The organism is Desulforamulus profundi (genome assembly GCF_002607855.1).
The window spans coordinates 1-57,671 of the sequence record NZ_AWQQ01000146.1 but is presented as its reverse complement, the minus strand read 5'-3'; the positions used below and the strand labels follow the sequence as shown (position 1 = coordinate 57,671).

57 protein-coding genes, 7 pseudogenes, 1 riboswitch and 1 other annotated feature (1 of these 66 running past the window's edge) are annotated in these 57,671 nt (G+C 47.2%); of the genes and pseudogenes, 60 read left to right on the top strand and 4 right to left on the bottom strand.

The window, feature by feature from the left end:
* The 23 genes from P378_RS17905 to P378_RS20240 all read left to right on the top strand — a co-directional run.
* Positions 1 to 847, top strand: partial view of a VirD4-like conjugal transfer protein, CD1115 family gene (locus P378_RS17905; protein WP_099084151.1) — the final stretch only. 1,424 nt of this gene lie to the left of the window's left edge; the window shows 847 of its 2,271 coding nt (coding positions 1,425-2,271); the start codon falls outside the window, past its left edge; it ends in the stop codon at positions 845 to 847.
* A 59-nt stretch (positions 848 to 906) separates the two neighbouring features.
* Positions 907 to 1,836: an RNA-binding protein gene (locus P378_RS17900; protein ID WP_099084150.1), complete on the top strand. Its 930-nt coding sequence runs from the start codon at positions 907 to 909 to the stop codon at positions 1,834 to 1,836.
* A 139-nt stretch (positions 1,837 to 1,975) separates the two neighbouring features.
* Positions 1,976 to 2,500 (top strand): hypothetical protein, encoded by a 525-nt coding sequence (locus P378_RS17895; protein WP_143338549.1) that lies wholly within the window; start codon positions 1,976 to 1,978, stop codon positions 2,498 to 2,500.
* Between the two features lie 16 nt (positions 2,501 to 2,516).
* Positions 2,517 to 2,972, top strand: coding sequence for a hypothetical protein (locus tag P378_RS17890; RefSeq protein ID WP_099084148.1), 456 nt, complete (start codon positions 2,517 to 2,519; stop codon positions 2,970 to 2,972).
* A gap of 107 nt (positions 2,973 to 3,079) precedes the next feature.
* Positions 3,080 to 3,232 carry a hypothetical protein gene (locus P378_RS19880; RefSeq protein WP_180261168.1) on the top strand — a complete coding sequence of 51 codons (153 nt, stop codon included), beginning with the start codon at positions 3,080 to 3,082 and terminating at the stop codon, positions 3,230 to 3,232.
* Positions 3,233 to 4,084: 852 nt separating this feature from the next.
* Positions 4,085 to 4,276 carry a hypothetical protein gene (locus P378_RS17885; protein WP_099084147.1) on the top strand — a complete coding sequence of 64 codons (192 nt, stop codon included), beginning with the start codon at positions 4,085 to 4,087 and terminating at the stop codon, positions 4,274 to 4,276.
* 675 nt (positions 4,277 to 4,951) lie between these two features.
* Positions 4,952 to 6,832 carry a group II intron reverse transcriptase/maturase gene (ltrA, locus tag P378_RS17880; RefSeq protein ID WP_099084146.1) on the top strand — a complete coding sequence of 627 codons (1,881 nt, stop codon included), beginning with the start codon at positions 4,952 to 4,954 and terminating at the stop codon, positions 6,830 to 6,832.
* A gap of 41 nt (positions 6,833 to 6,873) precedes the next feature.
* On the top strand, positions 6,874 to 7,314 hold the full coding sequence (locus P378_RS17875) for a type II toxin-antitoxin system PemK/MazF family toxin (protein ID WP_143338547.1): 441 nt from the start codon (positions 6,874 to 6,876) through the stop codon (positions 7,312 to 7,314).
* An 87-nt stretch (positions 7,315 to 7,401) separates the two neighbouring features.
* The gene (locus P378_RS17870; RefSeq protein ID WP_099084144.1) at positions 7,402 to 7,812 is read left to right on the top strand and encodes a hypothetical protein; all 411 of its coding nucleotides are present in this window, start codon (positions 7,402 to 7,404) and stop codon (positions 7,810 to 7,812) included.
* A 145-nt stretch (positions 7,813 to 7,957) separates the two neighbouring features.
* Complete coding sequence (locus P378_RS17865) at positions 7,958 to 8,818, top strand: zincin-like metallopeptidase domain-containing protein (protein WP_143338545.1); 861 nt, start codon at positions 7,958 to 7,960, stop codon at positions 8,816 to 8,818.
* Between the two features lie 143 nt (positions 8,819 to 8,961).
* The gene (locus P378_RS17860; RefSeq protein ID WP_238473401.1) at positions 8,962 to 9,342 is read left to right on the top strand and encodes a hypothetical protein; all 381 of its coding nucleotides are present in this window, start codon (positions 8,962 to 8,964) and stop codon (positions 9,340 to 9,342) included.
* A 165-nt stretch (positions 9,343 to 9,507) separates the two neighbouring features.
* Positions 9,508 to 9,789 (top strand): hypothetical protein, encoded by a 282-nt coding sequence (locus P378_RS17855; protein ID WP_099084142.1) that lies wholly within the window; start codon positions 9,508 to 9,510, stop codon positions 9,787 to 9,789.
* 69 nt (positions 9,790 to 9,858) lie between these two features.
* Positions 9,859 to 10,857 carry a toprim domain-containing protein gene (locus tag P378_RS17850; protein ID WP_099084165.1) on the top strand — a complete coding sequence of 333 codons (999 nt, stop codon included), beginning with the start codon at positions 9,859 to 9,861 and terminating at the stop codon, positions 10,855 to 10,857.
* A gap of 16 nt (positions 10,858 to 10,873) precedes the next feature.
* Complete coding sequence (locus P378_RS17845) at positions 10,874 to 11,158, top strand: hypothetical protein (protein WP_099084141.1); 285 nt, start codon at positions 10,874 to 10,876, stop codon at positions 11,156 to 11,158.
* 356 nt (positions 11,159 to 11,514) lie between these two features.
* On the top strand, positions 11,515 to 11,898 hold the full coding sequence (locus P378_RS17840) for a hypothetical protein (RefSeq protein ID WP_099084140.1): 384 nt from the start codon (positions 11,515 to 11,517) through the stop codon (positions 11,896 to 11,898).
* A gap of 1,222 nt (positions 11,899 to 13,120) precedes the next feature.
* Positions 13,121 to 14,179 (top strand): site-specific integrase, encoded by a 1,059-nt coding sequence (locus tag P378_RS17835; protein WP_099084139.1) that lies wholly within the window; start codon positions 13,121 to 13,123, stop codon positions 14,177 to 14,179.
* Between the two features lie 42 nt (positions 14,180 to 14,221).
* Entirely contained in the window at positions 14,222 to 14,764 is a 543-nt protein-coding gene (locus P378_RS17830) for a GNAT family N-acetyltransferase (protein WP_099084138.1), read from the top strand.
* Between the two features lie 735 nt (positions 14,765 to 15,499).
* Positions 15,500 to 18,442, top strand: a complete 2,943-nt coding sequence (locus tag P378_RS17825; protein WP_099084137.1) for an SNF2-related protein — start codon at positions 15,500 to 15,502, stop codon at positions 18,440 to 18,442.
* 54 nt (positions 18,443 to 18,496) lie between these two features.
* Positions 18,497 to 18,934 (top strand): FlxA-like family protein, encoded by a 438-nt coding sequence (locus P378_RS20255; RefSeq protein WP_207654082.1) that lies wholly within the window; start codon positions 18,497 to 18,499, stop codon positions 18,932 to 18,934.
* Between the two features lie 102 nt (positions 18,935 to 19,036).
* A complete protein-coding gene (locus tag P378_RS20250) occupies positions 19,037 to 19,741 on the top strand; it encodes a hypothetical protein (protein ID WP_207654081.1) in 705 nt (234 codons plus the stop codon).
* 18 nt (positions 19,742 to 19,759) lie between these two features.
* A complete protein-coding gene (locus P378_RS22515) occupies positions 19,760 to 21,631 on the top strand; it encodes a site-specific DNA-methyltransferase (RefSeq protein ID WP_238473403.1) in 1,872 nt (623 codons plus the stop codon).
* 12 nt (positions 21,632 to 21,643) lie between these two features.
* A complete protein-coding gene (locus P378_RS17815) occupies positions 21,644 to 24,142 on the top strand; it encodes a DEAD/DEAH box helicase family protein (RefSeq protein ID WP_207654080.1) in 2,499 nt (832 codons plus the stop codon).
* Complete coding sequence (locus P378_RS20240) at positions 24,085 to 24,816, top strand: hypothetical protein (RefSeq protein ID WP_207654079.1); 732 nt, start codon at positions 24,085 to 24,087, stop codon at positions 24,814 to 24,816. The genes P378_RS17815 and P378_RS20240 overlap by 58 nt, the downstream gene beginning before the upstream one ends.
* A 186-nt stretch (positions 24,817 to 25,002) precedes the next feature.
* Here P378_RS20240 and P378_RS24385 read toward each other — a convergent pair.
* From P378_RS24385 to P378_RS22500, 3 genes and pseudogenes are all read right to left on the bottom strand, one after another.
* A pseudogene (locus tag P378_RS24385) lies at positions 25,003 to 25,531 on the bottom strand (helix-turn-helix domain-containing protein); the annotation flags it as partial.
* A 44-nt stretch (positions 25,532 to 25,575) separates the two neighbouring features.
* On the bottom strand, positions 25,576 to 26,091 hold the full coding sequence (locus tag P378_RS22505) for a DUF6431 domain-containing protein (RefSeq protein ID WP_099084136.1): 516 nt from the start codon (positions 26,089 to 26,091) through the stop codon (positions 25,576 to 25,578).
* 470 nt (positions 26,092 to 26,561) lie between these two features.
* Positions 26,562 to 26,669, bottom strand: a pseudogene (locus P378_RS22500) (RNA polymerase subunit sigma-70); the annotation flags it as partial.
* A gap of 318 nt (positions 26,670 to 26,987) precedes the next feature.
* Here P378_RS22500 and P378_RS22495 point away from each other — a divergent pair.
* From P378_RS22495 to P378_RS17785, 6 genes and pseudogenes are all read left to right on the top strand, one after another.
* Positions 26,988 to 27,521: a recombinase family protein gene (locus tag P378_RS22495; protein ID WP_238473399.1), complete on the top strand. Its 534-nt coding sequence runs from the start codon at positions 26,988 to 26,990 to the stop codon at positions 27,519 to 27,521.
* Between the two features lie 32 nt (positions 27,522 to 27,553).
* Positions 27,554 to 28,465 (top strand): recombinase family protein, encoded by a 912-nt coding sequence (locus P378_RS22490; RefSeq protein ID WP_238473398.1) that lies wholly within the window; start codon positions 27,554 to 27,556, stop codon positions 28,463 to 28,465.
* Between the two features lie 224 nt (positions 28,466 to 28,689).
* Complete coding sequence (locus P378_RS17795; protein ID WP_099084135.1) at positions 28,690 to 29,061, top strand: hypothetical protein; 372 nt, start codon at positions 28,690 to 28,692, stop codon at positions 29,059 to 29,061.
* On the top strand, positions 29,061 to 29,516 hold the full coding sequence (locus P378_RS22485) for a CBS domain-containing protein (RefSeq protein WP_238473397.1): 456 nt from the start codon (positions 29,061 to 29,063) through the stop codon (positions 29,514 to 29,516). The genes P378_RS17795 and P378_RS22485 overlap by 1 nt, the downstream gene beginning before the upstream one ends.
* A gap of 35 nt (positions 29,517 to 29,551) precedes the next feature.
* Entirely contained in the window at positions 29,552 to 29,911 is a 360-nt protein-coding gene (locus tag P378_RS22480) for a diguanylate cyclase (protein WP_238473396.1), read from the top strand.
* A gap of 278 nt (positions 29,912 to 30,189) precedes the next feature.
* Positions 30,190 to 30,556, top strand: a pseudogene (locus tag P378_RS17785) (IS1634 family transposase); the annotation flags it as partial.
* A 275-nt stretch (positions 30,557 to 30,831) separates the two neighbouring features.
* Here the strand turns inward: P378_RS17785 and P378_RS17780 are convergent.
* Entirely contained in the window at positions 30,832 to 31,212 is a 381-nt protein-coding gene (locus P378_RS17780; protein ID WP_099084133.1) for a sigma-70 family RNA polymerase sigma factor, read from the bottom strand.
* 207 nt (positions 31,213 to 31,419) lie between these two features.
* Between P378_RS17780 and P378_RS23785 the strand changes: the two genes are divergently transcribed.
* The 31 genes and pseudogenes from P378_RS23785 to P378_RS17635 form a co-directional block, all read left to right on the top strand.
* Complete coding sequence (locus P378_RS23785) at positions 31,420 to 31,734, top strand: YqeG family HAD IIIA-type phosphatase (RefSeq protein WP_338013960.1); 315 nt, start codon at positions 31,420 to 31,422, stop codon at positions 31,732 to 31,734.
* Positions 31,653 to 31,925 carry a YqeG family HAD IIIA-type phosphatase gene (locus P378_RS23780; protein ID WP_338013962.1) on the top strand — a complete coding sequence of 91 codons (273 nt, stop codon included), beginning with the start codon at positions 31,653 to 31,655 and terminating at the stop codon, positions 31,923 to 31,925. Before P378_RS23785 ends, P378_RS23780 begins: the two co-directional genes overlap by 82 nt.
* A gap of 44 nt (positions 31,926 to 31,969) precedes the next feature.
* Positions 31,970 to 32,728, top strand: coding sequence for a shikimate dehydrogenase (aroE, locus tag P378_RS17770; RefSeq protein ID WP_338013959.1), 759 nt, complete (start codon positions 31,970 to 31,972; stop codon positions 32,726 to 32,728).
* A gap of 10 nt (positions 32,729 to 32,738) precedes the next feature.
* Positions 32,739 to 32,852, top strand: a complete 114-nt coding sequence (locus tag P378_RS24380; RefSeq protein WP_420796024.1) for a hypothetical protein — start codon at positions 32,739 to 32,741, stop codon at positions 32,850 to 32,852.
* Between the two features lie 2 nt (positions 32,853 to 32,854).
* Positions 32,855 to 34,018: a chorismate synthase gene (gene aroC / locus P378_RS17765; protein WP_099084132.1), complete on the top strand. Its 1,164-nt coding sequence runs from the start codon at positions 32,855 to 32,857 to the stop codon at positions 34,016 to 34,018.
* 7 nt (positions 34,019 to 34,025) lie between these two features.
* Positions 34,026 to 34,553 carry a shikimate kinase gene (locus tag P378_RS17760; RefSeq protein ID WP_099084131.1) on the top strand — a complete coding sequence of 176 codons (528 nt, stop codon included), beginning with the start codon at positions 34,026 to 34,028 and terminating at the stop codon, positions 34,551 to 34,553.
* Complete coding sequence (aroB, locus tag P378_RS17755; protein WP_099084130.1) at positions 34,540 to 35,616, top strand: 3-dehydroquinate synthase; 1,077 nt, start codon at positions 34,540 to 34,542, stop codon at positions 35,614 to 35,616. The genes P378_RS17760 and aroB overlap by 14 nt, the downstream gene beginning before the upstream one ends.
* Before the next feature lie 21 nt (positions 35,617 to 35,637).
* The gene (locus P378_RS17750; protein WP_099084129.1) at positions 35,638 to 36,387 is read left to right on the top strand and encodes a prepilin peptidase; all 750 of its coding nucleotides are present in this window, start codon (positions 35,638 to 35,640) and stop codon (positions 36,385 to 36,387) included.
* Between the two features lie 19 nt (positions 36,388 to 36,406).
* The gene (locus tag P378_RS17745; protein WP_099084128.1) at positions 36,407 to 38,116 is read left to right on the top strand and encodes a GspE/PulE family protein; all 1,710 of its coding nucleotides are present in this window, start codon (positions 36,407 to 36,409) and stop codon (positions 38,114 to 38,116) included.
* Positions 38,113 to 39,192, top strand: a complete 1,080-nt coding sequence (locus P378_RS17740; protein WP_099084127.1) for a type IV pilus twitching motility protein PilT — start codon at positions 38,113 to 38,115, stop codon at positions 39,190 to 39,192. Before P378_RS17745 ends, P378_RS17740 begins: the two co-directional genes overlap by 4 nt.
* Before the next feature lie 101 nt (positions 39,193 to 39,293).
* Positions 39,294 to 39,375, top strand: a riboswitch (cyclic di-GMP riboswitch).
* Between the two features lie 62 nt (positions 39,376 to 39,437).
* Complete coding sequence (locus P378_RS17735) at positions 39,438 to 40,679, top strand: type II secretion system F family protein (protein WP_180261167.1); 1,242 nt, start codon at positions 39,438 to 39,440, stop codon at positions 40,677 to 40,679.
* 33 nt (positions 40,680 to 40,712) lie between these two features.
* On the top strand, positions 40,713 to 41,318 hold the full coding sequence (locus tag P378_RS17730) for a type II secretion system protein (RefSeq protein WP_099084126.1): 606 nt from the start codon (positions 40,713 to 40,715) through the stop codon (positions 41,316 to 41,318).
* A gap of 29 nt (positions 41,319 to 41,347) precedes the next feature.
* Positions 41,348 to 41,863, top strand: a complete 516-nt coding sequence (locus P378_RS17725) for a type IV pilin protein (RefSeq protein WP_099084125.1) — start codon at positions 41,348 to 41,350, stop codon at positions 41,861 to 41,863.
* Positions 41,864 to 42,034: 171 nt separating this feature from the next.
* Complete coding sequence (locus tag P378_RS24375; protein WP_099084124.1) at positions 42,035 to 42,115, top strand: prepilin-type N-terminal cleavage/methylation domain-containing protein; 81 nt, start codon at positions 42,035 to 42,037, stop codon at positions 42,113 to 42,115.
* Positions 42,116 to 42,269: 154 nt separating this feature from the next.
* Positions 42,270 to 42,707 carry a type IV pilus modification PilV family protein gene (locus tag P378_RS17715; protein ID WP_099084123.1) on the top strand — a complete coding sequence of 146 codons (438 nt, stop codon included), beginning with the start codon at positions 42,270 to 42,272 and terminating at the stop codon, positions 42,705 to 42,707.
* A 12-nt stretch (positions 42,708 to 42,719) separates the two neighbouring features.
* Positions 42,720 to 43,292, top strand: a complete 573-nt coding sequence (locus P378_RS17710; protein WP_099084122.1) for a prepilin-type N-terminal cleavage/methylation domain-containing protein — start codon at positions 42,720 to 42,722, stop codon at positions 43,290 to 43,292.
* A 5-nt stretch (positions 43,293 to 43,297) separates the two neighbouring features.
* Positions 43,298 to 44,200: a pilus assembly PilX N-terminal domain-containing protein gene (locus tag P378_RS17705; RefSeq protein ID WP_099084121.1), complete on the top strand. Its 903-nt coding sequence runs from the start codon at positions 43,298 to 43,300 to the stop codon at positions 44,198 to 44,200.
* A gap of 73 nt (positions 44,201 to 44,273) precedes the next feature.
* Positions 44,274 to 44,381 carry a type II secretion system protein gene (locus tag P378_RS24370; protein WP_099084120.1) on the top strand — a complete coding sequence of 36 codons (108 nt, stop codon included), beginning with the start codon at positions 44,274 to 44,276 and terminating at the stop codon, positions 44,379 to 44,381.
* A 375-nt stretch (positions 44,382 to 44,756) separates the two neighbouring features.
* The gene (gene pilM / locus P378_RS17695) at positions 44,757 to 45,830 is read left to right on the top strand and encodes a type IV pilus assembly protein PilM (protein ID WP_099083959.1); all 1,074 of its coding nucleotides are present in this window, start codon (positions 44,757 to 44,759) and stop codon (positions 45,828 to 45,830) included.
* Positions 45,827 to 46,399 carry a PilN domain-containing protein gene (locus P378_RS17690; protein ID WP_099083958.1) on the top strand — a complete coding sequence of 191 codons (573 nt, stop codon included), beginning with the start codon at positions 45,827 to 45,829 and terminating at the stop codon, positions 46,397 to 46,399. The genes pilM and P378_RS17690 overlap by 4 nt, the downstream gene beginning before the upstream one ends.
* Positions 46,400 to 46,556: 157 nt before the next feature.
* Positions 46,557 to 47,345: a type IV pilus inner membrane component PilO gene (locus P378_RS17685; protein ID WP_099084119.1), complete on the top strand. Its 789-nt coding sequence runs from the start codon at positions 46,557 to 46,559 to the stop codon at positions 47,343 to 47,345.
* 129 nt (positions 47,346 to 47,474) lie between these two features.
* A pseudogene (locus P378_RS17680) lies at positions 47,475 to 48,907 on the top strand (TldD/PmbA family protein).
* A gap of 173 nt (positions 48,908 to 49,080) precedes the next feature.
* On the top strand, positions 49,081 to 49,293 hold the full coding sequence (locus P378_RS17675) for a sporulation peptidase YabG (protein ID WP_099084118.1): 213 nt from the start codon (positions 49,081 to 49,083) through the stop codon (positions 49,291 to 49,293).
* A gap of 175 nt (positions 49,294 to 49,468) precedes the next feature.
* A pseudogene (locus P378_RS17670) lies at positions 49,469 to 50,811 on the top strand (TldD/PmbA family protein).
* Between the two features lie 237 nt (positions 50,812 to 51,048).
* Positions 51,049 to 51,498, top strand: a complete 450-nt coding sequence (gene aroQ / locus P378_RS17665; RefSeq protein WP_099084117.1) for a type II 3-dehydroquinate dehydratase — start codon at positions 51,049 to 51,051, stop codon at positions 51,496 to 51,498.
* Positions 51,495 to 52,568 (top strand): M24 family metallopeptidase, encoded by a 1,074-nt coding sequence (locus P378_RS17660; RefSeq protein ID WP_099084116.1) that lies wholly within the window; start codon positions 51,495 to 51,497, stop codon positions 52,566 to 52,568. The genes aroQ and P378_RS17660 overlap by 4 nt, the downstream gene beginning before the upstream one ends.
* Before the next feature lie 27 nt (positions 52,569 to 52,595).
* A complete protein-coding gene (gene efp, locus P378_RS17655; protein WP_099084089.1) occupies positions 52,596 to 53,153 on the top strand; it encodes an elongation factor P in 558 nt (185 codons plus the stop codon).
* An 81-nt stretch (positions 53,154 to 53,234) separates the two neighbouring features.
* Complete coding sequence (locus tag P378_RS17650) at positions 53,235 to 53,669, top strand: CD1247 N-terminal domain-containing protein (RefSeq protein ID WP_099084115.1); 435 nt, start codon at positions 53,235 to 53,237, stop codon at positions 53,667 to 53,669.
* A 125-nt stretch (positions 53,670 to 53,794) separates the two neighbouring features.
* Positions 53,795 to 54,056 (top strand) — a binding site (T-box leader).
* A gap of 157 nt (positions 54,057 to 54,213) precedes the next feature.
* Positions 54,214 to 55,226 (top strand): annotated as a pseudogene (gene aroF / locus P378_RS17645) (3-deoxy-7-phosphoheptulonate synthase).
* Positions 55,227 to 55,242: 16 nt separating this feature from the next.
* Positions 55,243 to 56,379, top strand: coding sequence for a prephenate dehydratase (gene pheA / locus P378_RS17640; RefSeq protein ID WP_099084114.1), 1,137 nt, complete (start codon positions 55,243 to 55,245; stop codon positions 56,377 to 56,379).
* Positions 56,380 to 56,492: 113 nt separating this feature from the next.
* Positions 56,493 to 57,671: pseudogene (locus P378_RS17635) on the top strand (NAD(P)/FAD-dependent oxidoreductase); the annotation flags it as partial.

Sequence of the window (57,671 nt, the reverse complement as noted above, 5' to 3'; positions counted from 1 at the left end):
CGGACAAACACTGCCGGTCAAAGTCCGCAACATTTGGGATGAAATGGCCAATGTCGGTATGATACCGGGCCTGCCGGAAATTATTTCAACTGCCAGGAGTAAAGGGATTCACATACAAATGATCCTGCAAACCCCATCCCAGTTGGAATACGTCTATGGTGTCCAAGAAGCAAAAACCATCCTGGGCAACTGCCCGACAGTAATGCTGATAGGTATAGCCCCGGCAGACAGTGAACTGGCCAAAATGTTCAGCGAAAAACTGGGCAGCGCAGCAGTGGAAGCCGAGCATACCAGTGAAGATACAACAGTCCCAATAAAACATGTCTTTGAGTTAAAGAAGAAAACACGAACCATAATAGAACGGCCATTAATGACCGTAAGCGAAATACTAAGGATTGGTCCCAAAGACTGCATTGCCCTTTTACAGTGGAGCTATCCGGCCTTTCTAAGAAAAATTGGCTGGACAGAACTGCCACAAGCTAAAGAAATTATTTCATGCGGTATGCTGCCAGTTAACGAATTTATACCGGCCAGGAATTTTAATGTCAGCAAACCGGACGTTGACGGAGAAAATTCCTTTGATGAGAAACAAACAAATTCGTTCTCAGAACCATTATTATTCTCCCAAAAGAAAACTGCTGAAAAGGTAAGTTTTAATCAACAAAATAGGCAACATGACCAATATAGCTGTCAAGTAGCCACAACAACACAGACAGCTGCTATAGATGATCAACAAAAACAAGAAAATGCTGGAGAAACAGTTAGAACAGATCATCCCGGCAGCGATATTGAAGACTTTATTGATGATACACAAGATACTCCAAAGAAAAATAACGTTCCTTGGTAATGAGATCCCGGTTGTTCCGGGATCTATTTTTAAAATCAAAAAGCGAAAGGATGAGCGATATGCAAAACTTTAAACTGGCTCCTGAAGGACTGGAATTAAGAGAACTTGATGTATGGGGTCCCATCTACGAAGCTAAAACTTACGGTACTATAATCACAGCAAGAGTGGTTCGGGTACGCCACATCAACGGACAGGGAGAAACCTGGGAGATTGAATTTGATAACGCACCGGGTATTACCGGTTTAGTTCCGGCTGATGAATCAGGACTGCCGGACAAGACATCCATGAAAACCTTCATTGGACAACCTATCTCTGTCAAAGTAATTGCAGTAAACAGGAAAGAAAACCTGGTGGCAGCCAGCCGCAAAGAAGCAGTAAATATTGCTTTAAACAAACTGATAAACCAAGTAACAGAAGGAGAAGAAATCAGTTCAGTGGTTAAGTCGGTAGGGGAACGCAGTGTCCTGCTGGATATCGGCGGAGGAGTTATTGTCAAACTGCCCATTGAAAAGGCACGGCTGTCCGGTGGCGTACCGCTGGACGTGCAGTACCGAATGGGAAGCGTAGTCAATGTAATAGTGACAGGCATCGACAAACAAGAAAAAAACATTACCGTAGAACCAACCGATCCCTGGGCCAGGTGGCAGTTTGAAAGAGGAGAAGTGGTGGTCGGAACCATCGTGGGTACCAGAGATACCACAACTTTTGTGGCAGTAAAACCTGGTCTGATAGGTATTGCCCCATACCGGGCCAAGGATACATTTGCAGTGGGTGACAAACTTGAATTCCAAGTAGCAGCCTTTGATGTAAAAGAAAGAAAACTGCACCTGGTGGAATGGGATCCTAAGAAAACACTGCAACGCCGCCGCCAAAAATTATTTTCTCGGAAACGGCGCAGCAAACAAGCCAGCAACAGCAGGGGAGAAAAAATAAGCACCGGCGTTTACAAAAATAGCTTTGAGCAAAAACAACCCGGAAAGGAGAACTAAAATGCAGGATACTAAGAAAAAAGAAGCCAGGCCCCGGGACAGCGCCTTTGCTTACGGCACAGCCGTAAGCATTTCCCGGCTGCCGGTGGAAATAATATCCCAGGACTTCGGTGGACGAGCTTTTGAAGTGCTGCAGTACATGGAAGAGGCGGAATTTTTATTGAGCCTGTCTTTAGCAAACCTTATAAAAGAAAACAGATATGCAGTTAATAAGTCAATTAACAGCCTCTGGTATGCAGGATTGATCCGCTGGATTAGTGTGTCAGGGAATAATGCTATTTTTAAAATTTATATGACTGTTGACTCTAGACCTCCAAAAGATCCTAATGAAGCATGCCGTTTGGCTACTTTAAGCCTTTTTTATGCTTTAGCTAAAAAAGAAGTACCGGGCTTTGGCTGGCGGCTTATCAGAAGCAAAGATACTCCGGTAATGGCGGAAATGAGCTATATCAACCGGGAAACCAAGGAACTGTCAAAAATGATTATTGATGCTCCCAGGCGCGGAGAAAAACCACACCCGGACGCACAATTAATAATTTTCCCAACAGACGATGAAGCAAAAGCATTAATGGCCGGAACTAAACAAACCAAACAAATAACATCTGATTTGCGACTTTTAGATAATGACGGAACCCCTTTACATGAAAGAATGCTTTTATTTTAAGACGAGGTTGGTAAAAGTGCATTTAAGAAACAAATACGAAACATGGTATATTTGCTCAAAAATACACGACGTTAAAGGAGAACGGTACAATCTGGGGCTTAAGTTAGCAGAAGATGAAAAGCCAGAGATTTCAGGGTACTGTTACCCTGAAACCATAGCCGGCTTTTTCCGAACCTGGCTTTTAAATGAAATGCATTTACAACTGCTGATCACCTTAAACAAATTCCAGGTATTAACGGCAGGACAGCTAACTAGATTAACAGGTTTGAGCTATACAGAAACATTTAGATTATTAGAAGAAGGTATCAGCCGGGGATTATTTTGCCGCAACACAGCTGTAGATAGTAAATGGAATCAGGTATTTGACAGCATTTATATTGTCGATACCGGCGGTATTTTTGCCCTACAGGAGCCGGGATACCCTACCAAAAACTGCCCTACACTTCCAGCTTTGATGAGCGCATCGCCATAGCCAGAAGAAATATTTACGCGACCAATGAAGGAATAAAAAACATCCCCAATAACCTGCTGTTTTTTGAGGATATAGTAGAAAGGGCTGTGCATGAAGGGGTGCAAAGTTTGTTCAGAGATAAGGTAGTTGATAAGATCATACTTTACGACAGCAAAATAGCCGATGAACTAGGAATTAAAGACCAGGTTCAATTTTTCCTGGAAAAGCTATCCCAAAACAACAGAGTGTATGATCTGTCAGAGGCCAAAGAAAACACTTGACAACAATAAGAAAATGAAATTATATTAAGATTAACCACCAAAATAAACTTATTTTCAAAAAGTTCTCTTTTAAGCGAACCCGGCTTAAAACAGTTGGAAGTACTGGAACCTAATTTTAGGCGAAGAGCAAAAATTGGGTTGAGAACTTTCGGCCTAAGGAAAGACTGTGGCGAAGAGCAAAGGGAATCCTTAGGAGCGCACAGTGAGGCGAAGAGCAAGCTGTGAAATCCGGGGTGGCGAAGAGCAAAACCGGACGTCATGACCCGCACGTTAGGATGGGCAACATGGTTTTGTGTGGCGAAGAGCAAAGCAAAACCTGGCAGGGACCGGCTAGAACAGGTCTCGGGACTGAAAACCTTTAACAGGTTGGTGCAGGCGAGGTGGGCTCTCGACGGGGTATGCACCTAAGGCAGGACCGTTAAAACAAGCTGCCCTAAGCACCGCAAATACTGGAAGGGCGGGCTGCTCCAGGCGGTGTTACGAGAAAGGTCCCGTTTGAGGATAGGTGTAGTATGACTTTTTTCACCTTCATCTGATTAGGAACACCTATCCTGAAAAGTTGTGGCCTAAGGAAAGTTTTTTACCTTAGGGGATATTGAAAGTAGTTTATGTAAAGTAACTTATTTAAAGGTAAATTTTAGCGTAAGCTAAAAGAAAAACTGAAAAAGATATTTTTGAGATTGAGAAAGACACTTTGGCAGATAAAACAAGCGTGAAAAACGACTTGTTCTGTTGACGTGTCTTTTTTCGCGTTTCTGCCCCTGTGGGCGTTGTAAAACAGCGCCTGCGGGACACCCCGGGCGCTTTATATCTAGAAAGGAGCGTGCCGGGATATGAAAGGAGTAATTAAAAATGACAAGGGAAGAAGTGGCAAAAATTGTAGAAGGGCTGTCAAGAGAAGACCAAATCTGGCTTTTAAACGAAATCATACGGCAGATCTGGCCGCAGTTTCGAGGAAAGCCGGTGGTCTTAAATGACCCATCGGAATTTTGGGACGACTGGGAGTGCGCGTTGTTCCTACACAACGTAGGCAGTAATGCCTAAACAAAAGTAGGCATCAGGTGCAAACCTGATGAACTGTGTTTCCGAATCGCCAGGTGAAACTCCTGGATGCGTCGAAGGTTGGCGACGTAGAAAGGTTAATACTCCGGCATGCCCCGATAATTCGATGGTGATAGTGATTCAGGGTATGAAGCCCGATGAAGACGGCGAAAACCGGACCTGCAAAGCGGTTAGGGAAGTAGCCGGACCGCCATAAAACGACCACGCCGACTCACCATGGGAACCTGCGTTTGTAAGGCTCGAAACGTCCGGGTAAAGGAAATGAACTTTACCACGTCCGAAAGGATGAGAGAAAACGGTCAAGACACTTCCCGGTATCAAGACTGACGCTTTCCGTAATGGGAGCGTGCCCAGCCCTCCAACCGTGGGTAAAGGCTTTTCTCCGGGTCAGAGCAGGCGGCTAAAGTCATATGTAAGGCCAGGAAACACGGAACAACGGAACCCTGCAAGGCAGAGCCTATCGAAGCAATGAAGCCTAGCGTGTAGGAAATGACCGTGAATGCAGGGGGCAGCAGCCCGTAGTAGCAATGAAACGCCTAACCAGCGCGGAGCCAAGGGGCATAGTCAAACAACAGAAGGTAATATGACTGAGCCTGACTGGGAAGCCGTTGCGCACACCTGGTTACCCCACGACATCTCCCGAAAGGAGGGATGCCGATGGCTCAAGAATCAGTCTACCCGAAATTAGAGTCCGAATCAGACCTACAATCCGTTCTGGACTACTTATACGCGACAACCAAACAGGCAATTGAGGAAGGTAAATTACCTAAATACAAGAACCTGTTAGAACTAGCAAAATCTGAAGTGACAATCATTACTGCCATCCACAACATAAAATCCAACCACGGCAGTAAAACAGCGGGAACCGACGACGTTACCACACCTGACATCCTACAACAACAATATCCAGAAGTCATCCTGATGGTCAGAAATGCACTAGACAATTATAACCCGCACCTCCTAAGGAGGGTATGGATACCAAAACCAGGAAAAGACGAAAAGAGGCCATTAGGCATTCCAGCGGTCATTGATAGGATTGTCCAAGAAACCCTGCGCATCATCATCGAACCAATCATGGAAGCACAATTCTTCAAACACTCATACGGCTTCCGGCCTATGAGAGACGCACACATGGCCCTAGAAAGAACAACCGTTGTATGCCATAAAACGGGGTACCATTGGATAATAGAAGGAGACATCAAAGGCTGTTTCGATAACATCAATCACACTAAACTAATTAAACAGCTCTGGCACATGGGCATTCATGACAGGAGAATTCTCATGATCATCAAGAAAATGCTCAAAGCTGGAGTAATGAACGAACTACCAACCACCGAACTAGGCACACCCCAAGGCGGGATTATCTCACCGCTGTTAGCCAATATCTATCTCCACAAACTTGACCAATGGATAGTGCGGGAATGGGAAGAAAAGAAAACACAAACCAAATATACAAAAGATAACAATAAAATAAAAGCGTTAAAAAAACGGACTAATCTCAAACCCGCATACCTAATAAGGTACGCCGACGACTGGATATTAATAACAAACACCAAAGCTAACGCCGAAAAGTGGAAGAGGCGCATCGAGAAATACCTAGATACAAAACTTAAATTGAAACTTAGCCCAGACAAGACATTAATAACAAACGTTAAAAAGCGTCCTATCCATTTCTTAGGTTTCCACTATAAGCAAATACCTGGCAACTCAAGAACAGGACGGATACCTTGCACCAGGCCAGACGACAAACGCCTAAAAGCAAAAATAAATGAGCTAAGAAAACACATCAAACAGCTACGCAAATACAACGGAGAACAATTGATACACCAAATTAATGTAATAAACAGCGCCATAACCGGAATAGGCAACTACTACAAACCAGCAACCATGGTAAACATTGAACTAAATAAATACGCCAATTCCCTACTATACACAGCCTTTAAAGCACTTAAATCTAAAGGCGCCCAATGGACACCTGCTAACGAAGTAAATAACCTAATCAATAGACATGCAGGATATACGACAAGAATACCAGCAGTTAAACACGACAATTTAACCATTGGAGTAACCAGCCTAGGTTTTGTCAAATGGGAAAAGACATATCTCAAGAATCCAGCAGAAACACCATATACACCAGAAGGTAGAAATGCCTATTATGAACGCACATCAAAGAAACAATCGCTACCCAGAGACGACGTAACTATGAGCCTAACACTATCCGAATTAATTGCTAAAGGACTAACCGAACCAAAATATAACTTTGAATATCTAATGAATAGAGCATATGCGTTCAACCGGGATAAGAGGAAATGCAAGGTATGCGGTAACCCAATTGCAGGACATGAACTTGAAACGCACCACATAGACCCCAACCTACCTCTAGACCAAATTAACAAAGTACCTAACCTTGCATCTACCCATAAATGGTGCCATAACCTGATACACAGTACAAAAGACGTTTCAAATCTGGGCAAGGAAATCTACGTTAAGATTCTCAAGTTGAGGAACAAGCTTAGTCAGAAACTGGAAGTTGTTTGATGGAACGCCGTGTGCGTTGAAAGGCGCACGCACGGTGTGAAGTGGGGGAAAAGGGGCCTGGACAGGTAATGCTGTCGGAGCACCCTTACCTATCACTATCGATAAGGAAGTTGACGAATACTATCAAAAGAAATGGGACGAATTACAAACCGGGGGACATCGTAATAGCCAAGATTAGCTTCTCGGAAGCCAACTCTGGCAATGCAAAGGTACGACCGGTTCTGGTGATAAGCACAGAAAGTCATAATAAAAACAGAAATGATTTAGTGGTATTAAAAATATCATCTAAATCAATTTCTGATGCCAGATGGGAAATTGTTATCAGAGACGCAAAACAAACTGGACTAAAAATACCATCAAAGATAGTTTGCGATGGAGTAAAGACGGTTTGTAAAGAAGATGTGAGGTTTATCGGCAGGTTAGATAGGTTAACTCTGAAAAAAGTCAAGAAAAACCTGGAAAACCTGCTGTTTGGCGATTAAAGAAATAGGCGGCCCGGCCCGCTTTACCCAAAATCTCTCTAAGGAGGTGATTGGGGGTGGGCCGCCGGGCGGCCTGTCCCTGTAATAATGACTGTTTACGCGAGGTTTGCTATTCTGGACGGAAAACCCGAGCAGGAACCCATCGACGTCGAAGTCTGGGAACCGAACCCGGAAAAGCCGGGGTACCTTCGCTTCGTGCGAATGAAGACCGCCCAGGAAGTGTTCAACGAGTTGAAATCCCGACTGGAGGCTGACGGGCTGATACCAGATGAATATTTCTCGGTTATGGTTGGCTTGGACGGGGAAATTCCGATTCCCAAGGACTGGTGGCGGGTTGTTTGCTTTGCAGTCAAGGGGAGTAGTGAGGGTCACTATATTCACATAGGCATTATCAGGTCCGGAGGGCAGTACCAGGACTTGTTCCTTGGCAAGACATTCCAGGGCCTGGAGTACGCACTGAAAGTGGCAGGGGCCTGCACGAGATGTTTTGAGGTGTAGGGATGGCTGGAAGGTGATGTTTACGGTATTTTACTTGCCTTGTCTGCGAGTGTAGCTGGAAAGAAAATTAATATTTCAGGCGGCCAAGCCCGCCCATCACCACAAAGGAGGTGAAAGGGGCGGGCGATGGGCCTGCCCTGCAAGTATGAAAATTGATACTGAGAAAGCAAAAGCAACCCTTAACCGGCTGCTGGCCATGTTTGAAAGCGGCGACCTGCCGCCGGCTGTGGCCAGAACAATGCTTCGCCGCCAGGCGGGTGACGAAAGACCGTCTGATAAATGGAGCATGGGCAACAGAATAATAATGTTTTTAAACGGTACCGAAGATGCCCGGGGGTTTAAACAGTGGGAAGAAGTCAACAGGCGTGTTAAAAAGGGCGCCAAAGCTTTTTATATTTTAGCGCCGTTAACTAAAAAAATAATATTTAAAGCCAAAGAAATAGATCCGGAAACGGGAGAAGAACGTAAAATCGAAGAAGAACGCATGGTTGTTATCGGGTTTCGGTTTATCCCGGTATTCCGTTATGAGGATACCGAAGGGGAACCTCTTTCAGAAAGCAAATATGCTCCACCTGAACCGCCGCCCTTGGCAGAAGTGGCAAAGGCGTTCGGAGTAAAAGAAATTATCTACACGCCCAGCAGCGACAACAGATCCTACGGTTTTTATGCCTGGGGTGAGAACGGAAAGAAAATAGTTCTGCATACCCACGACGTAAAAACGTGGTTTCATGAATTAGGACATGCAATCCACCATACTTTCCGAAATCTTCAAAACGGACAGGTGGCAGAACAAGAAATTGTTGCCGAAGTGTTTGCGGCGGTAATGTGTGAACTGCACGGTATTCGGGGATATCATGAATATTCCTGGCAATACATCAAACACTACGCCGCCAATGATCCCGGCGAGGCTTTGAAGGTTATCTTTCGTGTGCTTTCCGATGTGGAAGAGTGCATGAGAAGAGTTTTTACAGCAACAGAAGACTTAGAAAAGAAAAGTGCTGCATAAAGAAAGCTGACGGCCTAGCGGCCTAGCGGCCTGTAATCCTACACTAAGTAAAAGGAGGTGGAGGATGCGGGCCGAGGCCCGTATCCGGAAAGATGAAAAAATGTCCATTTAGGAATTTTGAAGACTGCCTGCAGGAACAGTGCATGGCCTGGTCCGGTTCTGACTGCCGTATGTTTGTTTCCCCGATTTTATTTTCGGGTTTAACTGGCGTTCAAAATACGGCCGTACAACCTGTCAATAACACCGGCAACCAAGGCGAGTATTCGACCGAAACCGAAAAGGCAGAGAAGAACGCAAAAGAGAATCCGACAGCGGTGGTCACTGTAGTTAAAGTTGAAGTGACCAAGAATGGCAATACCAGGGCTGTCTGCCGAACAGAAAACGGCAAGGATGAGCAAATAATTATTGCCAAGAACGGCGTCGGAAAAACACTGCAAGGTGGTCTGAACAAGAAGTTTGAGATCGAGTATAATGTAATGAAAGACGGGGAAGCCTGGTTTGCTATTAGAGCAAAACAGCTTTAAGTTAGAATTATTAGCGAAGTAAAATTCGCTAACTGAAAGTAAGGCCGTTGAGGCTAGGGATTAAGAAAGAGAACGTTAATCAATGGAATTACCATTGAAGCGTTCTCTTTTTGTCTTCAAACGAAAGGAGGATAGGTACCGGCCTGAGGGCCGGTACCACAAAACATGGAAAAAGATGAAATTCGCCAATTATACTGGCAAGCGGAAGAATTATGCCGCGAACTTGAAAGTGCCCGTGAAAATTTATATGTTTTACGGGCTGAACGGGGAGACGAAGCCCAGAAGATTGGGCTAAAAAATCTTTCTTACTACAAAAAGGCGGCTGTTGCACTTATTAGTGAAATCGCAGAAGTCGCCGAGGAAGAATATGACAGCGAACTGATGGGCTGGGTGACGGAAATCGAAGAAGCTTTAAGTTCGTTTGAGACGGAAGTTTATTCAGAATAAATAATTCAAGGCGGCAAAGCCGCCCAAAACCCAAAGGAGGTGAAGGGCGGCAGCAGCAGCCGCCGGAATATGAGTTATGCCAAACAGTATGTTAATCAACCGCTACAACGGGTAAATCGGCAGCAACCCTGCCCCATCTGCGGCAAAGCTGATTGGTGTTCTTTCAACGACCGCATAGCCATCTGCATGCGCATTGAAAGTAACCACCCAGTATCAGGGAAAATGGGCGGCTGGCTGCATAAGCTGACAGCCCCACCGATATATTACCGGCCCGTAGACAGGGTAGAAACAGCTGTTGCAAAAGCTCCTATTGAAGTGTGCGACCGGGTATACAGGGCAATGTTAGACCTCCTGTCCCTGGAATACCACCACATCAAAGAGCTAAAACGCCGCGGCTTAACGGTTGAAGAAATCGAGAAAGCAGGCTTTCGGTCACTCACCGGGGTGAAGCCCTGGGAAGTGTGCCAGAAACTCATAAACATGGGTCATAACCTGAAAGGAGTACCTGGGTTCTATCAGGCCCCTAATAAAAAAGGTAACGGATATTACTGGTGTTTCAACTACTCCCCCGGGTTTATATTTCCTATCCTGGACTCCGAAGGAAGAATCCAAGCTCTGCAGATCAGGCTGGACAAACCTGTCGGGGGGAGAAAATACCAGCTATTTAGTTCGGGAAATAAACAGTCGGGAGCCTGTTCCGGAGTTCCGGTACATGTAGCCAGGCCGAAAGAAATAAAAGACCGCCGAATCTGGGTAACAGAAGGGGCCTTAAAGGCTATCGTCTTCAGCCAAAAGATCGGCGCTGTGGTACTGGGTACCGTAAGCGCTAATACGTGGTCAGAAGCAGTAGAAGTGCTTCAGCGTGATTTCCCTGACCGAGAAGTAGTGGAAGCCTATGACCAGGACAAGTATACCAACCTGCACGTCCGCAGAGCCTGCGAAGAATTTCGGAAGGCGGTAGCCGGAACCGGCAGGCGGTTATGTGAAGCCCTTTGGCACAAAAAATTCAAAGGCGCAGATGATGCCGCTGTAGCCGGGTGCAAGTTTGTTTTTAGAAAGTTGAATTAAGAAAGGATGGTCCTACATGACTGAGCAAATAAGAAACAGTTTTTTAAAGAAAGTAGAGCTGCAAGCTCAAATGAATCGCATTATGAAAGGCGATTACGACCTGCCCATGGAAAAGTGGGCTATGATTGCCGGCGAGCACATGGGACACCTTTTTTCTGCTGTTATGGCAAATGACAGGGATAAAGTTGAAAGGGAACTGCTGCATGTAACAGCACCACTCCTGGAGCTTTATCAAGAAATCATGAAAGGCGGTGCAGTAGAGAATGAGTACGATGGACGTTTATCTAGTCACCAGGATTGACGGTTTAACAACCAGGGTAGTTGCTAAAAGTCACGAACAAGCAAAGCGCCTGGCGGCTAAAAAGTGGGGATTAAAAGCCGGGTGAGCATGGACCGGGGTACGGTCCTTGAAGGCCCGGAAAATTAAAGAAAGCTAAAGAATTAACCAGTAGGGAGGTGCCCTGCCGGGGAATTGGCCCCGGCAGGGGTATTCCCCGGCTTTAAAGATGGAACAGATACAAGTAGAAAATATCTACGAAAGCCAACCAACCAGTGGAGATATATTGATGCATAGCGTAGCAAGAAAATACCAGGCTGTATGCCGGAAAATTCAATCCGAAAGGAGGGAAGATACCGGCGGCAGCCGGTATCGGGAAAATGGTTGAAAAGATTTGCAAAACCTGCGGTAGCCCTTTTTACCCTTCCATCGATGGGGGTAGTGAAAAATGTGATTACTGCCTCACCCACTGCGAGCATGGGACGTATATAGGATATCCCGGTGGTCCGGATTATTTGTGTTGCTGGTGTGAAGCCGGCATCTCTGTAGAGAAGATGGAAAAAATGTTGAAGGTTCACCAGATTTTTGAGAACCGGTGGACAAAACACCGGGTAAAGCAATTAATAAAAATATTCCAAAAAGAAGGAGCTATGAATTTTCTTCATAATCAGCAGTTTTTAAATACTTTAGTAGAAACTGCTAAGGCTGATGTGAGGAGATTCGGGGAAAAAGCGCTGATTGTAAAAAAAATTAGGAAAGGATGATAGATAGTATGGTTATTGAAGCAGGAGATTATTGCAACAGATATGAGACATTCATAACGCGAGAAGTCGTAGATAAATGTGATAAATACAAGGAAGAAAGTTTTAAAGGTTGCAGTGGAAGTAAATGCGTCCATCATATTTACAAGGTTATTGTTAAAGAGGAATGTGCGCGTTGTTCCTAGACAATTCTAAAGTGGTGAACCACTATAAACTTTATTAACAGATTTTGGCCTGGTGCAAGCCAGGCCATCCCCTGACGGGGGAATAGCTTTGCAACAATTTTGTCCCAAGTGCTGGGGTTACAGCACATATGATTATTTTCACCTGGTGGAAACCAGGTTGATCGGATAGGTTCGGTAGAACCTGCGGCAGTGGTAACTGCCTTAAATTACTTGTCTCAGCTCATTTTTCCCAAATGAGTATTTTCCATCATAGGGATCGTTCCTATGTATGGAGTCTAAACGTCGATGACCGGTAGGTGAGACGGACCGGTAGGGCGGCTTTAGGGACCCGGTCGAGAGCGACGGGAGTCGCATGGGTCGAATAAAGACCTGTAAGAAATACATAGCCGTTGGGCTGATGGGAACAGACCAATGGCGGATGAATATCGCAAAGCTTCCGGTAGGAAGGTTTGCGTCCAAGACCCGTAGGGTCGTTTATTTAGACCGGTAGGTATAAATAAACGACCCTGGCAGGGGGCGTCAAACCTTAGCTTTGCTATTGCCTTGATAACGGTAGTGTCAAGGCAATAGCAAAGCTAAGCACCTGGGCGGGAGCCAGGGCATCACAGCACCGGTAGGTGCTGCTTGCATTGCGGTAGCAATGCAAGCAGGCCGGTAGAAAAAATGATCAGGAAGTGAAGTGACTTCTGCCCTGGTAAGGGCAGTCAAATCCCCGGCAGGGGTACTTTTCTATCCTGCGGCAGCTATACGAAAAAATTAACTCATGTCCGGATATTGTCCGGACATAAAACATGAAACATGTAATGAATGTCCGGAAAATGTCCGGACATAAGCCATTTTAAAATACACGATATAGTATTTTTTAAAAAATTTGGAAATCAAATGCACCGTGGAGAATAATTTGTCCGGACACATTCCGGACAAATCCGAAAAACAAAACTAAAACAGGATCAAATTTGTCCGGACAATGTCCGGATATGAGTACTTTTCAAATGTTTTGCCCGGACATTGTCCGGACATAAACAAAAGGATGGTGTCATATGGCAAAGGTTAAAACTATATATCGGCAGATTGACCAGTTATTTAGTATGTCGAGGAGCTTTGGACAAAAGAAAAAGGAATTAAAGAAAGCCGGTCAGCTGGACGCAGCTATAACGGGAGCTGCAACATACGACATCTACCGGGCGGCTTGTATGCGGTTTGCCAAAGACCTAGCAGAAAGAAGGGGGACAACAAAATTTCAAATATGTTCCGTAACTTCTGAAGAAGTGCGGAATTTTCTTGAAAGGATAAAGCAGATCCGGAGGCCAGAAACAGTACATCAATATTCTTCAGCCCTTGAAAAATTGGAGAAAATGACAAATAAATGGTTTGGCAGGGTGTCCTGGAAAATTGAAGAGTTTGAGCGACCCCGCCGAAGTAGGGAGGATGTTACGGTTCAGCGCGGGCCGGCCTATACACCGGAAGAAGCAGATCGGCTCATTCAGGAGTTGAGGAAAATAAACCCAAGAGCAGGAGATGCCTTAGAATTTATTCGGGCTACCGGCTGCCGGGCCGAATCAATTTTTGGCACCGCTTTGAAAAAAGGGAATAAAACCTATAGGGATTTTAGCAAGGCTATTACCGCAGAGCGTATTAATCTTCAAAAAAGGACGGTGACATTAATTGAGAAGGGAGGGAAGGTAAGGGAAGTAAGATATGATGGACAATTTCATAATCTTATGCAAAGATTAGTTCAAGAAGCTTCCTATGGAGGTATTTTTGCCGGTATAAACCAACAAACCATTTATTCACAGATTAAGATGATTGCAGAAAAAAGTAGCTTTAGTGGTCGTGGATTGCACGGCATGCGGAAGACATTTGCCGTCCAACGACACAAGGAATATATAAGTAGAATAAATGAACTGGTCAAAGCCAAAGATTGGCAGAGACTAGCTGAAGAATTTTCAATATCAGAGCAAAAGGCCAGACGTATGTGTAAAAATCCACTAAGAAAAGTGGTGGATGTTGTGGCCAGGCTCAGGTTAACACGGGACCTCGGGCATAACAGGGTGGAGGTTACTTACCGGTATGTTCCGAGGAAGGAGAAAAAGAAATAACCATGAAATGGTTCTAAAAGTTTTGACGAAAGGTGATTAAAAATGATAGAGGATATTAATGTTCGAATTTCGCACGAGATGGAACTAAATAATGACTTCCCAGCGTATTATCTTCAATCTTTTTACGGGAAAATTATTTTTAGCGATTGGGAAACCGACGCCGAAGAAAGTCCAGAATTAGTAGAAGTTGGGGAAGTTGAGTTTGATTATTTTGATAATGACAGTGCAATTAAAAACGGAGAAGATATATTTCCTATTTTAGATGATATTGACCAGGAATATTATGACCTTTATAAGGCTCTAAGTGTGTACTTTGGAAAAAATAATATTCCGAATTTCCTTTATTTGCACCGAATAACGGTTAAAGAACAATATCGCTCTAATGGAATAGCATCGGCAGTTACCGAAAGAATTGAACATTATTTTAAAAATAAAGCCAAGATTGCAATTGTAAAACCTTGGCCTTTAGGAATAGATCATTATTCAGAGGAATTTAAAAAAATGCAGAAAAAAATGGTGAAACACTACCAAAAACTTGGATATAAAAAAATAAGTGATGGGTTCATGGTTAAATATCTTTGGTAGTTAATTAGCAAGAAGACGATGTTTTACTTCGGGTAGTCATTGTACTTTTTGCCTCACTGGGGGTTCTATTATAGTATATTTTAAAATACGGAGGCTAGTTAAAGATCCGCGGTACAATAGTTGACTACCGTTAATATTAAGGCCCCGCCCGGGGTCCTTAATATTTTACCGATAGTAATATTGCTCGTTTCAGAATATTAATCGCAGCGTTTATATCCCGGTCTTATAGATAGATCACAAACCTTACAGTAGTGCCCCTTTGAAAGAGTTTTTCTTTACTTCGGCGCCACACTGGGAGCACAGTTGTGATGTTCCCTTGGGGTTACTTCAATTTAGCTGTATTGTTCCGAGGGTTATGTTAATACCATTTTAGAAATATGTAGAAATATAAATTAAAAAATATATCTTAGGGGATGCGATGTCATAACATTATTATCAGCATACATTAATGGGGTACACTCATTGGAATCCTTCGTATTCACATCGGCACCTATATGCGTCAATTACAAAATGAATTGGTCCGGGTTTACCAGTTGGTTGATGTACACTCACAGGATTAGACAATAATAAAAGCTAAGAATATTTAATTAACATGATGGGGCCATTGGCCCCATTTAGCTTTTATGATACACCTGAACAATTTTTGTAACGAATTGCAGAGAGGAAATAAGATAATTGCCATAGAAAACAACAATAAACTCCACCAAAACACACGAAACGGCTCAGGTGATACAAATGAATACCAACTACCACGCCAAATATTTTGCCCATGAAATCTTACGCCGGCATGCAGCCAACCATATCGGGAAACTGTCCATGTCCCTTTTCGATGCCTGCGTGGATTTAAACCCCCACCAGGTGGAAGCGGCGTTGTTTGCCTTTCGTTCCCCCCTCTCCAAAGGCGTCCTCCTGGCGGATGAGGTGGGCTTGGGGAAAACCATCGAGGCAGGACTGGTGCTATGCCAATATTGGGCCGAACGCCGTCGTAAACTGCTGGTTATCTGTCCTGCTTCCCTGCGCAAACAATGGAGCATGGAACTTCAGGAAAAATTCAACCTGCCCAGTCTTATCCTGGAGTCCAAGAATTACCGGGAAGCCCTTAAACAGGGCATAGACAATCCCTTTCAGCAAGCACCTATTATCATTACCTCCTATAACTTTGCCAACCGTCACAAAAACGAAATCCGACTGGTGTCATGGGACCTGGTGGTCATCGACGAAGCCCATAATCTGCGCAATGTGTATAAAACCGGCAACAAAATCGGTCAGGGCATCCGGTGGGCGGTGGAGGACAGTAAAAAATTGCTGCTAACCGCCACGCCGCTGCAAAACTCACTGCTGGAGTTATACGGACTTTCAACCCTGATTGATGACCACCTCTTTGGCAGTCTGGCGGCCTTTCGCACCCAGTATGTCCATGAGGGCGACCTGGCGGGACTAAAAATACGCTTGCAGAAGTTTTGCCACCGCACCCTGCGCCGCCAGGTGCTGGAATACATTAAGTACACCGAGAGAAAAGCCATTACCAGACCCTTCCGTCCCACCGACCGGGAACAAGAACTTTACCAGGCCATTTCCTCATTCCTGCAGCGGGAGGATACCTATGCCATCCCTTCCAGGCAGCGGGAATTGACCACCCTTATTCTGCGCAAACTCTTGGCCTCTTCCTCCCTGGCGGTGGCAGGCACCCTGGAAACCATTAAACAACGGCTGGAGAAAATACTGGCCGAGGTAACAGAGAACGACCAGGGGAATACCGACAACCCCCTGGCCACTCTCCTGGATGTGGACCAACTACTGGAACAAGATGAACTCACCGGGGACATACTGGAAGAAGATGACGACCGTGAAGAAGACCAATCCGGTGAATGTAGACCGGAAGCAAGTCCAACCAAAATCGATATTCAAAAGCTAAAAAGAGAAATAGCCGAATTGACACGATATATTACCTGGGCCCGTTCCATCGAGATAGACACCAAGTCCAAAACCCTGTTACAATCTCTGGAAATCGGCTTTCATGAATTAGAAAAAATGGGTGCCCAGCGCAAAGCCTTAATCTTTACGGAGTCCCGCCGCACCCAGGACTACCTGTACCAGTTTTTATCCGCCAACGGCTATCAGGATAAAATTGTCCTCTTTAACGGCACCAACACTGACCCTGCTTCCAAAGCCATCTATACTGAATGGCTGCAGCAAAACCAGTGTACCGACCGCATCAGCGGTTCCCGCACCGCCGACCAGCGGGCTGCCCTGGTGGAGTACTTCCGGGACAAAGCAGAAATCATGATTGCCACCGAATCCGCCGCCGAAGGCGTGAACCTGCAATTCTGTTCTCTGGTTGTTAACTATGACCTGCCCTGGAACCCCCAGCGCATCGAGCAGCGCATTGGCCGCTGCCATCGCTACGGCCAGCGGCATGACGTGGTGGTCATTAACTTTCTCAACGAACGCAACCAAGCGGACCAGCGGGTTTACGAACTGTTACAGGAAAAATTCAACCTGTTTAACGGTGTACTGGGGGCCTCGGACGAGGTGCTGGGGTCCATTGAATCCGGAGTGGACTTTGAACGCCGTATTCTAAGCATCTACCAGCAGTGTAGGACTCCCCAGGAAATTGAAGCAGCCTTTAAGGCCTTGCAAGACGAAATGGAGCAAACCATCAAGAGCCGCCTGGAAGATACCCGGAAGGTGCTGCTGGAAAACTTTGACGAAGACGTCCACCAGCGTCTGAAACTTCAGCACGACGAAGCCCGGCGGCAACTGGATCGTTTTAGTCAAATTTTTTGGAACTTGACCAAAAACATTTTGGCCCGTCAGGCAACCTTTAACGACCAAACCCTGGCATTTGAACTAAAAAACTCCCCTGGATCCGCTATCCCTAAGGGCAAATATTATCTATACCAGCGCCGGGGTCTACAGGAAAATCAACCGGCCCTATCAGACCAGGCAACCCGGGCCCAAAGGGGCTTCCTGTACCGGCTATCTCACCCCCTGGGGGAATATGTGCTGCAAGAGGCTAAAAACAGACCCACCCCCACGGCAGAATTAACCTTTAATATTTCCGATCACCCGGTTAAAATCAGCGTGGTTGAAAATTTGAAGGGACAAAGGGGTTATTTAACACTAACCAAACTGTCCATCGAAACCTTTGAGCGGGAGGAATACTTGCTATTTAACGCCATCACTGATGAAGGGAAAGTCCTGGACCAGGAAATCTGTGAAAAACTGTTTCAATGTCGGGCCGAGGTGGTCCCCCTGGGTGAAATACCCGCACCCTACCAAGCCATGCTGAAAAGAGAAGCGGCACACTATGCTGCAGCTACCATTAACCGAGTTCTGGAAGAGAGCAACCGAGCTTTCCAAGAGGAAAGGGATCGTCTGGAAAAATGGGCCGACGACCTGGTGCTGGCAGCAGAAAAGGAATTAAAGGAAACCAAGGCCAAGATAAAGGCCCTTAATCGCCAGTCCCGGCTGGCCACCTCCACTGAGGAACAGCACCAAATTCAGGTTAAACTGCAAGAACTGACCAAACTACAGCGCCGCCAGCGCCAGCGCATCTTTGAAGTGGAAGATGAAATTTTGGAGAAGCGTGACGAATTGATTCAAAGCCTGGAAAAACGGCTTCAACAGCGTACCGAACAGGAAACCCTGTTTACCATTCGCTGGGTGGTGCGATAATTAAATATAGAAGGAAATTAACAGCAGTAGAAGAGACCAGGAGGTTGACCGTTTTTGAGTACCAAATTAGAAGAATTTAAGAAGATTATTCGGCAGATGTTCCAGTTTGACCAGGCAGATTTAGATTTTGGCATCTACCGCATCATGAACCAGAAGCGGGCAGAGGTAGAACGGTTTTTAGACCAGGACCTGCTGCCCAATGTAAAAAAAGCCTTTGGTAATTATGAAGCCCAGGATAAAGCCAGGCTGCAGGAGGAACTGGCCCAATTAAGAAAACAACTGGAGGACCTGGGTGTGGATCCGGAGACTTCCCCCAAATATGTGGAAAAGAAGAATCAGTTAGAGCAGGCCCCGGATGTGGTTGCCCTGGAAAACGAGGTATATTCCCACCTGACCAATTTCTTCCGCCGCTATTACCACGAAGGGGATTTTTATCCCTGCGCCGCTATAAAAAGGACGTTTATGCCATTCCCTACGAGGGAGAGGAAGTGAAACTGTACTGGGCCAATGCCGACCAGTATTACGTCAAGACATCCGAATACCTGCGGGATTACCTCTTTACCTGCCTCGGGAAGACGGGTACATTTTAAACTGGTGGAAGCCAGCACCGAACAGAACAACAACAAGGCTCCCAACGGTAAAGAACGACGGTTTGTGCTGGATGAAGAACAACCGGTGGTGGAAGAAAATGGCGAGCTTTACATCCGGTTCCACTTCATACTCCAAGAGAAGAAAGTAAAGCAAGGGGAATTAAATGCTAAAGCCCTGGCGGTGGTATTCAAAAACCCGATAGTAACAGCCCGCTGGCAGGAACTGGCGACCCCCATGCCCACCGAGAAAAACAAAACCCGTACATTATTGGAAAAACACCTGAACGATTACACAGCGAAAAATACCTTCGACTATTTCATCCACAAGGATTTGGGCGGCTTCTTGCGCCGGGAATTGGACTTTTATATCAAAAACGAAGTCATGTTCCTGGACGATTTGGGCACGCCCAAGGAAATGAAGCTGGAGCAATATATAGCTAAAATCCGGGCCATCAAAGAGGTCGGCCATAAGATTATTAAATTTCTGGAGCAACTGGAGAATTTTCAGAAGAAACTGTGGCTGAAGAAAAAGTTTGTGGTGGAGACCAACTATTGTATTACCCTGGATCGGGTGCCGGAGGAATTTTACCCGGAAATCGCAGGTAACAGTAAACAGGCAGCCGAATGGGTGAAGCTGTTTGCCATCAATGAACTGGTAGCCGACGGGGACAAGCCCGGTTACAGTGAACCGCTGACGGTGGATTTTTAAAAGGCCAATCCCTATTTGGTGCTGGATACGGCTTTCTTTGGACAGGAGTTTAAGGAGAAACTTTTAGCTTCCATCGAGAATCTGGAGGAGCAGGTTGATGGGTTACTGGTACACAGTGAGAATTTCCAGGCATTAAACTTGCTGCAGGAGCGGTATAAGGAGAGTATTGATTGCATTCATATAGATCCACCATATAATACAGCTACAAGCGGTTTTCTTTATAAAAACAACTATGAACATTCAAGCTGGTTATCTATGATGAAAAATCGGATAGATATGTCGATTAATCTTTTATCACAAGAAGCATCATATCTTTGTCATATAGATGAAAATGAATATGAAAGGTTATACCTTATTTTTGATAATCCTCAAACTATAAATGCTGGTACTTTGATTTGGGATAAGCGTAATCCAATGAATGGTGGTAATGGTTTAGCTACACAACATGAATATGTTATTTGGAGAACTAAACAGCGTGGTTCAATATACATAAAAAACACAAATGTTATTAGAATGATTTCTTTTGTTCAAAAGCTCATTGAATTAGAAAGCGGCATCAATGATAATGTAAGAAAAAAGTATATTGAATGGATTAATAATAATAAAGATTTAAGCGGTGGAGAAAAGGCTTATAGGTATATTGATGATGAAGGTAGAATTTATCAAAGTGTTAGTTTGCGTGCCCCCGAACCTCGTAAAGACCCAAAGTTTCATCAACCATTAATTCATCCAATTACAAATAAGCCATGTGCAGTACCGCCAAATGGTTTCTCAAGAACACCAGAAACATTAAGCGAAATGGTTTCAAGAGGAGAAATATTGTTCGGGGAAGATGAAACAACACAACCTCGTCAAAAAGTGTTTTTAACAGAAGAATCAAGACGCCAAATGTCAACCGTAATTCAAGATGCAAAAAAGGGGAAGGCTGATACTGATCTATTGGGTGTTAATTTTCCATACTGCCATCCAGTATCATTTTATGAAACTTTAATTGGAGCAGCATTAAAAAATTTAAATGGTATTGTATTAGACTTCTTCGCCGGTTCCGGCACCACCGGCCATGCGGTCATCAACCTTAACCGCGAAGACGGCGGTAATCGCAAATACATCCTGGTGGAAATGGGCGAGTACTTCGATACTGTACTGAAACCACGCATCCAAAAGGTTATCTACTCTAAAGATTGGAAAGACGGCAAGCCTGTTTCCCGGGAAGGTATCAGCCACATGTTCAAATACATCCGCCTGGAATCCTATGAAGACACCATGAACAACCTGGAGCTAAAACGTCCACCCGAGCATGATAGCCTGTTTGCCCAGCACAAAGAACTGCGGGAAGAGTACATTTTATCCTACATGCTGGACATGGAAACTAACGGCAGCGCCTCCCTGCTGAACCTGGACTACTTCCAAGACCCCTTCAATTACAAACTGAAAATCACCCGCAACCAGGAAACCCGGGAGGAAATAATCGACCTGGTGGAAACCTTCAACTACCTGCTGGGTCTGCGGGTGCAGCACATAGAAGCCAGAGAAACCTTTAACGCCGTCCCGGATGAAAGTGCGGCCAAGCCCGGTACTGTAAAGCTCAGAATTGACAAGAACGGTCAAGGTGAATTCACCTTTAAAATCGTGACAGGTCTTAACCCCGCCGGAGAAAGAGTGCTGATTATCTGGCGCAATCTCACCGGTGACATAGCCCGGGACAATGCCGCCTTAAATGCCTACTTCACCCGCAAAGGATACAATACCAGGGACAATGAATTTGACCGCATCTATGTTAACGGTGATAACAATCTGGCAAACCTGGCGGTAGATGAAGGTAACCAGTGGAAGGTGCTGCTGATCGAAGAAGAGTTTAAACGTCTGATGTTCGACGTGCAGGATGTATAGGGGGTAGCAACAATGGCCAGAAGAAGAACAGCAACACAGACTGTCACCATGCCCCCACCCCTGCGCTTTGATCAAAAACTGGTATTAAATCAGTACCTGCTAAGCCTTTTTGAGGTAACCAAACTTGAGGACCTGGCCCGGGACATGAAGGGGCCGGAATGGGAGGGGCTGGACGAAAACAACGTCTCCCGCTTTTATCACCACCTGACCAACCGCCTTTATGACCGGGCCCAGTTACCCAAGGACCTGCTGTTAACTTACGACCAGAACATTGTCCGTCATACCCTGGCCATCCGGGGCAAGCGGGAACGGCCCATCACCTGGAAATACTTTCAATACCTGGCCCTGCTATTTACCGAAATCTACCTGGACCGCTACTTCCGGGACCCGGAAAAACTGCTGGCCGACCTCAATGACTGGGTGGAGAAGTTTAATGCAGGTGTAGGGGCTGCCGACCGGGTCAATCCCTATACTTTGGCAGACTTGAGAAAGCTGGCCTTTTGGAACGCCACCGGCTCCGGTAAAACGCTCCTGATGCATGTGAACATCCTGCAGTACCGCCATTACCTGGCCCTGCACGGCCGGGAGAAAGAACTAAGCCGGGTTATTCTGCTGACCCCCAACGAAGGATTATCCCGCCAACATGAAGAGGAATTTGCCCTGTCCGGCCTACCGGCCCAAATATTTAGCAAAGACGGGGCAGGTTTATATAAAGGGCAATATATCGAAATTATCGACATCCACAAACTAAAGGATGAAATGGGCGAAAAAACCGTGGCAGTGGAGGCCTTTGAGGGCAACAACCTGGTGTTGGTGGATGAGGGGCACCGGGGCTCCAGCGGCGAGGACTGGAAGGCTAAACGAGACAAGCTGTGTGCCGAAGGCTTCTCCTTTGAATACTCCGCCACCTTCGGCCAGGCCATGAAGGCATCCGGCAAGGCCGCGCTCATCCAGGAATACGCCAAATGTATCCTGTTTGATTACTCTTACAAGTATTTTTACCGGGACGGTTATGGCAAGGATTATCAAATTTTAAACCTGGCCAATGACAGTGATGACGAAATACGCCAGCGCTACCTAACGGCCTGCCTTTTAACCTTTTACCAGCAACTGCGGCTTTTTAAGGATAAACAAAGGGAATATGCCCCCTACCTGCTGGAAAAGCCCCTGTTGGTTTTTGTGGGCAGCAAGGTCACCGCTGTACGGTCGGAAAACAAACGCAAGGTTTCGGACGTGGTGGATATCTTGCTCTTTTTAAATGATTTTATCAGCAAACCCTATTTAACCCAGCGTCACCTCAAGCGCCTGTTAGAAAACCGTCCGGACTTGCCGGATCATAAAGGACGGGAGATTTTTGCCGGGGCCTTTGGCTACTTGATTAAGCAGGGCTTTACACCGGAAACCCTGTATCAGGACATGTTAAAAAACCTGTTTAACGCCCAGATTCTTGGCACACTACACGTGGAGCGGTTTAAACAAACCGGTGAAATTGGCCTCCGGGTGGCCAATAATGAATACTTCGGGGTTATTAACGTGGGGGATGACAGTGAACTGGCCAAGCTCTGTGAAGAAAACGGCCTGCATACCACCGCCCTGGACTTTAGCGATTCCCTATTCCGGTCCCTCAATGATAAAAATTCCCAGGTTAATCTGCTGATTGGTTCCAAGAAATTTTCCGAGGGCTGGAACAGTTGGCGGGTTAGCACAATGGGGCTAATGAATGTGGGGAAAAATGAAGGCTCGGAAATTATTCAGCTCTTTGGCCGGGGGGTTCGTCTTAAAGGAAAGGACTTCAGCTTAAAACGCACTGTTTTAGGCCCTGGCACACCGGATTATATCAACAAGGTGGAAACCCTGAATGTCTTTGGTATCCGGGCAGACTATATGCGACAATTCCAGGAATATTTGGAGGAAGAGGGCTTGCCCCCGGATGACAAAAAGGCTGAGATCACTCTGCCGGTGATTAGATTGACACCGGGACGCAACTTGAAATACCTCAAACTCAAGGATGGCCTGGATTTCAAGAAGCACGGCCCCAATCCGGTACTGGGGAGACCCAACAAAGTGTTGTTAAAAAGGCCTGTGGTGGTGGATTATTACCCCAAATTACAAGCCATCATCAGCGGTAAGGCCACGGCTAATGCCGAGAGTATAGTTAAACAAACCGGCCAGATCACAGCTGCTCACCTGAGCTTACTGAACTGGGAAAGCATTTACTTTGAGCTGCAGCGCTACAAAAACGAACGTGGTTGGCATAATTTATGCCTCTCCCGGCAAATTATGCAGGACCTGCTCCATCAACCGGACTGGTATGTGCTATACATTCCCAAGGATGAATTAGAATTTACGGACTTTGCCCGGGTGCGCCGCTGGCAAGAAATTGCTGTTACCCTGTTAAAAAATACTGTGAGCGTTACTATAACTATCACAAGGGTGCCTGGGAAGGGGAAAGAATGGAACTGGTGGATCTGGAGGAGTACCGCCAAAAACTGGCGGCGGAAGGGAAAATAGGCAATTTCTTTGATGAATACAAATTCCGTATCAATCAGGACCAGGAGGATTTAATCCATAAGTTAACTGAGCTGAAAAAGGCCATCAATGACGGGATTTTTAGTGATTTCTCCTTCGGCAAGTTAGACTCCATCATTTTCGACCGTCACCTGTACAAGCCTTTAATTCATCTCACCGGTGAAAGCATAGAGGTAACCCCGGTACCCTTGAACCAAGGGGAGAAAAACTTCGTCATTGACCTGCGATCCTACTTCAACGCCAACCGGAAGTTCTTTGAGGACAAGGAGTTGTACCTGCTGCGCAACCAGGGACGGGGGCGGGGTGCCGGCTTCTTCGAGGCCAACAACTTCCATCCGGACTTTATCCTGTGGTTGGTAACTAAAGAAAAACAGTTTATTACATTTGTGGACCCCAAGGGTTTGCGCAATACCGACGGCCTGGGGGACCCGAAGGTGGAATTTCACCTGACCATTAAAGAGATAGAAAAACGCCTGGGAGACCCCGGGGTAGTGCTGAACTCCTTCATTATTTCTCAAACACCCATGAACCAAATTAGTTGGTGGAAGGATGGGATTACCGAAACGGAATTTAACCAGCACCATATACTATTCCCATTGGAAGGGGATCATTCCTATATTGGAAAAATCATGGCAGGGGTATTAGGTACCGAGTAAGACGGAAATACACATTATTAAATAAACCAAAAGCGCAGTAACCATCTAAGGGATCCTGCGCTTTTTGTTTCCCGCCATCTGGCCCGGTTCCCCGAAATCTGTATGTAAACGGTTAAAGTAGAAAAAGATTATTTTTTAAAGGAATTTCAAAAAAAGGCGTATATTTCCCTGAAATTACAAAGGAAACTGTTTCTTGGCTCCATCCGGACCTATGGGCAGATAAGGCCATACTTAATATCAGATTGCCATAGTTGATTACGGTGTTTTTTCTGATACCGCCTGGCTGCTACTCCCGTGTCGGCATACATTCGCATATGGCGGGTGCTGTATCCTCGTTCAGCCAGCTTCTCTTGCAGTGTGCTTCGTTTAAGTTGCCCGGGCAAAGCCAGCCCTTCCCATTCCAAAATTTGAATAATCTGTGCAACGCTGCGGGTAGGAACCTCTCGGCGGAGCAAGATAGCTTGTTCTAAAAGTTGTGGGGTAATAGCATCTTCCTTTTGTTTATTGCCTTTCCCTTTAGGCTTTAAGCCTTCAAAGCCTTCTTTACGATACTGTGCCAGATACCGGCGTAATGTTCGCTCAGATAAGCCATCTGTTCACAGATTTGGGTTTTAATCTGCCTGGCTTTAGCGGGATCCAGTCCGTCTGCCAAAAGTGGAGATAACAATTGTACCCGCAGGGCTGCTATCTCTTCGGCTTTTTTCTGATCCTTCATGCTGAAAACTCCTCTCCATATTTGGTTTTCAGCATGAGTATATCTTAGGCATTCCCGGACAAGAATGCAGAACGGGTATGTAACCATAAATTTAAATTTGTTATTGGACGGACAATTCTCCCCAGCCAACCGGGAGCATCACCCACAAAATGTCCGATACGTTGGAGTGCGGTCTGTGGAGCCACGGACAGGATATCCACAGGGACATGGAAATTCCGAATGCTAAGTGAAATTAAGCAACCGATCAGGTAATTGGATATCGTTTGAAACCAATTCCTCCAACGGTACAGAGTACAATCATCCGCAGCGATGGTTTGAACCGAATCATTACTTACCACGGTTTCAATGCTGTCGGCATCATACCGTTTGTAAGGTACTATGAAGTCCGGCAGTTCATGATGAATCTTACTACAATGAGTACACCGCAATCTACGAATGTTCAACACGATAATATCACCGGATGGTTTGATCGATTTGCGTAGACGGCTTCCGATTACCCTTAACTCTCTGCCACAACAAGGGCAAGGGACTATTTCCGCACTCCTAACAGAAAACGCCATTTACAGGATTCTCAACCAGCGAAAAATCTGATACAATGATCATACTTGTTGGGTGGACATCTCTAGTGATACTGTTGGCGCAGTACCACGCACTACAGAGATGTCCTTTTCCTTTCTTTAAGTTATGGTCATTATATCCATCTATTTCTGGATAGGCAATACCGTCAGCTTCTGGGCTTTTTAACTCAGCCCCAACACTAACGAAAGTTAGACATTGGCTTGTAAAAGCTTTTCAAGGTAAAAGGTCACTCTTAAGGTAGTGGCCTTTTACCATATATTGGTATATTTTTTTAAAATAAAGCATATACTTGTACTATCAAGTCTGGTTCGGAGAGAATCAGACATTGGCCGTAAGGCTTCCCCAAGAGAACACCCAGCTGGGTGTTCTCATCTATTTTGTGCGCCAGCTCACTTCATAAAAGAGTGGGGATTATTTGACACTTATATTTTATGAACAGATAAACAGTAAAACTTATTTCATTACCTTCTTTGTCTACGCCAATGGGGTCGTACAGGGAAACCTCTGCCTTTACTTTCTTGATGAACCTTAAATGCATCAGAATTTCAATGTCAATGCAGGTATCCTAGCGGAATAATAAGGTAAGATTAACAACCATACAACTTAGAAGACATCTTACCAGTCACTAATGGATTAAGTTAACATAAAAATACGTGCGACGGGAGTATTACTGGAAAGTGTACAAACTACAAAGCATATGTTATGAGAGGAGGAATGCGGGGGAGGGAATGTTAATGAAAAATAACCTACAAAAAAAACAAAAAGAATCTAGAATTTTAAGGATAAATATAACTATAAAGTATTCTCAAAATGGCACAGGATTACATGATGCATACCAATTCCTGGTAAAGAAAGTAATTGAACGGAGGGCTACAGCTTGCGGGCGGCAATCTATATCCGGGTAAGTACCGATGATCAGGTCAAATATGGCTACAGCATTGCTGAACAGCGTGAGGCCTGCTGCAGTCGTGCAAAAGAAATGGGGGCCAAAGAGGTACTCATATTTTCTGATGAAGGAGTATCAGGGGTTATATTAGAACGACCAGGGCTTAATGAACTAAGAGAAGCTGCCAGAGAGAGTCGGTTTCAGATACTGGTAGTACGTGACCCGGACCGCCTATCGCGTAAACTTGCTCATCAATTATTAATAACTGAGGAGTTGGAAAGACATAATATTAAGCTAGAATTTTTAGACTTTGATTGGAAAGATAATCCGGAAGGCCGGCTATTTTATTCTATCCGGGGAGCTATAGCAGAATATGAGCGTGAGAAGATAAGGGACAGAATGAGACGAGGAAAGGATCAAAAAGCAAAGCAGGGAGGTATCCCTATAAACTTTGATGTATTCGGTTATCAGTACAACCCGGAGACCGGTATAGTAAGTTACCGGGAACAAGAGAAAAAACAGTAATAAATATATTTAACTGGTTTACTTGTGAGGATATGGGAGTTAACGGTGTTGCCAAAAGACTTAATGAAATGGGAATACCTACTCGCCGAGGGGGTGAGATGTGGCATAGGCAGGTAGTTAAACAGATATTGACTAATACCGTATACATTGGGGTTTGGTCTTATAAAGGTATGTCTATACAAGTACCGGCCATTTTGGATGAGAATTTATTTAAAAGGGCCCAGAAAAAACTGAAAGAGAGTCGCAGGCTTTATGCGGGAAAAATAAAACATGGTTACCTTCTTTCTGGATTAGTTATTTGTAATGATTGTGGCAACACAATGACCGGAGTTAACGCCAAGTGGTGGGGTAAAAGAGAGCGACGTTATACCTGTAATAAAAGCTGCCAGGGATATAAAAACAAAGGTTGTAGACCCATTAAAATGATCCCAGCCGATCCATTGGAAGAAGTAGTTTGGGAGCAGGTGCGAGAATGGTTAAGAAACCCAGATTGGCTTCTCAGGGAGGCCTTAGATTATTTACAGGGAAAGGGTAACAGTGGTGAAGAGATAAAATTACTTGATAAAAATCTTATGAACATTATAAAGGGGCAAAATTCTATTATAAATTTACTAGCAAACGGGTTAGTTGAGTTGGATGATAACATTTCTAAAAAGCTTAACGAATTAAAATCTCGCAAAGAAAGGTTAGAAAAAAGAAAGGAGGAAATCATAGGACGACAAAAACTCAAAGAGGGGTCTTTGCATAAAACAGAAGAATTGAGGGAAATAGCTACAATAATACTGGATAACCTCAATGAAGTTGAATTTTTAGAAAAAGTATTTTTGGTAAGGACTTTAATATCACAGGTGGTTGTTTCTGGAAGAAGTAAGAGGGATGAACAAGGATCAGGTTCTATAGATGTTATAGTACACGCGAAACTACCGGAGGGGATATATTTATGATAATTATTAAAATAGGGAATGATTATTGTTTTCTCCAAAACTTTGTAGCAATTTAACTGGGCCAATTTATAAAAAAGAAAAAATTTTGCTTAAATAAAATTAAAAGCAGGAAAATTTGTTAGTAATCACAAAATACTATGTAAATAGGGAAAAGGTTCTAATTTTAGATAATGTTACACCTAAAAGGGATTTTTTACAAAATAATCCGGGAAGGTGATTATAGATTGACAGGTAACTTAAAGATTTCCCCCTACCCGTTAGAAATTGTGCGAAAGGCGGAACTCTCAATACGTTTGTCAGAGTTTGAAATCCCTCCCATGAGGGATGTACTGTTGGTGGGTAAGAAAGCACCCATTGGACCGGAAGCCGTGCGCAGAATGGTTGATGCATTGTCCCCGGATCAATATGAGATAATACGCATGGATCATCCCATATTCGAAGCTGCTGTTATAAAGAAATCTATAGTAAAATTAATGTCTGAAGAAAAGTTACTACCTATCCTTTTGGAAGAAGGAGAACGTATGTCAACAGAAAGTACATTATTAAAGGCTCAGGTAGAGATTGTGATTCATGTAAACAGAGGAGTAGATTTGTAATGATTTGTGTGGAACAAATCATGGCAAAGGAATTAATAACCATTACCCCGTGCGATTCTGTCGGACGGGCGATTGATTTAATGGACAAGCATAAAATTGGCGGGTTACCGGTCCTGGAAAGTGAACGATTAGTTGGCATCATTACCTCTCGAGATGTAAGAAGGACCCATCCAAATCGTCTGGTGGCAGACGCAATGACCAGAGATGTAATAACAGTTATGCCTCACTTTTCACTTTGGCAGGCCAAAGACCTTATGGATAAGCATAATATTGAACGTTTGGCAGTAAAAAACGATAATTATTTAGTTGGCTTATTAACGAAAGCCCGTCTCATAACGGAATGGGGAAAATATGTTGACCCATTGACAGAACTCAACAAAGCAGAGTTTTTATTTGATAAAGCAAAGGATTTTTTGCAGAAGGGGGAAAAAATTACTGTTATTTTTTTGATCTAGATGATTTTGGCTCTATTGATAAACTCTTTGGCCACGTGGTAGGAGATTCTATTTTGCTTCAAACTGCCAAGGTATTAAAAAGTGTAACACAGGAAAATACTGATTATCTCTGTCGTTATGGAGGAGATGAATTTGCTATCATTACAAATAGACCATGGGAAGATGCCCGCGGGCTTGCACAACAGATTGTTAATTCTATAGCTTCGGAAGAATGGTTCCAGGGTATTAAGGTTAAGGGGTCAGTGGGGGTTGTAGGAGGTCAGAAAAAGTTACATAATTCAGATGAAAATAAACCGTACTTGGTTTCAGATCTTTTCAATATGGCTAGTTTAGCTTCATCAAAAGCAAAGGCCGAAGGACGATCCATTGAAGTGGCTGGGTGGTTTGAGTTATAGAATTTTTTTGATATTATAAATTTAATTTTGCAAAAAACAAAAATCTCCTATGAAATATATGCACATATATTTCATAGGAGATTTTTGTACATAGTTATATGAAGGGTCTATATATTCCAGGAACTCTGCCACGTATTTACAATCAGTGAGTTTCGTTAAAGAAACAATAAATGATTCCACTGAGAAAAGGAGTTGGTTGTTATAAACGCTAAAATAAAAGTGAGCCACTTGCAATAAAAAACCTGTATAATCAGAGTGAAGATAGCCGGCATTTCTGAGAGCAAATGGATACCGTTAGTGACGAGCAATTGGAAAATGTAGAAAATGCGATTACCCTAAAAATGATGGAGAAAGGACTTTTTTACTCATATTGATTCTACAAATGAAAAGGCAGAGTTGGCCCAAAGAGGCAGAAACAAACAAAAGCGGACTGATTTAAGGCAGTTCGGGCTTGCCCAGGTGGTTACCAAAGAATTTCTCATCCCGGTATTTTCTGAAATATATGAAGGTAACAAATCAGATAAGGAATTGTTCATCCCTACACTAACCAAATTAAGAAAAAAACTCTCAGAGCTAAACCTTGATATGGAGGAAATTACCATTGTATTTGATAAAGGTAGTAACTCCAAGGATAACTTTGAAGAAGATATTATCGCTGCTTACCAGGAGCTGCAAGGGCTATACAATGCATTGGTTAATAGCCCTTGGTTTATATATGCTGCAAATCTCTGAGTGCCCGTGTTTACTGGGCTGAGGGTGGTTTTTAACTTAATGTTTAGTAAACTCCCGCTAGTGATGAAGCCAATGAAGAGGTAAGTCAAAGAATTGAAAAGTTGTTATCTTTGGGCGATAAACATAAACAGTTTAAATTATTGATGCCTATCTGGAGACGATTACGGACGAAGAAAAATAATTTTATATTAGCATAATATACCGTTAATAGTTGTCAGTAGCATTTCATTTTCGATACAACGGGCCGCATAGGTAGCCAGACGGGTGCCCTTATCAGGTTTGAACGTATTAATGGCTTTGATCAAACCGATGGTGCCGATGGAGATCAAGTCGTCAACGTCTTCGCCGGTGGAATCGAATTTTTTCACAATGTGGGCAACCAGTCTCAGGTTTCTTTCTGTCAACACATTGCGTGCCGATTCATCCCCTTCTGCCAGCATCCCGAGGTAATGAGCCTCCTCCTCCTCATTCAGAGGCTGGGGAAAGGTGTTGTTGGCAATGTAAGAAACCAGCGCCATGATCCCGTTCACAACCGACAGGACAGTGACCGTCCACAGGCCGGGTAGCATCAAGTAATCCCCCCTAATAAAAATTAAGTCAACAATATATGGTATGGGGAGAAAATAATTTGGTGTCTGTCCCCGAGGAAGAGGATCATACCATTTAATAGGTGTTGTAAGTTGACGAAGGGTGCCAAATGCAGGTAAAATATGCACAGCAAAATATTCTGATCATAGGGGTACTGCAGGGTGCCCGTTGCAAAGTGGTGTGAAAAGATGCTTTCAAAACTTTATCCTAGAGCCTATGTACCTTCCTTGTTCCACATTAATACAGCAGATTTAAAGAAGAAGGGAATTAAGGCGATCCTTTTTGATATCGACAATACTTTGATCCCCTGGGACCGTAAGCATATGGACCCCGAGATAGAGGCATGGTTTCGGGATCTGTGCCGGCAGGGGTTTAAGGTTTGCTTTGTATCAAACAACAATGAAAGCAGGGTCTCAGCTTTGTGCTGCTCTTTACAGGTGCCGGGGGTGCACAAGGCGGCCAAACCACGTCGCAGTGGGTTGCGGCGAGCCTCAGCCTGGTAGGAACTGACATTCATGAAACAGCATTTGTGGGCGATCAGGTATTTACCGATGTGCTGGCGGGCAACCGCCTGGGGCTGTACACCATTCTGGTGACTCCCCTGGCCGGGAAGGAATTTATCGGCACAAGGATTAACAGAAAGCTGGAAAAACTGGTGTTAGGCCGGATAAAAAACAATAATCATAGATACTGACTTGGCGCAGGCCAAGCTTTTGTTACATTCGGGAGGGAAGTAATATGGGTTTTCCCAATATAAATGGTAAGACAAGGGTTTGTGGATTGTTTGGTTTTCCGGTGGAACATTCCTTTTCTCCCGCCATGCATAATGCCGCCTACCGGAAGCTTGGCCTGAACTGGGTATATGTGCCTTGCAGTGTCCGGCCCGACTGTCTCGAACAGGCAGTGCAGGGCATCACTGCCCTTGGCTTAGCCGGTGTTAACGTCACGGTGCCGCACAAGCAAAACGTCATTGCCCTGCTCGATGAACTAGACCCGGCAGCCCGCGTAATCGGAGCGGTCAACACCATTGTGAACGTGGATGGCAGGCTGGTTGGTTACAACACCGACGGGCAAGGTTTTATCAGGTCCCTGGAAAGCGAAGCCAATTTTACGCCCCGGGGAAAAAGCGCATTGATTTTAGGGGCCGGCGGGGCAGCCAGGGCGGTGGTCATCGCGCTGGCATTTGCCGGACTGGACTCCCTTTATATCACCAACCGGACCCCGGAAAGGGCGGATGATTTGGCCAGGGATGTTTCGCGGGCATGTCAAGTTGAAGCCCAAGTCCTTCCCTGGGGACAGCAACTGCCGGAGGATCAAGTTTCCCGAGTGGACCTGGTGGTACAGACCACATCCATCGGGATGAGTCCCTGGGTAGACCGGGCGCCGAGTTTCCTTTTGCTGCCCTGCATCCCGGGCAGTTGGTGTGCGACCTGGTTTATAACCCTGAAAAGCCCCTTTTTTTGCAGCAGGCGGCGGCACGGGGGGCAAAAACCTTAACGGCCTGGGGATGCTGCTCTACCAGGGAGTTTTAGCATTTGAGCTTTGGACCAGTCTGCCTGCACCAGTGGAGATTATGAGGGAAACGCTGCTCAGGCAGCTTTCAGGAGGAGAGGAGAGATAACGTTGCTGCGTTTTCTGACAGCAGGAGAATCCCACGGTCCGGCCCTTACCGCCATTGTGGAAGGAATGGTGGCCGGCTTGCCCATCACCCGGGAATATATCAATGAACAACTGGCCAGGCGCCAGGGTGGTTATGGCCGGGGCGGCCGTATGAAAATAGAAAAAGACCAGGTACAGTTTCTTTCCGGGGTCCGGGGAGGACGGACCACCGGCAGTCCCGTCACCCTTCAGGTGATTAATAAAGACTGGGCCAACTGGTCTGAAATTATGGCTCCGGGACCGGAGGCCAACCTAAATGAAAGGGTGGTAACCCGTCCAAGACCGGGTCATGCCGATTTGGCCGGGGCCATCAAGTATAACCATGATGATGTACGGAACGTTTTGGAAAGGTCCAGCGCCAGAGAAACGGCTGCCCGGGTGGCTGTGGGAACCCTGGCCCGATGTTTGCTGGAGGAACTGGGGGTAGAAATACTGGGCTTTGTCCGGCGCATCGGGTCCGTAGAGGCCATGATTGAAGAAAACCTGGCGATGGAAGAACTGCAAAAACGTGCCGGGCAGTCCCAACTCCTTTGCCCGGATCAACAGGCAGAGGAAGCCATGATTAAGGAAATCGACCAGGCCAGGAAAAACGGTGATTCTCTGGGCGGGGTATTTGAGATACGGGCCTACGGGGTGCCGGTGGGATTAGGCAGCCATGTCCACTGGGACCGTAAACTGGACAGCCGGCTGGCCGGTGCGGTCATGGGCATTCAGGCCATCAAGGGCGTGGAAATAGGCCTGGGTTTTGGTTCAGCGGCCGTTCCCGGTTCCCAGGTGCACGATGAAATACACCATTCCCCTGACCGGGGCTTTTACCGGTCCACCAACCGGGCCGGCGGCATAGAAGGGGGGATCAGTAACGGGGAGCCCGTTGTGGTAAAGGCGGCCATGAAGCCCATCCCTACCCTTTATAAGCCTCTGCTCAGTGTTGATCTGAAGACCAAGGAGCCCTTTGCTGCTTCGGTGGAAAGATCAGATGTTTGTGCCGTGCCTGCTGCCTGCGTCGTTGGCGAAGCTGTGGTGGCCTGGGAACTGGCCGCCGCCATGGTGGAAAAATTCGGTGGCGACAGCTTGGAAGAACTAAAAGAAAGAGTTAACCGGTGGCGGCAGCTGGTTAGGCAGGTGTAGGTGTGAAATGAAGAATATCGTATTGATCGGCTTTATGGGATCGGGCAAGTCAACCGTAGGACGGGGATTGGCCAAGCGTTTGGGATACCGGTTTATCGATACCGACTATGCCATTGAGGAAGTCACCGGACTTACGGTAGAGCAAATTTTTCACAAGCACGGTGTTAAACGATTCCGGGGAGAAGAAGCTTTGCTGGTAAGCAAGTTAGCCAGCAAGGAGAACCTGGTCATTGCCACCGGCGGGGGACTGGTGCTAAACCCGGAAAACGTTAAAAAGTTAAGAGAGAATGGGGTTCTGGTCAGCCTTGAGGCCTCTGCGGGAGTTATCTGCAAGAGAGTCCGCAGCAAAAGGACCCGCCCCCTGTTGGCCAAGGGGAACCTCCAGGAAAAAGTGGAAAGACTGCTGGCGGAGCGGAAAGAGGCCTATCAAGTGGCTGAACTTGCCGTCAATACAGATGATTTAAGTCCGGAAAAAATAGTTAACATAATATACCGATATCTGGTGGAAAGGGGGGTAGTCCGTGAGAGAAATTGATGTAGCGCTGGGCAGCCGCAGTTACCCTATTTACATCGCCGGCGGGCTGCTAAATAATCTGGGTGCCTACCTGTCTGAAATGCCGCTGGGGAAAAAAGTGCTGCTTGTTACAGACACCAACGTAGACAGTCTCTACGGGGACAAGGTCAGGAATCTGTTGGAGCGGGCCGGTTTTCAGGTTGCTGTGATCCGGGTGCCGGCGGGGGAAAACGCCAAAACTCTGGAACAGGCAGCCGGGCTATATGATACGGCCTTCGACCATGGTTTGGACCGCACTTGCCCGGTGGTGGCCCTGGGCGGCGGCGTGGTGGGCGACCTGTCAGGTTTTGTGGCCGCCACCTACATGCGGGGAGTCCCCTTTGTTCAAGTGCCTACCACCCTGCTGGCCCAGGTAGACAGCAGCGTGGGCGGTAAAGTGGCGGTCAACCACCCCCGGGGCAAAAACATCATCGGTGCCTTTTATCAACCTAAAATGGTACTTATCGATGTAGATACCCTGCAGACCCTAAATGCACGGGAACTCAGGGCCGGCTTGGCGGAAGTCATCAAGTACGGGATCATTTGGGATAAAGAATTTTTTGCCTGGTTGGAAGAAAACAGTTCCAGAGTGTTGCATTTGGAAACGGCAGCCCTGGAGTACGTCATAGAAACCTGCTGCAAAATCAAAGCCGCTGTGGTGGAACAGGATGAAACCGAGCAGGGCCGCCGGGCCATCTTAAACTACGGTCACACCATCGGGCACGCCATCGAATCGTTGAGCGGTTATGGTACTTATCTGCACGGCGAAGCGGTGGCCATCGGGATGATCATAGAGGCCCGTCTGGCCCGCAATAGGAACTTGTTGACCGATGACGAAGTGACCAGAATCATTCAGCTATTATCCCAGGTCCAGCTGCCGGTATCCGTCCCCCGGGAGCTGACGGCCAAGGATATGATTAAATCCATGTATACCGACAAAAAGGTAACAGAAAGCAAACTGACCTTTGCCCTGCCAGTAAGCATTGGATACTGCAAAGTGTTTCAGGGGTTGTCCGAATCTGAAATAGAACAGGTTCTAAGTTAGATTAGTTTGATGAGGTAGCCTATGTTGGCCGTCATGACATTCGTTTTTATTACGGGATTGGTTGTTGGAAGTTTCCTGAATGTGTGCATTTACCGCTTACCCAATAATCAATCCATTGTATCACCTCCCTCCCATTGCCCCGGCTGCCACCAACGACTGGGCGTCCTGGACCTGATACCGGTGGTAAGTTACCTTGTGCAAAAGGGAAAGTGCAGGTACTGTGGGGTAAAAATTTCTCCCAGGTATTTATTCGTAGAATTGCTAACCGGCATTGCCTTCGTCCTCATTGTGACGGTATTTGGTTTTCAGTTCCAAACCTTACTATATGTTCTATTGTTTTGTGCTTTATTAACCGCCTCGCTGATTGATTTAGATTATCAAATAATCCCTGATCAAATCAGCCTTTTTCTTGTGGTATCCGGTCTCATATTACAAGCTTTTGGTCCTCCCGGCGCGCTCATGAACGGAGTGATAGGCGGTCTCCTGGGCGGCGGGCTGCTGCTTGTCCTGGCAATTTTATCCAGGGGCGGCATGGGTGGCGGGGATGTCAAGCTGATAACGGGAATCGGCATCTTCTTGGGTTGGCAGTTGCTTCTGGTGTGCTTGTTTTTCTCCTTTATCATCGGTTCCCTGGTAGGGCTGGCGCTGATTATCGTCCAGAACAAAGATATGAAGACAGCGGTCCCCTTTGGCCCTTTTTTATCTGCAGGGGCCATCATCGCCATTTTTTACGGACAGCAAATCATTGACAAATACCTTACCTATTTTTAAACACTTGGAGGTAACCGGCATGGGGTACCAACGGTTTGCCAAAAAACGTCTCGGTGACTTATTGGTAGACAGTAAAGTGATCACCGAAGAACAGTTAAAAGAGGCTTTGACAGCCCAAAAACAAACCGGCCAAAGACTGGGACAAGCCCTGGTTAATCTGGGCTTTGTGCGGGAGCAAGACATTCTCAATGCTCTGGAGATGCAGTTAGGCATCCCGAAAATTTCCCTCACCAACCGAATTGACCCGGCCCTCATTAAAAGTTTGCCTGAGGCACTGATTCGACGCCACAGAATAGTCCCGGTCCAACGGGAAGGCAACCGTATCATTGTGGCCATGTTTGACCCCCTCAATGTGGTGGCCCTTGATGACATACGCCTCGCCACAGGCTGTGACGTTGACCCTGTCATCGCTTCCCAGGAGGAAATCGACGCGGCCATTCAAAAGGTATTTGGGTTGTCCTTCGTACAGGATGCCTTTGGTTCCGTTCAAACCGGGGAAGATCACCCGTTAACCAGCCAAACCCTGAGTTTCGGCGACGAAACGGGAGCGGAAGACTCTCCGGTGGTTCGATTGGTAAACACCATTATTCGGCAGGCCATCAACGACAAGGCCAGCGATATCCATATTGAACCCCTCAAGGAACAAGTCCGTGTCCGCTTCCGCATTGACGGGTTACTTCATGAATCCAGCGTACTGCCCAAGTCCGTCCTGTCATCCTTAGTCACTCGTCTGAAAATTTTAGCCCACCTTGATATCGCTGAGAAAAGATTGCCCCAGGACGGGCGTTTTCAGATCCGGTATGGAAAAAATGAGGTAGATTTAAGGGTATCCACGTTGCCCACGGTTTTTGGCGAAAAGGTCGTCATGAGACTTTTGGCAAAGAGTACAAATATATTAAAGATAGGCCAGCTGGGCTTCGACCGGCGCAACCTGCAAGTTTTTTCCGCCATCATCCGCCATTCCTATGGCATGATTCTCATTACCGGCCCCACCGGCAGCGGTAAAACCACGACTTTATATGCTGTCGTTAACGAACTGAATAATAAGGAAAGAAATATTGTCACCATTGAAGACCCGGTGGAATATGTGATGCCCGGGGTGAACCAAACCCAGGTCAACAACAAGGCGGGTATGACCTTTGCCACCGGTCTGCGATCAATTCTCCGCCAGGACCCGGATGTCATTATGATTGGTGAAATCAGGGATTCGGAAACAGCCACCATTGCAGTGAAAGCTGCCACCACCGGCCACCTGGTACTCAGCACCCTGCATACCAACGATGCGTCAGGTGCCATTACAAGGTTAATTGATATGGGAGTAGAGCCTTTCCTGGTTGCTTCCTCTCTGGTGGGCGTGATATGCCAGCGCCTGGTACGTGTGCTCTGCCCGGATTGTAAAGAGGCCTATACGCCGGCCCCGGACAGCCCGGAACGAGAGTTTTTGGGGATACCCGCCGGCCAACCTGTCACGTTGTACCGCCCTAAGGGTTGTGGCAGCTGCAATAATATCGGATACAGAGGGAGAAGCACCATTGAAGAAGTGCTTACGATTTCCAATACCATTCGGCAAATGGCAAAGCAAAGGGCGTCCGAACAGGAAATTAAGGCCCAGGCCCGCTGTGAAGGCATGATTACCATGCGGGAAGACGGCGCTAATAAGGCTCTGCAAGGGATTACCTCTGTTAAAGAGATTATGCGGGTGGCCTTTACCGAGGAGGAAAACAGATGAGCGTCATCGAGTCAATTTTGCGCTTCGGTACTAAAATAAACGCCTCTGATGTGCATATTACAGTTGGCAAACCACCTGTATTTCGCATCAACGGCTTGCTGCAGTCACTGGACAACATGTCCTCCTTTGAGCAGGAACTGCCAAGAACAAAACTAACGCCGGAGCAAACCATGGAGATGGCCAGGGCCATCATGGATGCCGGCCAGTACAAAAAGTTTACGGAAATGGGAGAGGTGGATTTTTCCTATTCCATTCACGGCATCGGGCGTTTTCGGATTAACATCTACAAACAAAGGGGCTCAGTGGCCATGGCCATGAGAATCATCCGGACACAAATCCCCACCATGCAGGAACTGGGACTGCCGGAAGTGACCGGTCATTTGGCCAGAAAACCCAGGGGGCTGGTTCTCGTGACCGGGCCCACCGGCAGCGGGAAATCCACCACGCTGGCGGCCATGATTGACATGATCAATACGGAAACCAGTTCCCATATTATCACCCTGGAGGATCCCGTTGAATACCTGCACTTTCATAAAAAAAGCATTGTCAACCAGCGGGAGATCGGCCAGGATTCCATGTCCTTTGGCAATGCCCTGCGGGCGGCCATGCGGGAAGACCCGGATGTGATCCTGGTGGGAGAAATGCGGGATTTGGAAACCATGGCAACTGCCATCACTGCTGCCGAGACCGGCCACCTGGTACTGGCCACTCTGCACACAACCAGCGCCGCTCAAACCATTGACCGCATCATCGATGCCTTCCCACCCCACCAGCAGCAGCAAATCCGTATTCAGCTTTCCAGTACTCTGCAGGGGGTTATCTGCCAGCAGCTGCTGCCCAAACGGGACGGCAGCGGACGGGTGGTGGCTATGGAAACTATGGTTGTCACCCCTGCCATCCGCAACCTGATTCGAGAGGGTAAGACCCACCAGATTGTCTCCCAAATTCAAACAGGTGCCAGGTTTGGCATGCAAACCATGGACATGTCCCTGAGAAACCTGGTTTTAAACGGGATCGTATCTGCCGAAACAGCGCGAGAAAAAGCTGTTGATATAGAAATGTTAGCAAAGGTTTAAGAATTTTGTAACATTTTGTATAACTACATTTGTTGACAGATAGTTGCTTTTTCAATTAAAATTTTACTATCAATCCAAATATTAGAATTACTTTTATAAGATACGATAAACGGCAAACCTATTGAAAGGTAGGGACGCAAAGCCACGGGCCTAAACATTTTGCAGGGCAGCCGGGCTACCGAAAAGCAAATTCCAAGCAATGCTTGGAATTTATTGTTCACGGGTAGCATTTTAGAGGTGAATTCATGCCTGTTTATGAGTACAAAGGTCGAAACAGTGACGGCAAATTAATAACAGGGATGATGGAGGCTGCGTCCCCCAGCGAGGTAGCCGGTTATGTTCGGCTACAGGGGGTCTTTGTCACAGATGTAGTCGAAAAGAAACAAAAGGCTAAAAGAAGTGTAAATTTTCTTTCAATTAGCAAGGTAACAAAAACAAAGGCAAGTTCTAAAAAAGTGAAACTGAGGGAACTGGCCACCTTTTCCCGGCAGCTTTCCACGCTCATTAATGCCGGCATCCCGTTAATCAGTTGCATACATATCACCCGCAACCAGACTGAGGTAAAGGCCTTAAAGGACGCGCTGGGGGACATCACCACCAGCATTGAAGAAGGCAATACCCTGGCAGATTCCTTTGCCAAATTTCCACACATCTTCCCGGAAATCTTTGTTTACATGGTGGAAGCCGGGGAACTGGGCGGCGTGCTGGATGAAGTCCTGGAACGCTTGGCCGAACACCTGGAGCGGGAGCATGAAGTTAACGAAAAAATAAAGTCCGCCATGACTTACCCGCTGGTTGTATTAGGCTTTTCCATGCTTGCCCTTTCTTTCTTATTAACCTTCGTCTTACCCAAGATTATAAGTGTTATTGAGGGGATGGGCGTTCCCCTACCCCTTCCCACCCGTGTTGTCATGGCTGTCAGCAGTACAATTCTTAACTACTGGTATCTCATTCCCTTTATCGTTCTTCTCGTATCGTTAGGCTACAAGCGCATCAAATCAAGTCCAAAGGGCAGAGAAACCCTGGACAAGCTGGCCATCAAAGCCCCCATTTTCGGACCGATTTATACCAAGATCATCATCGCCCGCTTCTGCAGAACCCTGGGGACCTTGCTTAAAGGTGGCGTTCCCATTATCCAATCCCTGGAAGTAGTCAAGAAATCCGTGGGCAACGTCATTATCACCCGAGCGGTAACCAGCGCCCAGGAAAGCGTTCGCAACGGCCAGGAATTGTCCAAGCCCATCGAAGCCTGCGGCGTCTTCCCACCCATGGTCATAAAAATGATCACCGTCGGCGAAGAAACCGGCGCCCTGGACACCTTACTGGAAAGGGTCGGCATCTTTTATGACAAGGAAGTCAGCATCGTAGTAGGCAGGCTCTCCAGTATTATCGAGCCGGTTTTGATTGTTTTTCTAGGCGGGATTGTCGGGTTTATCATTTTATCGGTGATGATGCCGATGATGAGCACTATGATGGAGGGGCTATAAAAAGTTTAAGGAGAGGCGGTAAATGGACAAAAAATGAAAGAAGAGAGGGACGGTGAAAAAGGTTTTACGTTAGTTGAATTACTGGTGGCCATTGCAATAATCGGAGTTTTGGCAGCCGTTATTACCCCAAATGCCTTCCGGGCGGTGGAAAAGTCAAAGATAGCAAGGGCAGTGGCTGACTTAAAGGCTATTAAAGGTGCTGCCATGGCTTACTACGCAGATACCGGCACCTTTCCACCCAATGACGACAACTATGCCGGGGGCCCAACCGGTAACAGTTACCGTGGGATAGACTTTTTGAAAAACCAGAATAATGTGGATGGCTGGAACGGCCCTTACCTGGAAAAGTGGCCCGAAGCTCAGTACTGGGCGGGAAATCATGGCGGGACGTACCAATGGCAGGGAGTATACAACTATGGAAGTACACCCTTAGACTTTAATAATGACGGTAAAGCAGATCCCTGTGTAGAGCTTAATTTCGGCGGTTCTGGTTTTAGTGATGATCAAATATCAAAAATTGTATTAGATATTGATAAAGCATTGGATGACGGTGATTTAAAAACGGGTATGTTCAGGTACAGACCGACAAACAGTTGGCCTCAACATACTACATATTATTGTGTTGGTTTTACTAATTAATTAAAAAAATATTATAAGGGGGTAATTAAGTGTTAAAAAGAAGGGTGAAAAATCAAAAGGGTTTTACCCTGGTGGAACTGCTGGTGGTCATCGCCATTATCGGCATCCTGGCCGCGGTGATCGCACCTAACGCCTTCAAGGCCGTTGAAAAGGGCAAAGTAGCAGCAGCGGAAGCGGACTACAAGGCCATTAAAGCGGCGGCGCTGAATTTTTATACTGACTTGGGAAAGTGGAGTGATAGTAAAACAGATGGAACGGATCCTGGATTTGTAAGCAATCCGTTTAGTAGTACTAATTCATCAAATGACTACAAAAACTGGAACGGCCCTTACCTGGAGCGCTGGCCGAGCAAGAACCCGTGGGGTGGGACTTATACCTACAAGAATGATAACAGCGGCACCACATTTGGATGGGGTACTGCTAGGTGGCTTGAGCTGACCTCGGTGCCGACTGCATCTATCGCCAGGTTAAAGGCGGACTTAGGGGATGATGTGGTCAAGGAAAACGGTAGCACAGTCTGCATCCTGATTTCGAAAGAACAGTAAAGAACGGTAAGGTAGTCGAAATTACCGCCGCCGGGTCTGCTTAACAGTGCTGCCAGTGCCGGATGGTACTTGCAGTACTCGGCCCCGGCAGGAACACGCAGTTCGCTTGTTCCGGCGGGGGTAAAACAGTGAGCCGGGTTCTCTTTTCCCGGGAAAGGATGTGAGCCATTGATGTTCGGTTTGCCGAGCCTGCGCCGCGACAGCCGCGGCTTCACCCTGGTGGAGCTGCTGGTGGTCATCGCCATCATCTGATCATGGTGATGGCGCAACAAGCGGGAAAATCCAGTGGACTGGCCAGTGGGTAACCTGGGTGGCAGCAGCGGATGCTCCCCAAATCGGTGCGGCGGCACATTAACAATATATTGACAATTTAGACTTAAATCTATGGTAACGGCTGGTGCAGTAAATGTTAAATGTTAAAAGTCGCTTATCCGAAAAAAAAGGTTTAACCTTGGTGGAAATATTGGTCGCCACCAGCCTCTTGGCTATGGTAATTTTAGCCGTGTCCAATGTGTTGATAACCGGGCTGGTAGCTGCCAATTCTGCCAAAGAGCAAACCATAGCCGTAAACCTGGCCCAGGCCATCATGGAAGAGAGATTGGCCACCGCTGACCCGGGTAATTCAGTTCCCCGTACTCCCATAGACCAGAAACCGGGATTCGAGAACTACAAAGGATATTACTATGAGGTTGCCGTAGATAACAAAGCAGTCATAAAGAGCTCAAATGGCACCACAAATGACACCAATTTTTACTCCATAACAGTAAAGGTATACTACTTGGATCAAAACAACAATCAGCCTAAAAATACGGTTTCACTCTATACGATTAAGCGAAAAGGCTAAGGTGGGAAAGGTATGAAACACCTTATCAAGATACTACGTCAGGAAAATGGCTTTACACTGATGGAATTAATGGTAGTTACGGGTTTGCTGTCTTTGCTTTTAGGGACAGCTTATTTCTTTTTATTTCATACCACATTAATAACCAATAAAGAAGTTTTCCGGGCTGATGTCCATAATGATATAAGAACTGCTGCTAATCGGATATCCCGCGATATTCGCCAGGCCGTCGAAATTCAGCCTGCCGGGGACTTTACTGACTCCCCTTGGATTTCCGTTAAACGTGTGGAGTTAGGTAAAGATAACAAAGAAACTATTAAAGAAGTGAAATATTACCTGGATTCTGCGGGTAGAGAAATAGAGTATGCTGTCAATAATGGTGCAGGATTTTACGGGAATACTCCCATTGTTAATCATGTAAAAAATGTAAAATTTAGTAAACAAGGTAGTACTGTTACCATAACTATAGAGGGAGAAAAGGATAATCGCTCCGAGAAGGAAATAGAAAAGGGCTATCAACTTTATGATAGTAAACCCTACTCCTATACCATCCTTACCAAAGTAACGCCCAAATTGTTGAGGGAGTAGCTGTTATGAACAAGGTATTGAAGGATAAAACTGGAGTGGCCCTGCCGGTGGTTATCATGGTAACCACCATTCTAATGGTCTTGGTAGGGGTTTTTATTGAATACGCATCCCAGGAAAAACAGAGTTCCGCCGATGAAGTAAATATGACCAGGGCCCTTTATCTGGCTGATGCCGGTACCGAGATGTGTATGCACGAACTGAAGGTGAAGGATTTTAAACTGGGGGATGACTGGTCAACCGGGGCTCAGCTAAATAATGATCCCAGGCAAGAGGTTCAAATAAAACTTACAGGTCAATCCGATGGGGAAGAGTGGAACCTTGAATCAACCGGCATCTACAAGGATCAAAAGGGTCGACCATTAAGTACAAAAACAATAGTAGCAACTGTAAAAAAATCCTTAACTCCTGATCAATATCAAAGTACCGGTATTCCTGTAAGTTCCCAGACCATGGACTTAACTAACAACTCTGCGGGGGTTTACTACCGAAAAGGTGACCTCAATCTGTCTGGTATCTACGAAGGTCAATGGCTGATAGCTGTAGATGGCAATGTTACTGTTTCAGCTGATTTAAGACCGCATCAGCCGCATAAAGACAATGGCAAAAATAATGATAGTGATGAAGATATTTTAGTAATAATTTGCTCCGGACAGGTAGAAGTCAAAAGCGGTGCAGGGCAGGTGGAGGTTTGGGCAGTTATATATGCCAATAGTTTTACAGGTAATAAGAATACTAAAACCTACGGGAAAATTATTGCAGACCCGATTTCATTATTAGAAAATGCCAAGTATATTGAACCAAGCAAGAATAAAGATGTTCAGGATTTTGTTAATGATGCAACAGTGACTTACCAGTTAATGTATAAGCCTGTCCTGGTAAAATGGAGGGAAAAATACCCAGTATTTTAAAGTATATTATTGTGAGATGTTAGAGGATTTGCGCTGTTTTTAACGAATTTCTGCTATAAAAGTAGGTGAGGTTATGCGCATTAATTCCCGAGGTGGTTTTACCTTGGTGGAGGTCGCCATTGTTCTCTGTATCTTTAGTATTCTTTTAGCCGTAACCCTCCCATCACTACAGAAAAAATAAGTGAATACAGGTTTGAAGGTGCTGCCAGGCAGTTAGTAGCAGATATAAAGTATCTACAGCAAAAAGCACTGGCAGAGAGCAGCGAGTACTATAAGATTGAGTTTTACAATAATTATTATCAACTTAATAAATCTACTGAAACAATAAAAAAGGTGCAATTACCAGCAAATACGGAGTTTTATCGTTTTACTTTTAGCGGTAACATTATGAATATAAGCGCCAGAGGAACTGCCACCCCCGGAACCATCACCTTATATCAAAGTGAACTAAAGAAATATCTTTATATCAAAGTAGCGGTTTCAACAGGTAGGGTAAGGTTATCAAGCACCAATGACAGTGACCCTAATATTACAAATATTCTTCGGAGTAAAGACAATGAAGCTTTGGACAAGCCACAATATCAATGCCGTAGATATAGGGCAAAACAGCATCAAGATCCTACAACTGCAAAAGAAGGGCCAATCGTTGCGAATCAGCCAGCAGATCAGCCATCCCAGCCCCGGGCTTGAGTCTTTGGAAAAGGGAGATGTGGCTGAGCTTGCTGCGTCCTTGAAAGAGGCAGCGGCTAAGGCCGGTATTGGCAGGTCAAAAGTAGTTTCTTTTATTGGCGGCCTGCGGGTGATTACCCAGCAAATCACCATGCCCCCGATTCCCGAGGACGAACTGCAAAAGGCGGTGGTTTGGGAAGCGGAAAAACTGATGCCTATCCCGGTACCGGATATGGAAATCCGGGCGGTGGTCTTGGAAGAGAAAAAGAATGAGTTTGGGGAAGGCTCCCAGCTGAATGTATTACTGGTGGCTGCACCCAAAAATTTAGTCTACCGTTACTATGAAGTTTTTGACCGGGCCAATTTAACCCTGACAGCCATTGATTTGCCGGCATTAAATCTGTGGCGGGTGTTTCAGGGGCAGCACTGCTTCCCGGAAAGAAAGGAAATCCAGGCGGTGGTGGACATCGGACACACCACCAGCCACTTTATCGTAATAAAAAAAGGTGTTCCTTCTTATGTTCGCTCTTTATCCGTCGATTTAAACCATATCAACAGGGAACCGGCAGAAGAGGTCAACAATTGTGAGCAGGATAACATTACCGACATAGCTGCCGACTATTATGATTTGGAAATTATTCCGGAGGTCGCGGCAACCAGGGAGGTGGACATGCCTCCGGGTATGGTGGATGAAAGCCTGCTGTATTCCGAGCTGGCAACCGAGATCCGGCGTTCCCTGGACTTTTATCGCCTGCAGGAAAGAGACACATTTGTTGAACAACTGGTTATTACAGGCGGGGGAAGTAAAATTGACGGCTTGGCCTTAATCCTTGAGGCTGAGTTGGGTTTACCCGTTCATATCGGTTATCCCCAGTTGAAGACCGCGCCCGATAAAATTCAGGAACTGCATCCTAAATTTACCATGGCCTTTGGCTTAGCTCTAAGGGAGGTTTTAATATGAACTACCGTGTAAACCTCCTGCCGGTAGAGCTGCAGCCAAAGCCGCCCCTGAGTGCAAAGAAATTTCTTTCGTACCTGCTGTGTACGCTGGTGTTTGCTCTTTTTGGTTTTGGATATGGATACTTTCAAATAGAGCTTAATTCCTTTAGGGAAGAATTGCAGTCTTTACAACAAAACCAGGAACAACTGCAGGTAACGCAAGCAAGGCTCTCCGAAACGAGCAAGCAGCAGCAGGCGATGAAGAACCAGATTAACACTTTCAATCACTTGATGCAGGAGCGATCTACCTGGCCGAAGTTCTTATATGATTTAAACGAACGAGTTCCTGAGGGTGTTTGGTTGGCAAAATTAAACCTTTCCTACATAGCAGAGGATGAGACTGAGTCAAAGGAGCAGCAAAGCGAAGGTCCGGAGAGGAATCCTGTGCCCGGCAAAACGGAGGAAATTGCAACACAGCCTGCATCCCCGGGAAAAACCCCCCTCCGTCTACTATACAGCAAAACCAAAACGGTAATCCCAAGGGCAAGGAAAAAGCAAAAGTACCCGAGTTTGCTCCAAACACCGCTGTAATAGAAGGCGGCAGCTATTCGCTGGAGTCCATCGGCAAATTTATTTACAGTCTGAATCAGTTGAAATACCTGTCCGAGGTAGAACTCATCGAAATTGTTCAAGATGATGAGGGTAAGTATACCTTTAAAATTGAGGCTCCCCTGAAGGAGGCTCAACCATGATGAAGCTCGAAATAACACCCAGGGATAAGAAAATAGTAACCTACCTGCTGCCGGTCCTTATTATAGGCGTATTCTCCTGGTATTTTTTATTTCCCCAGGTGAGGGAGTATGTTTCAACGAAAAAAGCCATCTCCGAAACCAGGGAAAACATAGTCCAGCTGAATGCTGCCAACAAAAGAATGGAAAAAGGCCTGCAATCTCAGGAAGAGACCAGAGTGCAACATGCGGCGGCGAGCAAAAAATTCTCTCATATTATGCAGGACGGTCTTTTTATCGTGAATCTGGACCGCAAGCTGGTGGCAGAAAATGTTGGTCTCACCGTCTTTCGACCGATGGATATTCAAGATAAAGAATTTTATTATATTCTCCCTGTGGAGGTTGTATTAAAGGGGGACTACAACAGCATCATTGCAGTCATTGACTTTCTGGAGAACCAGGCCAACTTGACGGAATTAAGAGAGATTGCTTTTGAGGCCGTTAAGCCGGAGGTTTCGGGAGATAGCCCCATCAATATTCTGGCACGGGGGGATGTAACGGCTAAATTTGTTCTGATGATTTTTTCCGGGCATTCACCGGAAGGCAGGTTGTCCCTGGAAGATATTAAGAACTGGACCTTTGGCAGGGTAAATCCCTTTAAAGAAACAGCGAACCCGCGTCCCAGACCTAAGCCGGTCCTGCCGCCCGTATATTTTCCGTTACAGTCCGGCAGCAATCCGTCTCCCGGCTGGCTATTACAGGAAACAACCGGGGAACCGGAAATCAAATACTTACCCAACTACCAATAAGTGAAGGTCTGAAAACGGATCTTCATTTTTTTCTTAAACCAATATTTGTATAAACAGCTACGGGAAAGTAGACAATAGAATGGTAAAGGGCTAAACTATTACCAGGATTTTCTGTAGGAGGCGGTAAGCTTGGTTGATAAACAAGTTTTAAAGGAAGTGCTCGGTGTTGCGCTGTCCAACGGGGGCGACTTTGCGGATATTTTTGTGGAAAACAAGCAGGTTACAGGCATCGGCATGGAGGCCGGGCGGATTGAGAGGGTTAATTCGGGACTGGACGTAGGAGCCGGTATTCGAGTGCTGTCGGGGGAGGCAACAGCCTATGCCTACACCAATGACATCAGCAAAGAAGGGTTATTGGAGGTGGCCAATATTGCCAGCCATGCGGCCAAGGGCGGCAAGAAGGACGCCAATATTGACTTGACTGCCATGAAGCCTCTGGTAAAATTTGAATTCAAAAAGCGTCCGGAGGATGTAAAGACAGAGGAAAAAGTGGCCGTTGTCAAAGCGGCGGAGAAGGCCGCCAGGTCGGTGGATGAGCAAAAAATAAAACAGGTTATTGTGGGCTACGGGGATACGGTACAAAAGATTACCATTGCCAACAGCAACGGCACCTATGTGGAGGACGAAAGGATCAGAACCCGTATGGTTGTAAGCGCTGTGGCCTCGGACGGGGGTACCATTCAAACGGGCTATGATGCCTTCGGCAGCCTCTGCGGGTTTGAACTGTTTGAGCGGGTCAACCCCGAAGAGGTGGCCAGGCAAGCCGCCGGCAGGGCCGTGAAAATGTTGACCGCAAAACCGGCCCCGGCGGGGAAGATGCCGGTGGTGATGGCCGGGGAAGCCGGCGGCACCATGGTCCACGAGCCTGCGGCCACGGGTTAGAGGCCGACTTAACCCAGCGGGAACTCTCGGTCTATGCCAATAAAAAAGGACAGCAGGTGGCTTCAGAGTTTGTTACCGTAGTGGATGACGCCACCATGGCGGACAAATATGGTTCTTACCGGTTTGACGATGAAGGGGTACCCTCCCGTAAAGTAACCATGATTGAAAACGGCATCCTCACCGATTACCTGTATGATTACCTTTCTTCTACCAAGGAAGGCCGGGAATCAAACGGCCACGGGCGCCGGGAATCTTACCAGCACAAGCCGCTGCCCCGCATGGCCAACACCATTATTGCCCCCGGGAAGATGGACCCCGAGCAAATCATCCGGGAAACCAAAAACGGATTGCTGGTGAAAAAAATGGGCGGGGGACAGGTAAATACCACCACCGGAGATTTTGTCTTTGACGTGGCGGAAGGATATCTTATTAAAGACGGGGAAATCAGCTCCATGGTCCGGGGTGCCACCCTTACCGGGAACGGTCCGGAGGTTTTAAGGATTGTTGATATGGTAGGCTCTGATTTGGGATTTACCATCGGAACCTGCGGCAAAGACGGCCAGGGGGCGCCGGTGTCGGACGCTCAACCCACCATGCACATTCCGGAAATCGTTGTGGGTGGCACAGCTCACGGGGACGATGATCAGAACCCGTCCATTAAGAGAATCAGAAGGCTATAATGTTACTTTAAAAAAGTGACCCGGGGGGTCACTTTTTTGTAAACAACAGAGCGATTTAAAAGACAAAAGTGGCCAGACACACCTTCCCACTGGACTTCATATGTTATTGTAAGAATAACGGCAGGAGGATTATGGTCTTTTTTATGTTAGATTAGAAGTCTAGGGGGTAGTGGGTGGTGAAAATTGGTGATATTGTAACCAGGAAAATTTACGGGGAAGATATGCAATTTTGCGTTTTGGGATTTTATACAAACCAGCAGACCGGAGAAAAGGTGGCCATTCTGGCTCTTTTAGACCCGAATCTTATTGTGGAAGCATCTGTGCAGGAACTGAACCCGGTCTCGGCCAGAAAGCTTTTTGCTTTAACCCAAAACTTCGTTCATTAAGCCGCCCGGTAGGGGCGGTTTCGTCTTACCAGGGAAGAAAAAGGAATGAACGTGCGTCGTCGGCTTTTATGGCAGAGTGGTGTCCAAGTTTTCTTTAAACTCCTTTCATCACAGAAGGAATATTTTGTCTATCAGAGAACAATACTTATGATGTAAGAAAGGAGAGCTGCCTGACTTGAATAATAAATATTTGACCATAGCTGAAAGTGCTGTGCAAAAGGTCAGGGCTGCCGGGGCGGCCATGGCTGAAGCCTATCTGCTGAGCAGCAAAGACTTATCCATAGAGGTTCGCAACGGTGAAGTGGAAACCATGAAACTGGCGGAAGACCGGGGGTTGGGCCTGCGGGTAATCACCGGTGGACGGGTTGGCTTTGCCTATACCACCGAGTTCAGCGCCGGAGGTTTGGATCAGGTTGTTCACCAGGCCCTGGCCAACGGTGCCAATACCGAGCCGGATGAATTTTATACCCTGCCGGAGATTTCGGCAAAATACCCGGATCTGGATATTTACGACCCGGCCATTCGAGCCTCCACCGTGGAAAACAAAATTAAAATGGCGGTGGAGATGGAGAACACCGCCAGGGCCTTTGACAAAAGGATAAAAATCATTGAAAGTTCCTCCTACCAGGATGCAGAGATAGAAGTAAGCGTTGTGAATTCCCTGGGCATGCAGGCCCATTACCAGGGCGCTTATTGCGGCATTTACCTGTCCCTGGTGGCCGGCGAGGGAGAGGACAGCCAGACCGGTTTTGCCATAAAGTACGGTCTGAAATTTGCCGATCTGGATCCCGTCTTGATCGGCAAAAGGGCGGCAGAGCGGGCTGTACGCATGCTGGGAGCCAAACCGGTGAAATCCCAAAGGGCCGTGGTGGTTCTGGACCCGTACATTGCCACCAGTTTCCTGGGGCTGCTTTCCCCCGCGCTGTCCGGGGAAGCGGTACAAAAGGGACGCTCCCTGTTCGCCGGTAAAGTGGGTCAGAAGGTCGCCAGCGACCTGGTGACCGTTGTGGACGACGGGCGTCTGCCGGGGGGGATTGCCTCCGCCCCCTTTGACGGGGAAGGGGTGCCCACTTCCGAGACCATCCTGATTGAAGGAGGCCAGCTGCAGGGCTTTTTACACAACACCTATACGGCGGCCAAGGAGGGCATCCGCTCCACCGGCAACGGTGTACGGGGTTCCTTCAAAAGCACCCCCGAAGTGGGAACCACCAATTTCTTTATCCGGCCGGGCCGGGCCGGTGCGGAGCAAATCATTAAGGAAGTCAAAAACGGGCTTTATGTCACCGAAGTGATGGGGATGCATACAGCCAATCCCATCTCCGGGGATTTTTCACTGGGCGCGGCGGGGATTTGGATTGAAAACGGTGAATTCACCAAACCCGTTCGCGGGGTGGCCATTGCCGGCAACATCATGGACCTGCTCGGTTCTGTGGACGCCGTGGGCAGTGATTTGGAATTTTTCGGCGGCAAAGGGGCCCCACCCTGCGCGTGTCCTCCATGTCCCTGAGCGGCAGTTAATTTTCCAGTTCAAGGTTAAAAAGTTTAAAGTTTGAAAATGAAATTATCAAAGATTGCAATGATAGACAAAATATTTTAGTTAATAAATCCAAAAACAAGGGGTAGAGCCCCCGGAAGGAAGGTTGATTCGAACCTCGAGTTAATTCTAGCCCCTTTCCAAAGGGGTACAAAATATGGTAAAATGTGTGTCGGTAATGCGGGTTTCGGCAGGATTGCCGGCCTTTGGGAGAAGAACCTATGAACATTTTGGTTTTACACGGTCCGAATCTTAACTGGTTGGGTAAAAGGGAGCCGGCTGTTTACGGTTCAACCACTCTGGAACAAATCAATTCCCATATTAAGGAATTGGCCCGGGAATTGGGCGCAGAGGTGGAGTGTTTTCAATCCAACCACGAGGGAGCATTAATTGACAAACTCCAAACAGCGGCTGAAGACATGCATGCGGTTGTTTTTAACCCCGGGGCCTTTACCCATTACAGCATCGCCCTCAGGGATGCGGTGGCCTCCCTGGACATTCCGGTAGTGGAAGTCCATTTATCCAACATCCATGCCCGGGAGGAGTTTCGCCACAAATCCGTCATTGCGCCTGTGGCCGCTGGCCAAATCAGCGGCTTTGGTCCGGAAAGTTATCTGCTGGGACTCAGGGCAGCGGTATCCCTCGTACAATCCAGGAGGAAAACAAATTGATCAAGCGTCTGGAACAGCTGCGCCGGCAAATGTCCCAAAAGGGAATTCCCTACCTGCTGATCACGAAACCGGAGAATCGTTTATACCTCAGTGGATTTACCGGTACCACTGGGGTTTTGCTGATAGGGCAGGAAACGGCGGATTTTCTAGCGGATTTCCGGTATGTTGAACAGGTGAAGCAGCAAAGCCCCCGTTTTAACGTGGTGAAAATTGAGCAGGGGTCTGCCTTTGGAACAGCATCAGAAGTATTAAGGAAATATAAGAGTGAGAAGCTATTTTTTGAAGAAGAGCACCTTACGGTAAAACAGTACCATGAACTTAAGGAACAGCTCCGGGACATTGGCCTGGCACCGGGCAGCGGGTTGGTTGAAGAGCTGAGAATGATTAAAGATGAACGGGAAATCAGCGCCATCCGCCGTGCCATGGAGATTGGCGACAAGGCCTTTGCCCATATTTTAAAATACGTAAAACCCGGCATTTCCGAAAGGGAGTTGGCCCTGGAACTGGAATTTTTTATGCGTCGGCAGGGAGCAACGGGAGTCGCCTTTGAAACCATCATGGCCTCCGGCCTCCGCTCCGCCTTGCCCCATGGGGTGGCCAGCGACCGGCAGCTGCAGTTTGGCGACCTGTTAACCATGGACTTCGGCGCCGTATACCAGGGCTACAATTCGGATATGACCCGCACCGTTGTGCTGGGGGAACCGGATGAGAAGCAGCAGGAGATTTACAGCATCGTGCTGGCAGCCCAGTTGGCCGGGCTGGCCGCGGTGCGAGAGGGTGTCACGGCCAGAGAAGTGGACGAAGCGGCCCGTCAGGTCATTACCGACCGGGGCTATGGAGAGTACTTCGGACACGGCACCGGTCACGGTGTGGGATTGGCCATTCATGAAAGGCCAAGGGTAGCCGCCAAAGATGAAACTGTACTAAAAGCAGGTATGGTGGTGACCGTGGAACCTGGCATTTACCTGCCCGGCTGGGGCGGGGTGCGCATAGAGGATAGTGTGCTGGTCACCGGAGAGGGCTGTGAGATACTGACCTCTTCACCGAAACATGAGTTATTAAAACTTTAAATTTACTATTTTAGGAGGGCGATTCAGTTGATTTCTACCAGCGATTTCAGGACCGGTTTAACGGTTGAGATTGACAACGATGTTTATCAAATTATTGAATTCCAGCATGTAAAACCAGGTAAAGGTGCTGCTTTCGTACGCACCAAAATGAGAAACATGCGTACCGGGGCGGTCATTGAAAGAACCTTCAACCCCAATGAAAAATTAAACCCCGCCAGGGTTGAACGCCAAGAAGTGCAGTACCTGTACAACGACGGTGAGAATTACAACGTCATGAACACGGAAACCTTCGACCAGTTTACTGTTTCCAAAGCAGACATGGGCGATGCCGTCAAGTGGCTGAAAGAAAACATGAACCTGACCATTGCCAGCTATAATGGAAACATTATCGGTGTGGACCTGCCCAATGTCGTTGAACTGGAAGTTGTGGAGACCGCCCCCGGCATCAAGGGCGACACTGCCTCCGGCGGCGGCAAACCGGCTACCCTGGAAACCGGCGCTGTTATTAACGTGCCTTTCTTCGTCAACGTGGGCGATGTGCTGCAGGTTGACACCCGCACTGGCAACTACATCAAGCGGGTATAAGTTCCATAACAGGTTTAAAACCCCCTGGATTGAGGAATAATACTGTAGTGTTACTACGGTAAAGTCAAAGGGGGTTTTTGCATGGATTGTTTGAAGTCGAAGGTGGCCTACCTACAGGGCCTGGCGGACGGCATCGACTTGCCGGTGGAAAGCAAAGAGGGCCGGTTGCTCAACGGAATCATCGATGTACTACAGGACTTCGCAGATCAACTGGAGGGACTGGAGGAAGCCCAGGAGCAGTTGGAAGACTATGTAGAGACCGTTGACGAGGACCTCTACGCCCTGGAGGAAGACCTCAGCGAGTGCGAATGTGACGAGGAAGACTATGTCGAAGTGGATTGCCCCGGCTGTGGAGAAACGGTCATGTTCCATTCTGATATTTTAGAGGATGACGACATCATTGAAGTCACCTGTCCAAACTGCGATGAAGTGGTCTTTGTCAATGACGACACCTATGCCAGCGCCGATGAGGCAGAACCGCTGGAAGGCCGGGGAGACACGGACAGGCCCCGGTAAAATATGACCGTTTATTAGGGGACAGAATCTGAGGGTTCTGTCTTCTTATTTGTTTCTTAAAAAGTACAAGGTTTCCCTTGCCATAGCTGCGAAAATGGTATAAAATAAAAACCAAGTTTCACAGATAAATGTCCATGAAGGAGAAAAGTAGGTTAGGCCCAGTCTTCCAGGGAGGAAACGTCACCGACTGAGAGCGTTTCCAGATATGGCTAATTGAAGTTCTCTCCGGAGATGCCGACTGAACACATAGTAGGTTAGGCCGTCGTTCCCACGTTACAGGGAAGGGGGTATCGGACTGTTCCCGTACCCTGCACAGAGGGGATTTCCAAATTTTTTTGGGATCAACTAGGGTGGTAACGCGGTAGCGATCAGCTTCTCGTCCCTAAAGGGATGGGAAGCTTTTTTAGTTTCCTCCCCTGTGCAGGAATCTTCGTCCCGTACCCTGCTGAGAGGGCCTTTGGGCCAATAAGGGTGGTACCGCGGAAGTCTACGGCTTTCGTCCCTTAGTAGATCTTGCAAAACTAAATTTACGGAGGGATGATTTATGGTTGTCGTTATGCAGCCCCAGGCTACGGAAAAACATGTGGTGGAGGTAGACTCCAAGTTAACGGCGGTAGGATTCCGCACCCAGGTGATTTACGGAGATAAACGAACGGTGGTGGCCGCCGTGGGAGACCGCCGGGCCCTGGAGTCCCTGGGCTTGGAAGCGTTACCCGGCGTAGAAAAAGTGGTTCCCATTATGAAGCCTTTAAGCTGGCCAGCCGGGAAGTAAGAGAAGAAAACACCGTAATTCAAGTTAAGGACGTAACCATTGGCGGGAATGAACTGGCGGTCATTGCCGGTCCCTGTGCGGTGGAAAGCCGGGAGCAATTGATGGAGGCCGCCCGTGCGGCCCGTGCGGCAGGTGCCAGGCTCTTAAGGGGAGGGGCCTTCAAACCCCGGACATCCCCCTACAGCTTTCAGGGCATGGAGGAGCAGGGGCTGAAACTGCTGGCGGAAGCCTCTGAGCGAACCGGCATGGTGACGGTTAGTGAAGTGATCGATGAAGAAAGCCTGGCCATGGCGGTGGGATATATCGATATTGTACAGATCGGGGCCCGGAATATGCAAAATTTCCGGTTATTAAAGGCAGCCGGCAAAGCCGGTAAACCCATTTTATTAAAAAGGGGTCTCTCGGCCACGGTGGAAGAGTGGCTGATGGCGGCCGAATATGTGATGTCCGAAGGGAACCAGCAGGTGATCCTCTGTGAACGGGGCATTCGGACCTTTGAATCCTACACCCGCAACACCCTGGATTTAAGCGCGGTTCCCCTGGTGATGGGCCTGAGCCACCTGCCGGTGGTGGTGGACCCCAGCCATGCCACCGGCAAGCGGGACCTGGTGCTGCCCATGGCCCTGGCGGCAGTGGCGGCGGGCGCCAGCGGGCTGCTGGTGGAAATGCACCCGGATCCCCCCCGGGCCCTCTGCGACGGCCCGCAGTCTCTCAGTCCCGAGGAGTTTGCTCAACTGATGGAAAAAATAAGACCGGTGGCTGCGGCCGTGGGCAAAACTTTATAGGGCGGGGGTGGTGCATATGAAAAAGATTGCTTACCTGGGACCCAGGGGAACCTTTTCCGAGCAGGCAGCCTTAAACTACCTGGGGAATCAACAGGCTGAACTGGTCCCCTGCCAGTCCCTGGAGGAGGTTTGTTTGGGGGTTGACGGCGGGCATTATACGGAAGGGATTCTGCCCCTGGAAAACCTTATTGAAGGCTCCGTGAACCCGGTATTGGATTTGCTGCTGGAACTGCCCGGTTTAAAGATCCAGGCGGAGATGCTGCTGCCGGTGGCTCACCACCTGCTGGTCCGGCCGGGCAGTACTTGCCAAGACATAAGGACCGTCTTGTCCCATCCCCAGGCCCTGGCCCAGTGCCGCCGGTACTTGGCCCGCAGGTTTCCCGCCGCCAAACTTTTGCCGGTGGAAAGTACCGCCCTGGCGGCCAGCATGGTGGCCGAGGGGGAGACAGAACTGGCCGCCATCGGCACCCTGGCCGCGGCCAGACACTACAACCTGACCACCCTGGAAGAAAACATTCATGACCAATCCAATAATTGTACCCGCTTTGTGGTGGTGGGCCAGGGGGACACCCCCTACAGGGATGTTCCTTACAAAACCTCCCTGGTGGTTTCCATGATTGACCGCCCCGGGGCCCTTTACAGCCTTTTGAAGGAGTTTGCCTGGCGGGGAGTCAATTTAACCCGCATAGAATCCCGCCCGGCCAGAACCTACCTGGGCGAATATATCTTCTTTATCGATTTGGAGGGCCACCGCCACCAGCCGGCGGTCAAAGAGGCCCTGAGGGAAATTGCTGCCCAATCCCGCCAGATTCGAGTTCTGGGATGTTATCCGGCCTGTCAAAGGACCGATTGCCAGGAGAACAGGAAGAAGGAAGAGACCCTGGAGGAACTCCGGGCGGATATCGATATCATCGACCGGCAGATCATTGAACTGCTGGGCAAAAGGGCGAAGCTGGTCACCAGGGTGGGAGAGATCAAACAGCCTACCGGGCAGGTTCGGGACCCCGCCAGGGAAGCACAGGTGCTGGCGCAGGTGCGCCGGTTGGCCCAACATCATGGATTGTCCCAGGATATTACGGAGACCGTTTACCGGATCCTGATGGACTATTTTGTGGATATTCAATTAAACCAGGTAACATCTCAGACTTTATGACTGGGATGTTACTTTTTAGTTCCCATACTAATTAGTTTTGGTAATAAGAGGGAGCAAGTATTGAATCTATTCTATTGTTGGTGTTATAATATAATTATTAAAATTTTGAAGAAATGGGGGCGCTATTCTTGTCCAGCAAAAAGATCCTAATCATTGGCGGTGTAGCCGCAGGTCCCAAGACTGCAGCCAGGGCACGCCGTTTAGATCCCGATGCGCAAATTACCATTCTTGAAAAGGGTAAGTACATATCTTATGCCGGATGCGGTATGCCTTTCTACCTTTCCGGAAAGATTCACGATTTTGATCACCTGTATTCTACTTCCTATGGCGTTAAGCGTGATCCCGAGTTCTTTAAATCCGAACGGGGCGTGGACGTATTCACCGGCACCGAGGCCATCTCCATTGACAGAGCAAACAAAAAAGTGATCGCCCGCAATGTCGACACCGGCGCAGAAAGTGTTTTTGAATACGATAAATTGGTTTTGGGTACCGGCTCTTACCCCATCACTCCTCCCATAGAAAACCTCGACCTGAAAGGGGTTTACCGTTTAAATCACCTGGAGGATGCTGAAAGGATTAAGCAGGCCCTGGACGCCGGGGAAGTGAACGATGTGGTGATTATCGGCACCGGTTTTATCGGCATGGAAGCTGTGGATGCCGTATTCAATCCCATGCGTGCCGTAACCGTAGTGGAATTCAGAGATACCCTGCTGCCCGGCATCCTGGACCCGGATATGGGCACACTGCTCTACAAAAACTTCTACGAGCAGGGTTTGGAAGGCCGTTTCGGGGAGAAAGTTCTCAAGTTGGAAGGCGAAGACGGCAGGGTGACCCGGGTCATTACCGACAAAGGTTCCATTGACGCGGATGCCGTCATTTTAGCCGTTGGCGTCCGCCCCAATGTGAAGCTGGCCCAGGAGGCCGGTCTGACCATCGGTGAAACCGGCGCCATTGTGGTCAATGAATACATGCAGACCAGCGACCCGGACATTTATGCCCTGGGCGACTGTGTTGAAAACACCCACCTTTTAACCGGCAAAAAGGTTTACGTCCCATGGCCACCTATGCCAACCGCCAGGGGCGCGTGGTGGGCGACAACGTTACCGGCGGCCAATCTACCTTTAAGGGGATTCTGGGCACCGGTGTGCTGCACTGCATGGGCATGAATGTGGCCCGCACCGGTCTGGGTGAAGTTCAGGCCCGGGCCCTGGGGTATGATATCGAGTCCATCATGGTTGCTACCTTTGATATGACCCACTATCACCCCGACAGCAACAAGATTTTACTGAAGA

Coding starts and splice junctions, on each gene's coding strand:
- P378_RS20240 (WP_207654079.1), top strand. CDS start 24,085: ATGGAACTGGTGGATCTGGAGGAGTACCGCCAAAAACTGGCGGCGGAA.
- P378_RS22505 (WP_099084136.1), bottom strand. CDS start 26,091: ATGGCGTTTTCTGTTAGGAGTGCGGAAATAGTCCCTTGCCCTTGTTGT.
- P378_RS17780 (WP_099084133.1), bottom strand. CDS start 31,212: ATGCTACCCGGCCTGTGGACGGTCACTGTCCTGTCGGTTGTGAACGGG.
- P378_RS17690 (WP_099083958.1), top strand. CDS start 45,827: ATGAACTACCGTGTAAACCTCCTGCCGGTAGAGCTGCAGCCAAAGCCG.
- P378_RS17745 (WP_099084128.1), top strand. CDS start 36,407: ATGGGGTACCAACGGTTTGCCAAAAAACGTCTCGGTGACTTATTGGTA.
- P378_RS17825 (WP_099084137.1), top strand. CDS start 15,500: ATGAATACCAACTACCACGCCAAATATTTTGCCCATGAAATCTTACGC.
- P378_RS17850 (WP_099084165.1), top strand. CDS start 9,859: ATGAGTTATGCCAAACAGTATGTTAATCAACCGCTACAACGGGTAAAT.
- P378_RS17845 (WP_099084141.1), top strand. CDS start 10,874: ATGACTGAGCAAATAAGAAACAGTTTTTTAAAGAAAGTAGAGCTGCAA.
- aroE (WP_338013959.1), top strand. CDS start 31,970: ATGGGTTTTCCCAATATAAATGGTAAGACAAGGGTTTGTGGATTGTTT.
- P378_RS17650 (WP_099084115.1), top strand. CDS start 53,235: ATGGATTGTTTGAAGTCGAAGGTGGCCTACCTACAGGGCCTGGCGGAC.
- P378_RS17705 (WP_099084121.1), top strand. CDS start 43,298: ATGAACAAGGTATTGAAGGATAAAACTGGAGTGGCCCTGCCGGTGGTT.
- P378_RS17900 (WP_099084150.1), top strand. CDS start 907: ATGCAAAACTTTAAACTGGCTCCTGAAGGACTGGAATTAAGAGAACTT.
- P378_RS24380 (WP_420796024.1), top strand. CDS start 32,739: ATGCTGCTCTACCAGGGAGTTTTAGCATTTGAGCTTTGGACCAGTCTG.
- P378_RS17895 (WP_143338549.1), top strand. CDS start 1,976: ATGGAAGAGGCGGAATTTTTATTGAGCCTGTCTTTAGCAAACCTTATA.
- P378_RS22485 (WP_238473397.1), top strand. CDS start 29,061: ATGATTTGTGTGGAACAAATCATGGCAAAGGAATTAATAACCATTACC.
- P378_RS17815 (WP_207654080.1), top strand. CDS start 21,644: ATGGCCAGAAGAAGAACAGCAACACAGACTGTCACCATGCCCCCACCC.
- P378_RS17685 (WP_099084119.1), top strand. CDS start 46,557: ATGATGAAGCTCGAAATAACACCCAGGGATAAGAAAATAGTAACCTAC.
- P378_RS17855 (WP_099084142.1), top strand. CDS start 9,508: ATGGAAAAAGATGAAATTCGCCAATTATACTGGCAAGCGGAAGAATTA.
- P378_RS17750 (WP_099084129.1), top strand. CDS start 35,638: ATGTTGGCCGTCATGACATTCGTTTTTATTACGGGATTGGTTGTTGGA.
- pilM (WP_099083959.1), top strand. CDS start 44,757: ATGAAGCTTTGGACAAGCCACAATATCAATGCCGTAGATATAGGGCAA.
- P378_RS17715 (WP_099084123.1), top strand. CDS start 42,270: ATGTTAAATGTTAAAAGTCGCTTATCCGAAAAAAAAGGTTTAACCTTG.
- P378_RS17710 (WP_099084122.1), top strand. CDS start 42,720: ATGAAACACCTTATCAAGATACTACGTCAGGAAAATGGCTTTACACTG.
- aroQ (WP_099084117.1), top strand. CDS start 51,049: ATGAACATTTTGGTTTTACACGGTCCGAATCTTAACTGGTTGGGTAAA.
- P378_RS17865 (WP_143338545.1), top strand. CDS start 7,958: ATGAAAATTGATACTGAGAAAGCAAAAGCAACCCTTAACCGGCTGCTG.
- P378_RS22490 (WP_238473398.1), top strand. CDS start 27,554: ATGGGAGTTAACGGTGTTGCCAAAAGACTTAATGAAATGGGAATACCT.
- P378_RS17830 (WP_099084138.1), top strand. CDS start 14,222: ATGATAGAGGATATTAATGTTCGAATTTCGCACGAGATGGAACTAAAT.
- P378_RS17730 (WP_099084126.1), top strand. CDS start 40,713: ATGAAAGAAGAGAGGGACGGTGAAAAAGGTTTTACGTTAGTTGAATTA.
- P378_RS17835 (WP_099084139.1), top strand. CDS start 13,121: ATGGCAAAGGTTAAAACTATATATCGGCAGATTGACCAGTTATTTAGT.
- P378_RS24375 (WP_099084124.1), top strand. CDS start 42,035: ATGTTCGGTTTGCCGAGCCTGCGCCGCGACAGCCGCGGCTTCACCCTG.
- P378_RS17760 (WP_099084131.1), top strand. CDS start 34,026: ATGAAGAATATCGTATTGATCGGCTTTATGGGATCGGGCAAGTCAACC.
- P378_RS17735 (WP_180261167.1), top strand. CDS start 39,438: ATGCCTGTTTATGAGTACAAAGGTCGAAACAGTGACGGCAAATTAATA.
- ltrA (WP_099084146.1), top strand. CDS start 4,952: ATGGCTCAAGAATCAGTCTACCCGAAATTAGAGTCCGAATCAGACCTA.
- P378_RS23785 (WP_338013960.1), top strand. CDS start 31,420: ATGCTTTCAAAACTTTATCCTAGAGCCTATGTACCTTCCTTGTTCCAC.
- P378_RS17870 (WP_099084144.1), top strand. CDS start 7,402: ATGACTGTTTACGCGAGGTTTGCTATTCTGGACGGAAAACCCGAGCAG.
- P378_RS17840 (WP_099084140.1), top strand. CDS start 11,515: ATGGTTGAAAAGATTTGCAAAACCTGCGGTAGCCCTTTTTACCCTTCC.
- P378_RS17885 (WP_099084147.1), top strand. CDS start 4,085: ATGACAAGGGAAGAAGTGGCAAAAATTGTAGAAGGGCTGTCAAGAGAA.
- P378_RS24370 (WP_099084120.1), top strand. CDS start 44,274: ATGCGCATTAATTCCCGAGGTGGTTTTACCTTGGTGGAGGTCGCCATT.
- P378_RS17860 (WP_238473401.1), top strand. CDS start 8,962: ATGGCCTGGTCCGGTTCTGACTGCCGTATGTTTGTTTCCCCGATTTTA.
- pheA (WP_099084114.1), top strand. CDS start 55,243: ATGAAAAAGATTGCTTACCTGGGACCCAGGGGAACCTTTTCCGAGCAG.
- P378_RS17740 (WP_099084127.1), top strand. CDS start 38,113: ATGAGCGTCATCGAGTCAATTTTGCGCTTCGGTACTAAAATAAACGCC.